The sequence below is a fragment of the Collinsella sp. LCP19S3_B7 genome (genome assembly GCF_052121795.1).
In the GTDB taxonomy this organism is placed as follows: Bacteria; Actinomycetota; Coriobacteriia; order Coriobacteriales; family Coriobacteriaceae; genus Collinsella.
On record NZ_JBQKDO010000013.1, the window covers coordinates 1 to 53,907 of the forward strand.

Sequence of the window (53,907 nt, forward strand, 5' to 3'; positions counted from 1 at the left end):
CCAGCCCCAGCTCCCGGGTCGCCCGGTGAAGGCGAGGAAGAAGGGCGTGAAGGGAGCGAAGAGCGTTGCTGCCTAGGCTAGCCCCTTGTCACACAAACTACCGAAGCCTCTTGTTTTTTCCGATATGGATGGAACACTGTTGACGAGTGACAAGCAGATGAGCGACGCCACCTGGACGATGCTCGACGAGCTCGCACGTCGCGGCATTGAGTTTGTACCGTGCACGGGGCGTCCGCTGTCGGGCGTCTTTGAGGCCATCCTCGCCCATCCTGCCGTGCACTACGCAGTCTGCGCCAATGGCGCTAGCGTCTGGCAGCTCGACGAGGATGTGCCCACCGATGCCTCACGCGCCACGCGCATATTGAGCCGACCGCTCGACCGCGCCATCGCCCACCGCGTCCATAGCATTGCCGCCGGCCACGATGTGACCTTCGATATCTTCGCGGACGGGCGGTGCTTCCTCCCCCGCTCGCTCTACACGCGCCTGGACGAATTCTGCGGCGGAGATCCTCACATCGCGGCTTCGCTCAAGCGCACGCGAACGCCGATCGACATGGATATCGACAGCAAAATCGACGAGGTCGAGGTGCTCGAACGCATCGCCATGTACTGGCACGACTCAGCCGACCGCGATGCTATCGTGGCGGCGCTCGACACACTCGAAGGCATTGAGGTCACGCGTTCGTACGCCATGAATATCGAGGTCATGGGCGGGGGCGCCACCAAGGGAACGGCATTGGCTTGGCTATGTGGACATCTGGGCGAGCCTCTCGCCGACGCCTGGGCGTTCGGCGACAACATCAACGACATCCCCATGCTGCAGGCAGCGGGCCACGGTACGGCGATGATCAATGCCGAGCCCGAGGACCGCGAAGCCGCCGGCGCCATCACCGAATACGACAACGACCACGACGGCGTCGCCCGCGCCGTCATGGCCGCCCTCGCCTAGCAGCAGCAACCCGGCAGGGTAGCTAATTTGGGACGGGGCTTTTTTAGCTACCCTGGTCACAGTAGTCGTTGGGGGCACTCTTCGCGGGGCGCTGCAAGGACTGTCCCCATCTGCCGAATTAGGCGAGACTCTCCAGCACGCGACGGAGCTCCTGCTGGACGGCGTGGTCGCGGTTGCACCCCACCACGCGATCGGCGACTGCCTTGAGCGCGGGGCGCGCGTTTTCCATCGCGCAGCCCGTGCCGACAAAGCGAATGATCTCGTAGTCGTTCATCGAGTCGCCAAATGCCATGATCTCATCGCGCCCAATGCCGTAATGCTCCGCGAGCTGCGCGATGCCAGAGGCCTTCGACACGCCGGGCTGCATGGCATCGATCCACGCGTTGCCCGAAGGCGCAAAGGTAAAGAACTGGCCGAGCTCGCGCTGCAGTACGTAAGCGCTGTCCATAACGGCACCATCATCGCAAAAGATACTCGCCTTGATGATATTTACGCTGGGATCGGGCAGCTCCCAAATGCGCTCGGCATTGGGAAGGTCCTTATCCACCTCGCGCACGAACTTACTCTCGTCATCGAGCAAGAAGGACTTGGTTCGGTCAAAGAGTGCAAGATGCAGATTGGGAAACGTCGCGACGGCCTGGGCTAGCTTTCGAATCGCCAGGTGCGAATACACCTCACGGCCTACCATTTTGCCGTCGGCGTAGACCTGGGCACCGTTAGCTGCGACAAAGTCCATTTTGTCGCGAACGGGCGCAAAGAACTCGCACAGGCGATCGTAGCGGCGGCCTGACGACGCGGCAAAATGCACGCCATGCTCGCGTAGTGCCAGGATCAGTTCGTAGGTCTCGGGAGGCACCTGGCCATTTTCGTCAAGCAGTGTGCCGTCCATATCGGATGCAATCAGCTTAAACATAGAAAAGCTCCCTTCGGGCTTGCTGGAATCGAACGTGTATCCGATTCCAACGTACCCAAAGGGAGCTCAAATAAGACCCCGCAGTCATAAACGTTACATAGACCTGGCAAATAGCTCACGCGCACCAGAGAGCCCACGGTCGCGGCGTCAGGCGACACGCCAAAGAGTGTCCCCAGCGACTAGTCGTTTAAGAACGTCCCGATGACTAGTCGGCGTAGGTGAAGGTCGTGACGTCGAACATGCCCTCGGGGCGGATGCGGAGCGTCGGGATGACCGGCAGGGGCAGGAAGATGATGCCCATGATGGGGTCGAGCGGCGGCTCAATACCCATGGCGCGCGCCTTGACCATAAAGTCGTCGTGCTGCGCTGCGACATCCTCGGCCGTGCCCTCGCTCATCAGGCCACCGAGCGCTAGCGGAATGCGCGCCACGACCTCGCCGTTGCGCACCAGCACGTGACCGCCCTGGCCAACAGCCTCGACGGCAGTCATCATATCGGCGGCGTTGTCGCCCACCACGCACACGTTGTGCGAGTCGTGGCCGATCGTGGAGGCAATGGCACCACCGGTGATGGTGAAACCGCGCACCCAGCCGCGACCGATATGCTTGCCGACCAGGCCCAGGCCAGCGGGGCCGTCGCCGTCGACGCCCTCGGCTTGCAGCGACACGCCGCGGCCATGGCGCTCAATCAGCATAATGCGGCGCAGGCCCTCGGCGCTCTCGGGGCGAGCCATACCCGTGATGGCCTTACCCGGCACCACGTCAATCACAGCCTCGCCCGGCTTAAAGGCATAGTCGAAAACGTCGAGCGAAAGCTTCGGCAGCTTAACAGAGGCGCGCAGCTCGTCGGCAAGGGCCGCAACCTCAGCCATCTCGGGTGCGATCTCGCCCACAAAGGTGCCATCCTGCGCCACCAGAGCACCGGCGGCATATACGCGATGCGGCGCCGTGGCAAACGTCAGATCGTTGAGTACCAGCAGGTCGGCACGCTTGCCCGGAGCGATGGCGCCGCGGAGCTCATGCGGATCGCGGCAACCGTGGTCCAGACCAAAGGCCTCGGCCGTGGAAAGGGACGCCATGGAGATGGCGACCACCGGGTCGATGCCGGCCTCGATGGCCACGCGGCAGGCGTTGTCGATCATGCCGGTCGAAAGCGCGTCGGAGGGGGCGCGGTCGTCGGTCGCAAAGCAGCAGCGGCGAGCACGGGCGGGGTTTTCCAGCAGCATAGGCGACAGGTTGGCAAGATCATGGCTGCAGGTGCCTTCGCGCAGCATGACATACATGCCGCGGGATAGCTTGTCGAGCGCTTCCTCGGGAATCGTCGACTCGTGGTCGGCGATAATACCCGCCGCGGCATAGGCGTTGAGATCCTTGCCGGCAACAAGCGGAGCATGACCGTCGACCTGCTTGGACGGCGTCTGGTTGGCAGCATCGATGCGAGCGCAGGTCTCGGGGTCGGCCATAAAGACACCCGGCAGGTTCATCATTTCGCCCAGACCAAAGACGTCGCCCGGATGCTCGGCAAAAAACGCCTGCATATCGGCAGCGGTGATGACGGCACCGGCCTGCTCGTCGGGCAGTGCGGGCACGCACGAAGGCATCATGTACTTGATGGAGATGGGCGCGCGACAACCGTCCTCGATCATAAAGCGCAGGCCGTCTAGGCCGGAAACGTTAGCGATCTCGTGGCTGTCGGCAATAGCGGTGGTGGTACCACGCGTCGCCGCCATGCGCGCATACTCGGCAGGGCGGATGTTCGAAGACTCGATATGCAAGTGTCCGTCAATAAAACCGGGTGCGAGATAGCGACCCTGACAGTCGATGACCTCAGCTGCCTCGTACGTGCCAGCAGCGTCATCTCGACCATCGTAGAGAACACCGACGATCACGCCGTCCTTGACGGCGACGCTACCGGGCGCCACGCGCTGACCGTACACATCAACGATCTGTGCGTTGGCAAACAGCGTGTCGACGGGCACGCGGCCCTCGGCGGCATCGATCACAGACCTCATGACCTCAACGGACATACATACTCCTTTAACCGTAGAAAAAAGCTGCGGAGCGGACAGACCTTCACCGCAGCAAGCCAATAGCCATTGTATGCCCAAACGATGGGCCAGCAATACGCCCCTCTGCTTAACGGCACACACCACTTGGCGCAATGGGGACAGGCTGCTTTGCACCAAAAAGAAACGTCTCTAAGTGCCAACCGGGACAACGCCGTAGGTGGAGGACGGACAGCGAGCGGACTCCAGAGCGAACAAATTGGCATGAAAAGAGGACGGCATAGACCTTCTGGTCATGCCGTCCTCTTTGAATGACAAGTTGTCGCTCTGGAGCCCGCGCAGCGTCGAACTGTTACGCGGTTTGGTAAAACCGCGTAACTAAATAAGCTTGAAGCCCTTGCGCTTGCCCACGGAGAGGGTGTCGCCCAGCTTGAGGGCACTGGGGTCGATGTTGTAGCTCTTGGGAGCCACGGCCTTGCCGTTGATCTTGACACCGCCGCCGTCAATGTCGCGACGAGCCTGGCCGGCGCTGGCCGAAAGACCCAGGTCCTTGAGCAGGCCGGCAAGGTAAATCTGGCCCTCGTCGTTTACGGTCAGCTCAATATGCTTCTCGGGGAAGTCGGCGAGCTGGCCCTCCTTGAACACGCGGTCGAACTCGGCCTGGGCCTCGTCGCCGGCACCGGCGCCATGGTAGGTGTCGCACAGGTCGCGGCCCAGAGCGCGCTTGAGCTCATAGGGATCGGCAGAGCCATCGGCCAGGGCAGCGTCGATCTTGTCGACCTCGGCCGGGGTGAGCGAGCTCGCCAGGCGGTAGTACTTGCCGATCATCTCGTCGGGGATGGACATGGTCTTGCCGAACATATCCTTGGGCGCGTCGGTCAGACCGATGTAGTTGCCATAGGACTTGGACATCTTACGGACGCCATCGGTGCCCTCGAGCAGCGGCATGGTGAGCGCGATCTGCGGCTCCATGCCCATCTTCTCCATGAGCTCACGGCCGGCGAGCAGGTTGAAAAGCTGGTCGGTGCCGCCCATCTCCACGTCAGCCTTGATCATGACCGAATCGTATGCCTGCATCACGGGATACAGGAACTCGTGCAGGGCGATCGGCGTCTGGGACTGATAGCGCTTGGTAAAGTCATCGCGCTCAAGAATGCGGGCGACGGTGAACTTGGAGCACACCTGCAGCAGACCGGCCAGGTCCATCGACAAGATCCAGTCGCCGTTGTGCACGATGGTGGTCTTCTCGGGGTCCAAGATCTTCATGGCCTGGCTCACGTAAGTCTCGGCGTTGGCCTCGATCTGCTCCTGAGAAAGCTGCGGGCGGGTGGAGTTCTTGCCCGAAGGATCGCCGATCAGCGCGGTACCGTTGCCGATGATCAGGGTGACGTTATGGCCCAGGTCCTGGAACTGGCGCATCTTGCGCAGGGGCACGGCGTGGCCCAGGTGCAGGTCGGGGCTGGTGGGATCGACGCCGAGCTTGATGTTGAGGGGCTCACCCTTCTCAAGCTTCTTACGAAGGTCGGCCTCGGGGACGATCTTCGCGGCGCCCGAGGTGATGATACGCATTTGCTCGTCAACAGACAGCATTGGGTATCCTCCTTTTGCTATAGCACCCTCGCCGAAAACGGCGGTGCTGGAAGTCCATAAACTCTCATATGATAACAAACTGACGCGACGCGGCACCTACGACAGGAAAATCCTCGTCCTGCCGCATGCGTCGATGGCAACTGGCAGACGCGTACCGTCACGATCGACCAGATAGCGCGTCTGCCGGCGACGCAAGCAGTCGCGGCAACAGGCCTGTCCCGTCGCATCGGTGGCACAGACGCCCTCGGCGGTCAGCAGGCAGTGCTCGCACACCATGAGCTCGGGACGATCGGTATCGACGGGGCCCAGGACGCCAGGACAGGCGGCAAGCTCGGCAACGCGTTTCGCATCGTGAGCGACAAGTTCGGCAGGCAAAAACACGCGCTGCGCCCCAAGCCCCCGCAACCAGGCGAGCGTTGCCCGGTTCGCACAGAACACCGGCGCTGCCACGTCAAAGACGACGCGCAGTTCGCGAGCTATCGCCACTTGTCCCAGATTACGACAGACGATGCGGCCGGCGCGCGTCATGAGAGACCGAGTCCGCTCGATATCGCCCACACGGCAGACCTCGTCGAGCACAACAGTCGCATCGGACAGGTCGAGCTCTTCGTTTGGGTCCTGGTCCATCAGCTGCCAGGCAAAGACCAAGCGAGCGGCGACAGACTCTGCAGGTTCTTCCGACTGCGTTCCGCTATCCATCAGAACGCCCGCAAACGGCAGCGTCTCGACAGCGCGTTTCGCAAGCACGACCGCATCGGCCTCGGCCCGCATGCGCTCCAGCGCCGCCGCCGTTTGCTCAAGCACACCAGCGCTGCGAATCAGATACACTTCGCAGCCCGCGTCGACCTTGCGCTTGCAATGGACAACGATGCGCTCCCCCGCCGCGGCATCCACCGGGCAGGGAACCTGCGGCCAGCGTTTAGGTACATCGGGACGCGCGTCGGCGCCCGGGTAAAACCTGATCTCGAGCGTATCGCCCGCCGCCACGGCGGCATCGAGCTCGACGGTCACTTCCTCGTGTCCCACGGCAACCAAACGGCCCACACGCACGCCCTGGTTGATCGCGCGTTCAAAACTCATAAGCTCCGCGCCCGAGCGGCCTCGCAGATACGCGTCGGTAAACCCGCGGTTAAACGATCTTCCCAGCTCACGTTCGAGCGCCTGCACGGCATCGGAATCCCACGCGCCATCACGCAGCATATCGAGCGCCCGGCGCCACGCCCGCACCACGTTGTAGACGTAGTCGGGGTTCTTCATACGCCCCTCGATCTTGAGCGACGCCACCCCGGCAGCAACAAGCTCGGGTAAATGAGCAATGCCCAGATAGTCACGCGGGCAGAGCAGACGATCGCCTTCGACGGCAACGACGCTCTCCCCAGCCTCATCCACCAAATCGTATGCCAGGCGGCACGGCTGCGTGCAGTCGCCACGCATCGCCGACCGTCCGCGCCGCAGGGCCGAAAACTCGCACGCGCCCGAATAGCCAATGCATATGGCGCCATGGCAGAACACCTCGATGGGCACACCGGTAGCGCAGAGCGTCGCAATCTCTGCCACGGTCAGCTCGCGCGCCGTCGTCACGCGCTCGACCCCCAGCTCGTCAGCCGCCAAACGCACGGCCCCCTTGCTATGGACGCCCGCTTGGGTGGACAGATGAATCTCGACCCCCGGAATTGCCGCATGCAGCGCGCGGGCTAGGCCCGCATCTGCCACGATCAATGCATCGGCGCCCAGCGCATGCGCATGTGCCCCCAGTGCCACGGCTTCGGACAGCTCGTCGTCGAACACGAATACGTTGAGCGTCACGTACACGCGCACACCATGGGCGTGCGCCACGGCACACCCGCGCGCAAATTCGTCGTCACTAAACCCGTGCGCACTCACGCGGGCGTTAAATCCGCTCAACCCGGCATAAATGGCATCGGCACCTGCCGCGATCGCGGCGAGCATCTGATTGAGCCCGCCAGCCGGAGCCAACAGCTCGGGCAGTGCCAGCCCCGATGTTGGCGTCCCATTCCCGCATTGTCTGCTAGGCTCAGTCGCCCAAATCGCCATCGGCAAACTCCTTACCAAGGTATGCAATCGCTCTGTTAATTGCCGTCAACCAGCATACACGAGGCTTCGCGCGGCTCGATTGGTTTATCGTGTAATAACTTATGTCCATCCTGCCCGACGCACACCCGCCGCCTGGCACGACATACTTGGAGGTCAACATATGGGTCCTCGCCAACGACAGGGACACGGTCGCTCTAAGACGCACGTCCTGCCCGTCATCCTGCTTTCGCTTTTGGGCTTTTTGCTCATCGCGGGCGTAGCATTTGGCATCGGCATGATCGGCAACGTCAACCGCTGGCTGTCCGACCTGCCCGACTACACCGACGCCAACGCCTATCTGGTCAGCGAGCCTACCGAGATTGTTGACTGCAACGGCAACAAGATCGCCAGCTTCTATACCCAAAACCGCAAGTCCATCACCAAGGACCAGGTCTCCCCGTACGTCCTGCAGGGCACGATCGACGTCGAGGACGAGCGTTTCTACGAGCACGGCGGCATCGACCTCTTGGGCATCGCGCGTGCCTCGGTGGCAACCCTTGCCGGCGGCCACGAAGGAGCCTCGACCATCACCCAGCAGCTGGTGCGCAACACCATCCTGCAGGAGGAGCAGTTCGACTCGACCATCGAGCGTAAGGTGCGCGAGGCCTATATCGCCATCAAGATGGAGGACATGTACTCCAAAGACGAGATCCTCATGATGTACCTCAACACCATTTACTATGGCCACGGCGCCTATGGCATCGAGGCCGCCGCCGAGACCTACCTCTCCAAGAGTGCTTCCGACCTCACCCTGAGCGAGGCCGCGCTGCTCATCGGTCTGCCCAACTCGCCTTCACAGTACGACCCCACGGTCAATCCCGACCTGGCGCTTTCCCGCCGCAATAAGGTGCTCGACAACATGCTGCGCCTGGGCCACATCACGCAGGAAGAGCACGATGCCGCGCAGGCTGAGCCCATCACCCTCAACGTGACCGAGATCTCGGGCAGCGGTGTCGACGTATACTCACAGCCCTACTTTGTCTCCTATGTCAAGCAGCTGCTCGAGCAGGAGTTCTCCACCGACGTGCTCTTTAAGGGTGGCCTGACTGTTAAGACCACCATCGACCCCACCATGCAGCAGGTGGCCGAGGAGGCTGTGCGCTCACAGCTCGACACGCTTTCGCTCGATGGCCTGGACATGGGCATGGTTGTCGTTGACCCCAAGACCGGCTACATCAAGTGCATGGTGGGCGGCTACGACTACAACGCCGACGAGAATCACGTGAACCACGCTACGGCAAAGCGCCCCGTGGGCTCCACGTTTAAGGCCTTTACGCTGGCAACTGCCATCCAAAACGGCATGAACCCCAACGTCATTCTCAACTGCAACTCGCCACTCAAGGCCAAGGGCACCACGACCGAGGTGCAAAACTATGGCAACCAGAGCTATGGCAACATCACGCTTAAGCAGGCAACGGCATACTCATCCAACACCGGCTATATTCAGGTGGCCGAAGCCATCGGCAATGACAAGATCATGTCGCTCGTCAAAAAGCTCGGCATCGATCCCGCCAAGGACAATATCGAGGACGTTCCCGTCATGACGCTCGGCACCGGGTCCATCTCACCGCTCGAGATGGCATCGGCCTACGCCGCTTTTGCCAACGGCGGCTATTATCGCCAGCCGATCGCCATCACCGAGATCGACTCGCGTACCGGCTCGGTTCTGTACCAGCACACCGACAATCCCACGCGGGTGCTCACCGAAGGTGAGGCTGCCGCGGTTACCGACGTTCTATCCGGCGTCATGCAGGGCAGCGGCACGGGTGCCGCCGGCGCGCTGAGCGTCAACCAGCCCTATGCCGGCAAGACGGGCACCACTGACAACACCACCAACCTGTGGTTCTGCGGCTACACGCCGCAACTGGCATGCGCCCTGTGGACCGGTTATTCCGCAGGCGAGATTCCCATCCAAAAGTACGGTTCGGACCTGCTGGGCGACAGCACCAACCTGCCCGTCTTTAAGAAGTTCATGAACACCGTTCTTGCGGGCGCCGAGCGCGAGGAGTTCCCGACCGGAACGGCTCCCACGTACAAGAACAATAACGTCTGGAAGTTCTACGGCACAAACAACAAGAAGAAGGAAGAGGACGAGGATAAGGACGAAGACGAGGAAGAAGAGACGGAGACCACCGGCGGGAGCGGCAACGAGGGCGGCAACACCGGCGGCGAAGGCGATGGCGGCAGTACCACCCCTACTCCCGACCCCAGCCCCAGCCCCGATCCCAGCCCCAGCCCCGACCCTGGCCCGACCCCCGATCCCAGCCCTAGCCCGACCCCCGATCCCTCCACAGATCAGTAGATAGCAAAGCGCCCGAGCAGCTCAAATGCTCGGGCGCTTTTAGCTGGGACATACATGGCATATCGCGCGCAATCGAGATGCCACGACAGGACCGCCACAAAAAGGGCGTCGGCTCAAAACCGACGCCCCTGTATTTCTGCCGTCTTAGCTGGCGTTGTTTACGCGCGTAAAGCTATTTACGCGCGGCACTGAGCTTGTTAATCAGCGCTTCGAGGCGTTCGCCATCCTCGGCAGTCTGAGCGATAACCAAAATCGTGTCATTGCCGGCAAGCGACCCGAGCACATCGGGCAGCTCGGCCGCATCGACAGCCGCGGCAATGCCCGAGGCGGTGCCGGGCTGAGCCTTAATCATAACCAGGTTGTCGGTGCGCAACACACCGGTAACCAGCTCGGAGACCATGCGCTGCAGGTGCAGGTCCTCAGCCAGAACATAGATGCCCTCGGGCAGTTTGCGCAGCCCCATATCGGCGATGTCACGCGAAACCGTCGCCTGCGTGCAATCAAAGCCCATGGCGCGGAGTTCGTCCACCAGCACGCGCTGCGTACGCACGTCTTTATTGCGCACGATATCTCTGATGGCATCCTGGCGCCCGTTGCGTTTTTTAGCCATATAAAACCTCACTCCATAGATGGCGAAGACAATCTATCAGTGATTGAATAGTTTAGCGCTATTTGAGGCTATTTGTGAATAAGAACGCATTTCGAAACAATTCTATGCAAATTATTTTCGAATATGACACAGCTAGGCTACCCTTGCGCCCGTTCTGTTCAAAAAAGCAGCCAGATGCGCATACATAACGCAGCGCATAGGCTTAACGTTGGCAATCGGCCCAAACAAAAGCCCAAGGCCTCGGCGCTCTCCCTTAAGGGCCACCGCCATCTGGCGGGTCCGCACGTCGTTGAGCATATCACGCAATCGTGCCGTGCGCTCAATTGAAGACACCCCATGGGGGCTCAGGCACAAATTCTCGATACAAGCAACCAAGCGGCCATAGTAAAACCGTTGGCAGGCCAGCTTTAGATGGTTATCGTCATCTATTGCGTCAAATGGCACGCAAAGCTCTTCAAGCGCCTTGGCGTCATCGGAAAGTCGCGAGAACATGGTGGGGTCGAATGAATCCGCAACCGATGGCGCGGCCGTATGGAAACAAGCTTCGGCGCACCCAAATACGCGTTCCGCATGCGAAAGGGCAGGCGCCAAAAAGGCGATCGCACGATACGACTCGGCATGCTGCAGACACAACTCAAACAGGGCGCGTTCATACATCACGCCGGAATGTTGACAAACCAGACCGCTCTCGACCAGCTTGGCCAGGCCTAAAGCCCGGTCTCCATCGTCGGCAAGGGCAATGGATTGCGCGTCCAACATACGAGAATGGCGTTCCCGATGCGTATCGTAGCGATCGAGCGACACCGAGGGAAATACGATATCTGCCGAGGTCTCACAAGCGACATCGAGCATTGCCAAAAACGCGTGCGGCGCAAACCACTCGTCGGCGCTCATTGCGATAATGTGGGCCCCGCGCGAAGCGGCAAAACCCTCGCGAAGGCAAGCTCCGCTCGACGGATCGTCGACGTCTATCAAATCGATGTGAATATCTCTGCCCGCGGCAACATCGAGCGAATGACGAACGCCCGGCGCAGCGTTGCGACATGCAACGACAATCTGCATATCGTAGAGGTCTTGGTTTTGGACGCTTTCGAGTGCGCGCATCGCGTAGCTGGGTGAACCCTCCACAACAAGGATCACCGAAAGTCGCGGAAGCGAGCCACGTCGAAGCAAGTTGTCCATCCTCTCGACAGCAATAATCAACTGCCGTTCATGGTACACCCCGGCAATAAACGCAATGAGTCGCCTGATGCGCTGCACGCCAAGAACAGATGTTGCACACGGCTCGCCCACACGAGCAGCATACTTAGATGGCTCTCGCTTCTCTCCTATTCGAGCGCGACGAGCTCGGTGGGGTCATAATCTACGCCCATAAAGGTAAGGCCGCACGCCGGCGCCGTGGGACCCGCAGCAGTACGATCGCAAGCGTCAATCACCTCGCGCATCCACTCGGGATCGCGGCGATGCATGCCGATCTCGACGAGCGTTCCCACGATGGTGCGCACCATCGAATGCAAAAACGCATTGCCCTCGATGGTAAACGTGAGGATATCCTCGCCAAAGGCGACCTCGTGGCCAAACTCGGCACGCATCACGCAACGATGCGTTGGCTTGCCCACGGCAGAAGCGACCTTACAAAAGCTCTTAAAGTCCTGTTCGCCCAAAAGCGCTGGGCAGGCGGCTGCCATCGCATCCACGTCCAAAGGATAACGATGCCACCATACCGCACCACGCGATAGCACCGGACGCGCATCGCGATCGGCAATGCGGTAGGTATAGGTCCGAGAACGTGCGTCAAAACGCGCAGAAAAGCCCTTACGGGCCTTGTAGACCTCATTAACGGCGATATCTTTGGGCAGCAGCGCATCCATAGCTCGCAGCCACCTGCGGCGCGTTAAAGCGAGCTCTGCGTCCGTAACGGGCACGCTGATGTATTGGGCCACCGCATGCACCCCTGCATCGGTGCGCCCGGCACACGTCAAATCGACTGAGCGGCGCAAGAGCGTCTCTATGGCAAGACGCAGCTCTCCGGCAACCGTCGTCTGCCCCGGCTGCTCGGCAAATCCGCTATAGGACGAGCCATCATAGGCAACACGAAACACCAACGTGGCATCGAGCTCTGGAGTCAAATTGAAATCAGACGGCGCGGTCATGGGCGCTCCCAACAAACAAACAACGATATCGTGACAAAAAAAGAGGGGTACGCGAACGTACCCCTCGAATATAGCCTATGCAGACGAATTGTCTACTCAGCGGTCTCCTCAGCAGGAGCCTCCTCGGCAGCGGTCTCCTCGACAGCCTCGACCTTCTTGGGAGCAGCGGCCTTCTTGGGGGCCGGAGCAGCCTTCTTGGCCTTGGGCGTGCAAGGCTCGGTGACGAGCTCCATGATAACGATGGGAGCGTTGTCGCCCTTACGGTTACCGAGCTTCATGATGCGGGTGTAACCGCCGTTGCGATCCTGCCACATGCCCTGAGCAGCCTTGTCGAAGATCTCGGCAACGAGCTGCTTATCGCCGAGCTTGGCGATAGCCAGACGACGAGAGTGCAGGTCGCCCTTCTTGGCCCAGGTGATGATCGGCTCGACAACCGAACGCAGCGCCTTAGCGCGGGTCTCGGTGGTCTTGATGCGGTCGTTCTCGAAGAGGGCCTTGGCCAGGCTCTTCTTCATGGCCTTGGTGTGGCTCGCATCGGTGCCGAGCTTCAGGCCCTTCTTAACGTTGTGACGCATGGTCTAGTTTCTCCTCAAATATGCGAAGCATTAAGCCTTCAGGCTCAGGCCCATGGACTCAAGCTTGTCCTTCACTTCCTCGATCGACTTAACACCGAAGTTGCGGATGTTCAGAAGATCGTTCTCCGAGAACTCAACGAGCTGACGGACCGAGTGAATGCTGGCACGCTTAAGGCAGTTGTAGGAACGGACAGAAAGGTCCAGATCCTCGATCTGCTTGTCCAGCTCGGCGTTGTCGTTGGTGACCTCGGGAGCGAAGATCGAAACCTCCTCCTCGACCTCGGGGGTCTCGGCAAGGTTCATAAAGGCAGCCATATGCTGGTTGATGATATTGGCAGCCTGGACCACGGCGTCGCGCGGGGCGATGGAGCCGTTGGTCTCGATCTCGAGGACAAGGCGGTCGTAGTCGGTATGCTGACCGACACGGCAAGCCTCAACGAGCTTGGCGCAACGGGATACCGGCGAGTACAGCGAGTCGACGTGGATCACACCGATGGGATCGTTGTCGCGCTTGTTGGCCTCGCCAGAGACATAGCCGCGGCCATAGCCGATGCGCATGCTCATGGTGAGATGGCCACCCTCGGTGAGCGTAGCGATGTGCTGCTCGGGGTTGACCAACTCAAACTCGGACGGAATAAAGAAGTCCGCACCGGTGACCTCGCAGGGGCCGTCAACCGAGATGGTGGCGGTCGCCTCGTCGGTCGTGCCGAGAGCCCTGAAGACAAGACCCTTGACATTCAGGACGATGTCAGTGACATCCTCGACCATGTTAGGGATGGTCATGAACTCGTGCTGCGCACCATCGATCTGAATAGCCTCGACGGCGGCACCCTCGAGCGAGGACAGAAGAACGCGACGCAGGGAGTTGCCCAGCGTATCACCGTAACCGCGCTCGAGCGGCTCGACGGAGACACGAGCAGACGTCTCGTTGATCTCTTCGACCTGAACCTGAGGCCTAATGAATTCTGACATGTATTACCTCCAGCCTCAGCAGCCCGGATGGACTACTTAGAGTAGAGCTCGACGATGAGCTGCTCGTTGATATCACCGCTGATCTGCTCACGCGTCGGCAGAGCGAGCACGTTACCAGACAGCTTCTCGATATCGACCTCAAGCCAGCCAGGGACCTCAAAGCGCTCGGAGGAAATCAGAGCCTCCTTGATGGGGAGGAGGTCACGGAACTTCTCGCCAACAGCGACGACGTCGCCGGCCTTGACGCGGTAGGACGGGATGTCCACGCGCTTGCCGTTCACGGTGAAGTGACCGTGGCGGACGGACTGACGAGCCTCTTTACGGGTGCGAGCGAAGCCAAGACGGAAAACAACGTTGTCGAGGCGAGACTCAAGGATGATCATGAGGTTCTCACCGGTGACGCCGTTCATCTTACGGGCCTTGTTGAAGTAGCCGTGGAACTGCTTCTCCAGAACGCCATAGATGAACTTGACCTTCTGCTTCTCGCGCAGCTGCATGCCGTACTCAGATTCCTTGCGACGGCGCTTGGGCTGACGGATAGATTCCTTCTTGCTGCTGTAACCGAGCTCAGCGGGATCGATCCCGAGCTGACGGCAGCGCTTAAGAACAGGAGTCCTGTCGATTGCCATATTGATACGATCCTTTCAGTTACACGCGGCGACGCTTCTTGGGGCGGCAGCCGTTGTGCGGGATGGGGGTCTTGTCCTGAATGCTCGAGACCTCGAGGCCAGCAGCCTGGAGGGAGCGGATGGCGGTCTCACGACCGGAGCCGGGGCCCTTGACGAAGACGGAAACCTTCTTCATACCGTGCTCCATGGCCTGCTTGGCAGCAGCCTCGGCAGCCATCTGGGCAGCGAACGGCGTGGACTTACGGGAGCCCTTGAAGCCCACCTGGCCAGCCGACTTCCAGGAAATGACGTTGCCCTGGGGATCGGTGATCGAAACGATCGTGTTATTGAACGTAGAACGGATGTGAGCCTGGCCCACGGAAATGTTCTTACGGTCCGCGCGCTTCAGACGGGCAGCGCGAACGTTCTTCTTAGCAGTAGCCATCTATCTAGCGCTCCTTATTTCTTCTTCTTAGCACCGATCTGACGCTTCGGGCCCTTGCGGGTACGAGCGTTAGTGTGGGTGCGCTGGCCGCGGACCGGGAGGCCCTTGCGGTGACGAAGGCCGCGGTTGCAGCCGATGTCCATAAGGCGCTTGACGTTCTGGTTGCGCTCACGGCGGAGGTCGCCCTCAACCATGATCTGGTTCTTGTCGATATACTCGCGGATGGCGTTAACCTCATCCTCGGTGAGGTCCTTAACGCGCGTATCCACGTTAACGTTGCACTCGACGCAAATCTTCGTCGCAGTGGTGCGGCCGATGCCGTAAATGTAGGTCAGACCGATCTCAACGCGCTTCTCACGCGGGAGGTCGACACCATTAATACGGGCCAACGTAGTCTCCTCTCTTAACCCTGACGCTGCTTATGACGGGGGTTCTCGCAAATGACGAGGACCTTGCCATGGCGCCTAATGATTTTGCACTTATCGCACATCTTCTTGACCGAAGGACGTACCTTCATCGTTCTTCCTTTCGGTAGCGCTCAAACTACTTCCCTACTATCTACTCGCCCAGCCGCAGGCGTTTAAAACTATGGCTGGTCTTCACACACAATCCGACCGTAGGTTGAGCTAAGCCTGCAGTCGGAAATAGAGTGCGTGTATGCGTGCCGCTATTTGTAGCGATAGGTGATGCGGCCGCGGGTCAGGTCGTACGGGGAAAGCTCCACGACAACCCTGTCACCGGGGAGAATACGGATGTAATTCATTCGAATCTTGCCAGAAATGTTGCACAGAACCGAATGACCGTTCTCGAGCTCGACCTTAAACATGGCATTAGGCAACGGTTCCTTTACCGTACCCTCGAGCTCAATTGCGTCTTCCTTCTTCACAAGCAATCATCTTTCTCTAGAAAACGACAGCGATTGAGTATTCTACAACACGTATACACGCATCGTAATAACTTCGTAATGGCTCCACAACTACGTGGAACTTGTTACATTTGAAATGTAAAACAAAGCCGTTCCCTGATGCCCAAGATCGCCTTGAAATGAGAAGGCATAGACCTTGGGGTCATGCCTTCGAAATTGAAAGGCGAGGATGGGCATCAGGGGGCGGCGACTTTTACATTTCTCCGCCTTGGAGCGAACACCAGGATCCTTGCGCATCGGTGGTGAGAATCACCGGACCGTCATTGGTGATGGCGACGGTGTTCTCGTAGTGCGCGGCGGGCAGGTGGTCGTTGGTGGTGACGATCCAACCGTCGGAGCCCGTGCTCACATGGTTGGAACCCATCGTTACCATCGGCTCGATGGCAATGACCATACCGGCCTGGAGGCGAACGCCCCTCCCCTTCTTTCCATAGTTAGGAACGTTGGGGTCCTCGTGCATCACGCGGCCAATGCCATGGCCCACATAGTCACGAAGCACGCCATAACCGTGAGACTCGGCGAGGGACTGGACGGCATAACCAACATCCCCGATATGGTTACCGGGAACAGCCTGCTCAATGGCAGCCTTAAGGCAATCGCGCGTGACCTCGCACAGGGCCTTGGCCTCGGGCGTAGGGGTGCCGACGAAAAACGTCCATGCGTTATCGCCAACCCAACCGTCGACAACGGCTCCCGTATCGATGGAAATGATATCGCCATCGCGCAGGATCATATCGGGGTTGGGAATACCGTGGACCACGGCATCGTTGATCGATGCGCAAATGGTCCCCGGGAACCCGCCGTAACCCTTAAAGGCCGGGGTGCCGCCATGCATGCGGATAATCTGCTCCGCGAGCTGATCGAGCTCAAAAGTCGAAACGCCGGGGCGCACCATGGCTCCAACGTGGCGGAGCGCCATCTTAGATAGCGCTCCTGCCTTCTTCATCTGCTCGATTTGCGTTGCAGACTTAATCTTAATCATAGACCGAGGGCCTCTTTGACATCCCCGTATACGGTCTCGCGAGCCTGGTCACCGTTGACCGACTTGAGCAGACCCTGGCCACGATAGTAATCGACAAGCGGGCTCGTGGACTTCTCGTAGACGTCGAGACGGTTCTTGATGGTCTCGGGCTTATCGTCGTCGCGCTGATACATCTCGCCGCCGCATTTGGGGCAGGTAACATCGGCAGCAGTGCCGGTGTAACCGCAGGCGCGGCAGGTTCGACGCGAAGACAGACGATCGATGATGACCTCGGGGGCCACGTCGACCAGAAGGGCACAGTCGATCTCGCGACCCATGGCGGAGAGCTCGGAATCGAGCGTCACAGCCTGGGCGGTGTTGCGCGGGAAGCCGTCGAGGATGAAGCCCTGCTGGGCGTCATCGGCGGCAAGGCGCTCCTTGACAAGGTCGATCACGAGCTGGTCGGGAACGAGCTCGCCAGCGTCCATGTACTTCTTAGCCTGAATACCAAGCTCGGTGCCACCCTTGACGGCAGCACGCAGCAGGTCGCCCGTGGAGATGTGGGCGACGCCAAACTCGGCGACGAGCTCCTGTGCAACGGTGCCCTTACCGGCACCCGGAGCTCCGAGCAATACGAGGTTCATGAGCAATCCTCCTCTAGCCTATTTAAAGAATCCATCGTAATCATACATCTTGATCTGGCCTTCGAGCTTGTCGACCGTGTCGAGCACGACGCCGACCATGATGAGGATGGACGTGCCGCCAAATGCCTGGATCAGCTGATTGCCCGTGAAGGAGAAGATGATCGAAGGCACGATGGCGATGAGCGCCAAAAAGACAGCGCTGGGAAGCGTAATCTTGTTGAGCGCGTTCTTGATGTAGGCCGCGGTAGCCCTACCCGGACGAACGCCCGGAATAAAGCCGCCCTGCTTCTTAAGGTTGTCGGCCGTGTCATCGGGATTGAACACCATGGAGGTGTAGAAGTACGCGAAGAACACGATGAGGACAACGTTAAGCACCCAGTTGAGCCAACCGGTCGAAAGCGCAGAGGCAACTGCCTGAATCCAGCCGATGCCGGGGAAGAACACGGCAACCTGAGCCGGGAAGTACAGCAGCGCCGAAGCGAAGATGATCGGCACGACACCCGCGGTGTTGACCTTGATGGGCAGGTAGGTGGTCTGGCCACCCATCATGCGACGGCCCACGACGCGCTTAGCGTAGGAGACCGGAATGCGGCGCTGGCCGCGCTCAAGGAAAACGATCAGCGGGATAACCAGCAGGATGATGGCGCAGATGATCACCATAGTGATGATGCCACCGCCATTGCCCTCGGTGCTGGAGAAGATCGCCTGCGGCAGACCGGCCATGATGTTCGCAAAGATGATCAGCGACATGCCATTGCCGATACCGCGCTGGGTAATGAGCTCACCTATCCACATGATCAGCATGGCGCCCGCGGTGAGCGTGCCGACGATCATGAGGTCGAAGATGATCTCGGGAGCGGCGGCGCCATTAAAGCTGATGCCGAAGCTCTTAAAGAGGAAGAGGTAGCCCACGGAGTTGAGGATTGCCAGAGCCAGGGTGAGGTAACGCGAATACTGCGTAATCTTGGTCTGACCGACCTCGCCCTCGCGGGCAAGCTCATGCAGGGAAGGCACAACGGCCTGGAGCATCTGGAGGATGATCGAGCTGGTGATGTAAGGCATGATGCCCAGCGAAAACACCGACACATAGCTCAACGCGCCGCCAGAGAAAAGATTCAGGAGGGCCATAGCACCTGCGGCGACCGAATTGTTATCGGTCGAGAAAAGGCCCAGCATCCCCTGGAAGGGAATGCCGGGCACAGGAACGTGCGCACCAATGCGGTACACGACGAGCATAGCTATGGTAAAAAGAATCTTTTCGCGCAGTTCTTTGATGCGGAAAGCATTCTTAAGACCATTTAGCACGGCAGCTCGACCTTTCCGCCGGCGGCCTCGATCTTGGCCTGCGCAGAAGCGCTGACCTTGTCGACCTTGACCGTGAACTTCTTGGTAAGCTCACCATTGCCGAGCACCTTGACGGGCTCGAACTCGCTCTTGGTGATGCGAGCGGCCTTAAGAGCAGCACCGTCGATCACAGCGCCATCCTCGAACTTACGCTCGAGACGCTCAACGTTAACAGCGGTGTACTCGATACGACGGGGGTTGCGGAAGCCCGGAAGCTTGGGCAGGCGCATAGCCAGCGGAGTCTGGCCACCCTCGAAGCCGGCACCCTTGGTGCCGCCAGAGCGAGAGCCCTGGCCCTTCTGGCCGCGGCCAGAAGTGGTGCCGTGACCCGAAGAATTGCCACGGCCAACGCGCTTGCGGTTCTTGGTGGAACCGGGCGCGGGAGTAAGATCGTGAAGCTGCATTTGCTACTCCTCTACAATCTCGACAAGGTGCTTGACCTTGAAGATCATGCCGCGGACGGACTCGTTGTCAGTAATCTCGCGAACCTCGCGGATCCTGTGGAGACCGAGGGCACGGACAGTACGGACCTGGTCCTGCTTGCAACCGTTGGTGCTGCGGACCTGCTTGATCTTGATGGTGTCAGCCATGCTTAGTTCTCCTTACCGACGAACATCTCGGAGACCGTCAGGCCACGGCGAGCCGCGACGTCCTCAGGGCTGGAGAGCTCCTTGAGGCCCTCGACGGCAGCCTTGATGATGTTGAGGCCGTTGTCGGTACCGAGGGACTTGGACAGGACGTTCTTGATGCCAGCAAGCTCAAAGAGGGGACGCACAGCGCCGCCGGCGATAACGCCGGTACCCTCGACAGCGGGCTTGATGATGATGCGGCCGGCACCAAAGTGGCCGATAACCTCGTGCGGAATGGTGCCCTCTTCGGTCACCGGCACGTGGAACATGTTCTTCTTGGCATCGAGAGACGCCTTGGAGATGGCCATGGGCACCTCAGCGGACTTGCCCATGCCAACGCCGACGTTGCCCTTGCCATCGCCAACGACGACGAGAGCGACGAGGCTCATGCGACGACCGCCCTTGACGGTCTTCGACACGCGGTTGATGTAAACGACGCGCTCCTCGAACTCGGAGGCCTCGCGCTGCTGCTTCTGATTACGAGCCATGTGCTACATACCTCCTAGAACTCGAGACCGGCGGCACGAGCACCGTCGGCGAGGGCCTTGACGCGACCATGGTAGATACGGCCACCGCGATCGAAGGCGACCTTGGTGATGCCGGCCTCGATGGCACGCTTGCCAACGAGCTGACCGACCTTCTCCGCAGCCTCCTTGTTCGAGGTGTGGGTGCCCTTGAACTCGGCCTCGAGGGTCGAGGCAGAGACGAGCGTCAGGCTGGAGCCCTTGCTGTCGTCGATGATCTGGGCATAGATGTTGGCGTTAGTACGGGTCACGCGAAGACGCGGACGCTCGGCGGTACCCGAGATCTTGCCGCGAACACGACGCTGACGACGCTTGAGGCCTTCCAGCTTCGCCTTATGCTTGTTCATACGTAAACTCCTAAAAAGGTTGATCTTGCCAGCACCTAACGGGGTGCTGGTCTTATGCGAGTGAGTCGGTTACGACTACTTGGCGGCCTTACCCAGCTTGCGGCGGATGTGCTCGCCAACGTAGTGGATACCCTTGCCCTTGTAAGGCTCGGGAGGACGGTGGCCGCGGATCTCAGCGGCGATCTGACCGACCTGCTGCTTGTTGATACCCTTGACGTTCACGTGGGTGTTGTCGGGAACCTCGAAGGTGATACCCTCGGGAGCCTCGACGATCACGGGGTGCGAGAAGCCCAGGGAGAACTCGAGGTTCTTGCCCTTCTGCTGCACGCGGTAACCGACGCCGGCGAGCTCGAGCTTCTTCTCGAAGCCCTCGGAAACGCCAACAACCATGTTGTGGATGAGGGCGCGGGTGAGGCCATGGCGGGCACGGGTCTCACGCTCGTCGTCGGGACGGGAAACGGTGAGGACGTTGTCCTCGATATTGATAGCGAGCTTCTCATAGACATCGAGCTCGAGCTGGCCCTTGGGGCCCTTGACGACAACGTTGTTGCCGTTGACTGCCACTTCGACTCCGGCGGGAATCTGGACAGGCTTATTACCGATACGAGACACGGTGATCTCCTTTCCTTCTACCTACCGAGCGAATTACCAGACGTAAGCGATGATCTCGCCGCCGACGTTGTGCTTGCGAGCATCGCGGTCGGTCATGACGCCATGGCTGGTGGAAATAATGGCGGTACCAAGGCCACCGCGGACGCGGGGCATGTCGGCAACGCCGGTGTACTTACGCAGGCCCGGCTTGGAAATGCGGCGGATGCCGTTGATGACCTTAGCCTTCTTGGGACCATACTTAAGCGTGATGTGCAGAGTCTTCTGGGGAACGGTGTCCTCGACATCGTAGCCCTCGATGTAGCCCTCCTCGTGCAGAACACGAGCGATCTCGACGAGCTTCTTGCTGCTCGGCATGGAGACCGTGGCCTTGTTCACAGAGTTAGCGTTACGAATGCGCGTAAGCATATCTGCGATCGGGTCTGTAAGGTTCATACAGATTCTCCTTCGTTCTTGATGAACACGTGCTCTTGGTTCTTCGCCGCCCTTAACGGCAAAGCCTAACTAGCACGTTTTCCCTGTTCCAAACGGATGCTTGAAACGCTGGTAGTGACTTACCAGCTGGCCTTCTTAACGCCGGGAAGCTCGCCCTTGAGTGCAAGCTCGCGGAAGCAGACACGGCACAGGCCGAACTTGCGGTACACAGAGTGCGGACGGCCGCAGCGCTGGCAGCGCGTGTACTCACGAGTAGAGAACTTCTGCTTGCGATTGCACTTGACGATCATCGATGTCTTAGCCACTTATATCCTCCTCACATAGAGTATTGTTCGCCCCAAGCGCCGTCCCCTTGTGGGAACGGCGCTTATAGGGCAGGTGAACCTATTTCTTGAACGGGAAACCAAAGGCGTCCAGAAGGGCCTTGGCCTCCTCATCGGTGTTGGCGGTGGTCACGAAAGTGATGTCCATACCACGCTGGTGATCGACGGAGTCAAAGTCGATCTCGGGGAAGATGAGCTGCTCGGTGACGCCCATGGAGAAGTTACCACGGCCGTCGAAGCTCTTGGCGGAGATGCCGCGGAAGTCGCGGATACGGGGGATAGCGACGGAGGTCAGACGATCGAAGAACTCCCACATACGGTCGCCACGCAGGGTAACCTTGCAGCCGATCGGCATACCAGCGCGCAGGCGGAAGGTAGCGATGGACTTGCGGGCACGGGTGATCATCGGCTGCTGGCCGGTGATGGCGCGCAGGTCGCGCACGGCACCGTCGATGGCCTTGGAATCGGTAGCGGCCTCGCCGACACCCATGTTCACGACGATCTTCTCAAACTTGGGGATCATCATGACGTTCTCGTACTGGAACTTGTCCTGAAGCTGCTGCTTGACCTCGTTGTTGTACTTGGCCTTCAGACGCGGCACATACTTCTCTTCTGCCATTGTTCACTCCTTCTTGGGGTTTTAAGCACGGGGCGTGGCCACGGCGGGTTGTCCTCGTGCCTCCTGACTGCATCCGCGCCGCTCATGGCATTTCGCGGTTTGGAATCGACGCAGCAGGAGCCGACAAAACAATCGGTACTATACGCGCATTGGGTGCGTATTTCCAGAAAAACATCGTCTGCCTGCACAACTCCACAACTCCCTCGCACAAATGGGTCCCTAGGGGACGGAGGAAAACGGATCACTTGGGTCGCCTGGCCCTCTGAGTGATCCATTTTCCTCCGCCCCCAGGGGATCAAAATGGAAGTCGCGGTGAAATAGGGGCTGTTTGACGGCCTAACAGGCTTAAACAATCCGTATTTCACCGCAACTCATATATGGGGCGTTATTTTTTGCGAGGCAGGACCAGGTTGAGGACGACGGCGACAAGTGCGGCGACGGCAATGGAGGATCCGCCAAAGACGGTGTCGACCCATGCGGGGAATCCAGCGCCAGCAAGCGCGCCGGCCGTGCGCTCAATGCCCGTGCCAAAGGCGATAGAGAGACCCATGAGCGTGGTATCGCGCTGAGACAGGCCGTGGCGGGAAAACATGACCACACCGTTCATGCCGATGGTTGCGAACACGCCAATGGTGGCGCCGCCGATCACCGGTTGCGGAACGGACGTGAGCACTGCCGCGCACTTGGGCAGCAGGCCCGCGACGAGCAGAATGGCGGCTGCGAGCGTAAAGACCATACGGTTGACGACCTTGTTCTCGGCGATGATGCCCACATTCTGGCCAAAGGTTGCCGTGGGGACGCCGCCCAAAAAGCCCGAGAGCATACTGACGAGACCATTGGCGATCAATCCGCCCGAGATCTGACTATCGGTCGCGGGGGTATCGAGCGCAGCAGAGGACACGGCGGCAAACTCTCCCATAACCTGCACGGCGTTCACGATGGCCACAACGCCCACCACGGCGCACGCCGCTGGATCGAACACCAGACGATGGGCGCCAAACTCCTATGGCACAGGTAACATTTTGACCCGCATGCGGCAGAGGGTTGGGGTAGCTAATTTGGGACGGGGCTCTTTTAGCTACCCAACAGTGAGCGAACGCCTCGAGATGATTTTTCTGGGACGGGGATTAAAAAATTATTCTGTCATGTATGCGATTGGCGAGTAGTCAATTTGGGACGGGGCTATTTTAGCTACCCCGGCTGGTGGCACGACGGTTAGGTTGATTGACGGACGGGGCAGCTAAAATAGCCCCGTCCCAAATTGACTACTCAGCGACAAAGCTCTGCTTTCAGAATGATTTTTTAATCCCCGTCCCAGAAAAATCATCGAGCAGGCAGGGTAGCTAAAAGAGCCCCGTCCCAAATTAGCTACCCCTGGGATGCGACTAGCGCTTGCGGGGGACGAGCTTGGTGCGACGCAGATGGATCATCTCGGCGGCGATGGAGATGGCGATCTCTTCGGGGTCCTCGGCCTGAATGGCAACGCCGATCGGCAGGTGCAGCTCGTCGATCTGGTCCTGCGTAAAGCCTTCCTGCTCCAATCGAGCCCGCACAAAGGCCGTCTTGCGGCGCGAACCCAGGCAACCCAAATAGGCGGGCTTGGCGCGCAAGGCCTGAATCACCACATCGATATCGGACTTGTGGCCCGCCGTGGCGACGACTACCAGATCGCGCGGACCGATGGGGCATTGCTCGTCCAGGTTCTTGTAGTCGACCAGACGACGGTCGTAGACGCCGGGTACCCATTCGGGCGTCAACGTGCCGGGGCGGTCATCGCACGCCACGACGGCAAAGCCCGCCGCCGTGAGCACGCGCGCCGTCGCGGCGCCCACGTGACCGCAGCCAAAGATGTAGGTCAGGCCCTCGGGGCAAAGCGTCTCGATGTGCGCCGGGGGAATCTCGGAGGCGGCGTTGGTGTAGGTGACCTTACTCCCCTCTTCCGTCAGCGAAAGCCCGGGGCAACCCACAATGGTGCGGCGCGACTCCTCGCCATGGTATTCGGCAGCGTCGCTTTCGAGCGCGCTTGCGATAAACGGTTCAAAGTCGATGACGAAGTCGCCGATGCGTCGATACGCCAAGACGTCGGCAACCGACTGGAACAACGGCGCCCGCGATACATCCAGGTGCAGATAGCACAGGCAGATGGCTCCGCCGCAGATCATGCCGGTATCGGAGTTCTCGCCGCCCATGGTGTAGCGGACCAGACGCGATTGCCCTGCGGCCAACAGCTCGCGCGCCTCGTCCAGCGCAAGGAGCTCAATCTTACCGCCGCCGATGGTGCCCGCTTGGCTGCCATCGGCAAAGACGGCCATCCAGGCGCCCACGCCGCGCGGCGATGACCCTGCCGTGCCGGCAACTACCACCAGCTCGCACGTCTTACCGGCCTTCAGAGCGCCAAGCGCAGCATTCACCACATCGAGCTTTTCCATCGTCGCTTCCTATCCCCTAAAAACGTCGGTGAACATGGCGAGCGCCTCGAGTACGCCGCCGCCGACCGACGTCGCCTTGTCCGAAATATAGTTGATATAGCTGGCATCGCCGCGCGGGTCGACGTCGGCGCATTTAAAGCCCTCGGTCACCAGAACGCCGTCGGCCAAAAGGCCGCGCAAGCAGCCGTCAATCTGCGTGACCATGGGAGTGTCGCCCGCATACCCGATCACATCGCCGGCACTCACGATGTCGCCAATCACATGGTCGGACCTAAACACGCCGGCGGCGGGGCTGTGGATAACGCGCTCCTTGCCATAGCCGGCGATGACACCCGGCACGCCCGTATTGGGCTGGGGCGAGCCCTGGGTGATGACGCGGCCGAGGAAATGCCCGCGCATGGTCTCGACCACGGCATCGCAATCGACCGGCGCGGTAAAGCCCGGTCCTACGGCGATGACGACAGGCGCCATATCGCGCGTGGTGCCCAAGTTGCGCTTGGCCAGGATCGCGTCGACCACAGCAGCGGGCTTAAGTTCGCCGAGCATCTTGGCCTGGGGATCCACCACAACGGCAACATCTCCGGCCTGGGTAATTGCAAGCGCCTCTGCCGGCGTCTGCGCCAAGCGAGCGCGAATGCCCTCGACCTGAACCTCGCCCAGGCGAATGGCCTCGCAAAAACTGATTGTGCGACGGATGCACGTGGGAACCGCGATATCGGCCATGACAACCGACACGCCGGCGCGCACCAAACGGGCGGCGACGCCCGTGGCGATATCGCCGGCGCCGCGAACATAAACGAGCATTTTCGGGGCACCTCCCTGTGCTACGGTTTGAGCAGAGCAAAAGCGGTTCGACCGCTACTCTGATGATTATTTATTATCAAAGTATTATACGGCGGTGAACAGATGGAAACGACGAGCGGAAACCTTGCCTCCGCGCTCAAGCTCGAGCCGGGCATCACCGCAATTATCGGCAGCGGTGGCAAGTCGACCTTGCTCAAGGCGCTCGGCCTTGAGCTTATGCGCGCGGGCGGCCGCGTGCTCCTCTGCACCACCACGCATATGTTTCCCGTCGCCGGCGTGCCATGGGACGGGTCGAGTCGTCGCCTGGACGCCGCACCTTGGAAGCCGGGCGCCTCACATGTCCCCGGTTGCACCTGCGAGGCCTGCGCGGGCCTTGCGCGGGGAAGCATCTGCCAATCAGGTGTCTTGGACCCCGAGACGGGCAAGCTCTCCGCCCCCGCCGAGCCGCTCGGCAAGCTGGCACAGCGCTTTAACTACGTCTTGGCCGAGGCGGACGGCAGCAAGCGGCTCCCGCTCAAGGCCCACGCCGCCTGGGAGCCGGTGATTCCCTCTGGCACGGCCAACATCGTCTGGATCGTTGGCGCCTCGGGGCTCGGCAAGCCCATCAACGAAGCCGTCCACCGCCCCGCGCTCTTTTGCGAGCGTTGCGGCTGCGAGACCACCGACATCGCCACGCCCGAGCGCGTCGCCCAGGTGCTCAATGCCGAGATGCAGGCGCTGAGGCTCGACGCCGCGCACGTCATACTCAACCAAGTCGACGCGCTCAGCGACCCCACGATGGCCGACCGCTTCGAGGCTGCCCTCGGCCGTCCCGTCGTCGCCACCAGCCTCCAGGGGTAGCTAATTTGGGACGGGGCTCTTTTAGCTACCCCATGTTGAGAGAAAATCATCAGGTAGGCAGGGTAGCTAAAAGAGCCCCGTCCCAAATTAGCTACCCTGGCGGCACCCCCTGCTAGCGGGGCACGTAGCGACCGGGCTGGGCTCCGGTGGGCTCGCCATCGCGCGCCACCAGCACGCCGTTGACGTAGACGGCCCTGGCGCGGCCATGCGCCTCAAAGCCCTCGAGCGGCGTGTAGTCCACGGCCTGATGCTGCGTCGCCGCGCGAATGGTCCAGCGCGCCTGGGGATCCCACACGCACACGTCGGCATCGGAGCCCTCGGCAAGACAGCCCTTGCGCGGGTACATGCCAAACACGCGCGCCGGGTTCTCGCTCATCAGGCGGCAGAGGTCCTCGGGGCCCAGCTGTCCCTCAAAGCTCGTGGCAATCGCGACGGGACGATGCTCCACGCCGGGCCCGCCGTTGGGAATCGCGCGGAAGTCGTCGCGCCCGCGGTCCTTTTGCCCGTGCAGATTAAAGCTGCAGTGGTCGGTGGCGATGGTATCGATCTCGCCGGCCACAAGTGCCTCGCGCAGAGCCGCACGGTCGCCGGCATGGCGCAGTGGCGGACTCATCACATACTTGGCACCCGCAAAGCCGTCCTCTCCCTGCTCCAGATAGCAGGTGTCGTCGAGCATCAGATACTGAGGACAGGTCTCGACATAGATGTTCTTCTGCCCGCGCGCCTTGGCAGCGCGAATGGCCTCGAGCCCCAGCTTGGTCGAAAGGTGCACCACGTTGACCGGAGCGTCCCCTGCCAGGTGCGCCAGATACAGCAGACGGCTCACGGCCTCGGCCTCGCACACGTCCGGACGGCTGAGCGCATGCCCCTCGGGCCCATGAATCCCCTGTTCGTACACGCGCTTCTGCAGTTCATTCACCAACGTGCCGTTCTCGCAATGCACGCACAGGATACCGCCCACGCGCTTAAGCTCCTCCAGCACCTCGAGCGTCTCGGCATCGTCCAGGCGCAGGTGGTCGTAGGCAAAGTAGGTCTTGAACGACGATACACCCGCCTCGCGCATGGCCGAAAGATCGGCGCGGTTGCGCTCATTCCACTCGGCGAGTGCCATATGAAAAGCGTAGTTTGCCGTGCAGGTGCCGTCGGCGCGATGATGCCACTCGGCCAAGGCGTCGGGCATGGTCACGCCGCGATCGGCCGTCGCGTAGTCCACGATGGTCGTCGTACCGCCGCAGGCAGCCGCGCGCGTACCGGTCTCAAAGCTATCGGCCGTCCAATCCATGCCAGTCCAGCACTGCATGTGCGTGTGGCCGTCGATAAAGCCGGGGAACACCCAACAGTCGGTGGCGTCCTGGACGGTATCGCCCTCGCCAGGCTCGATTGCCGCGGCGATCCGCACGATCTTATCGCCCTCCATGGCAAGATCGGCGCGGCGAAGCCCCTGGGGCGTCACGAGCGCGCCGTTTTTGATGATGATCATGTTGCTCCTTATTGATTCATACAGTTGGCCACGCGATCAAAATACGAGCAGGCCGCGATATGCTCCGTTATGCGTCGCTGTCCCTTGGCGGTATCGACGTCCCACAGCTCGTAGGCACGCGCCTCGACCAGCACCACGTCGGTGCGGTCCTTGAGAATCGAACCGCCGCCGTCCTTGCCCTCAAGACACATAAGCGCATCGAACAGTTCCGCCGGAAAGAGCACCGGGCTCGAAGGCTCACCGTTGCACGCCAAGCGCACCGGGTGTTTGCGGCCGCGCTCGTCAAACGCGCGAACCATGGCCTCAAAAGAATCCGCGCTCACAAGCGGCTGGTCGCCCGGCAAAAAGAGGCAACCTTTCCAGTTGCGTTCGACTCCCCACGAAAGGCCCGCACGGACGCTTTCGCTGCGCAGCTCGCCCTCGTGCAGCACGCACGGGCAATGCTTGTCCTCGCAAATCTGAGCAACCTCGGACCAACGCGTCGAAACCACAACGTCAAAGCCCCGGGGAACCGAATCGATGGTCCGGGCAATCAGCGGCTCGCCATAGATATCGGCAAGCATCTTGTTAGAGCCAAACCGCTTGCCCTCGCCCGAAGCCATAATGACGCAACCAAGTTTCATCTTCGCAAACCTCCCCTGGTTGCCTTGGACACCATAGTTGCTATACCCACCATACCAAGCTCGCACTCCGTCGGAACAGGCGCACGCTCGTTTTTCCAGCGAGCGCCCCTCGGCTCTCTGTAACACAAAGGAGGGCATCCCGCAGCGCAGGACACCCTCCTCTACATCAGTACGATATGCCTACTCGGCGTTGCCAGTAAACGTGGTACCGGTCTTGCCGGCAAGGCCATCGCGCGCCTTCTCGAGCAGCGTGATGAGCGCCGTGCGGCCCGGCTTGCTCTCGGCAAACGTCGAGGCGGCCTGAACCTTGGGCAGCATGGAGCCGCGACCGAACTCGTTGGCCTCGGACAGACGCTTAACGTCGGCAGCGGTCAGCGTGTCGAGCCACTGCTCGTGGTCGGTGCCAAAGCCAATGGCAACCTTCTCCACAGCCGTCAGGATGATCAGGGCATCGGCGTCGAGCTGCTCAGCGAGCTTCTCGGCCGCAAAGTCCTTATCGATGACGGCGGCAGCGCCCTTAAGGTGGTTGCCCTGGGACTTGGTGACGGGAATGCCGCCACCGCCGCAGGAGATCACCACATGGTTGGACTCGACGAGTGACTTGATGGTGTCGAGCTCGACGATGTTCACGGGCTTGGGCGAGGCAACCACGCGACGGAAGCCCTGCTTCTCGTCGTGGATGAACTGATAGCCGCGGTCGGCCTCCAGCTCCTTGGCCTCGGCCTCGCTCATCCACGGACCGATCGGCTTGACCGGGTCGGCAAAGGCCGGGTCGTCCGCCGCAACCTCGACCTGGGTGAGCACGGTGGCGACACCCTTGTCGATATTGCGGTCGAGCATTTCCTCGCGCAAGGCGTTTTGCAGGTCATAGCCAATGTAGCCCTGGCTCATGGCGCCGCAAACGGACAACGGGCAGGGAATGTACTTCTGAGGGTTAGAGCGCGTGAGCTCGGCCATCGCATTGGCGATCATGCCCACCTGGGGGCCGTTGCCATGCACGACGACGACCTCGTTGCCCTCCTCGATCAGGTCGACAATGGCCTTGGAAGTCGTCTTGACGGCCTCCATCTGTTCGGGAAGGTTGGCGCCGAGGGCGTTTCCGCCCAAGGCGACAACAATACGCTTAGCCATTTCTCAGCCCAGCTTTAGGCCTGGAACCAACGGGCGGTGTTTCGCTCGTCGAGGGCCTTGAGGGTGGCGGCGGGATCGGCAACCTTCTGCAGGAACATCATGGCAGCGATGGCATACGGCTTGTAGCTGGCCTCCTTGTACATGCCCACGCGGTGCATGTCGAAGACGTCGGCGTTAACCTCGCCGTGCTCGCAGGAGACACCGGAGATGTCGGCGGGCAGCGGGTGCATAAAGATGGTGTCCTGGCCGTTGGCAGTCTTCTCCATGAGCTCGGTCGTGGAGCACCAATCCTGATGGGTGGCGTTCTGAGCGAGCAGCTCCTTCTCGAGCGCGGCGATGCCGGCGTCGTCGCCCTCGGCGTACAGGTTGGTGCGCTTCTCCATGGCGGCAAACGGAGCCCAGCTCTTGGGGATCACGATGTCGGCGCCCTCGAAGGCCTCGGCGATGGTGTTGACCTGCTTAAAGGTGGTGCCGGACTCGGCGGCATAGCCGCGGGCGCGCTCGACGACCTCGGGCATAAGGTCGTAGCCCTCGGGGTGAGCCAGGGTGACGTCCATGCCAAAGCGGGGCAGCAGGCTGATCAGCGACTGCGGGCAGGACAGCGGCTTGCCGTAAGAGGGCGAATAGGCCCAAGTGACGGCAACCTTCTTGCCCTTGAGGTTCTCAAGGCCGCCAAACTCGTTGATGAGGTAGAGCATGTCGGCAGAGGACTGCGTGGGGTGGTCGGAATCGGACTGCAGGGAGATGAGCGTGGGACGGTGATCCAGAACGCCGTCCTCGTAGGCCTGCTGGACAGACTCGGAGACCTCGGCCATGTAGGCGTCACCCTTGCCGATGTACATGTCGTCGCGGATGCCGATGACGTCGGCCATGAAGGAGATCATGGTAGCGGTCTCGCGGACGGTCTCGCCGTGGGCGATCTGGGACTTCTTCTCGTCAAGGTCCTGCAGCTCAAGGCCAAGCAGGTTGGCGGCCTTAGAGAAGGAGAAGCGCGTACGGGTGGAGTTGTCGCGGAACAGCGAGACGGCAAGACCGGAGTCGAAGATCTTAGACGAAACGTTGTTCTCACGCAGCTCGCGCAGGGCGTCGGCGACGATGTAGAGAGCCTTGAGCTCATCGGTGGTCTTGTCCCAGGTGTGCAGGAAGTCGCTGCCGTACATACCCTTAAAATCGAGGCCGTTCAGCTGCTCGACGAGCTCGGTAAACTTAGCGTCCATGTAAATATCCTTTCTAAAGGTGAAACGATCGCAATGAGTAGATGTGCTCTCCGGCATGCGCGTGTGGCTAGAACATGCAGAGCACCATGACGAGGACCCGCCACCGTTGAGGAAGCATGGGAGATAACGACCGCGGGCCCCAAGTCAACAGGGGGTGCCGGGGACACGAGCGGCCCCCGGCTCAACAAGATCGAGGAATGGGACTAATCGATCTTGTTGTTGGTCAGACCGGCGCGGAACACGGTGGCGTCGCCATCGGCCTGGCTCGGATCGTAGAGGTTCAGGGCAGCCACGTACATGGCGGCAGCGGTGACCAGGTCGTCCTTGTAGGTGACCTCGTTGGGAGCGTGAGCCTGAGACTCGGCACCCGGGCCAAAGCCCACGCAGGGAATGCCGTAACGACCCTGGATGGAGACGCAGTTCGTGGAGAAGGTCCACTTGTCGCACAGCGGGCGACCGGTGCGCTTGTCCATGCTGGGCTCGCAGCCGATGCGCTCGTCACCAAACATGGCCTTGTGGGCGTCGACGAGGGCCTTGACGTGCGGAGCGGTCTCCTTGTTGATCCACGTGGGGAAATAAGCCTCGGTCTCGTAGACCTCGCCGGTCCAGGACGGACGGTCATACATGTACATGGAGACCTTCACGTCGTCGCCGTACTTCTTGGCGGCCGGCAGGTTGCGGATCTCGTCCAGGCAGGACTCCCAGGTCTCACCGGCGGTCATACGACGGTCGATGGAGATGGCGCAGGAGTCAGCGACAGCGCAGCGGCTGGGGCTGGTGTAGAAAATCTGGCTGACGGTGCAGGTGCCGCGGCCCAAGAAGCGAGCATCCTCGTAGTGCTCGGGGTTGTACTTGGGGTCGAGCATCTTGACGAGGCCCTTGATGTCGGTCGACTCGTCGCAGCCGTTGTTGTTGAGGGCGCGGACGTCGGCGATGATGTCGGCCATCTTGTAGATGGCGTTGTCGCCGCGGTCGGGAGCGGAGCCGTGGCAGGAGGTGCCGTGAACGTCGACGCGGATCTCCATGCGGCCGCGGTGACCGCGATAGATGCCACCGTCGGTGGGCTCGGTGGAAATGACGAACTCGGGCTTAATGCCGTCCTTGTTGTAGATGTACTGCCAGCACATGCCGTCGCAGTCCTCTTCCTGGACGGTACCGACGACCATGATCTTGTAGCCCTCGGGGATAAGGCCCATGTCCTTCATCATCTTGGCAGCGTAGGTAGCGGAGGCCATGCCGCCCTCCTGGTCGGAGCCGCCGCGGCCGTAGATGATCTCGTCGGTCTCGTAGCCCTCATAGGGATCGGCGTCCCAGTTCTCGATGTTGCCGATGCCGACGGTGTCGATGTGGGAGTCGATGGCGATGATCTTGTCGCCCTCGCCCATAAAGCCCATGACGTTGCCCAGGCCGTCGACCTTGACCTCGTCATAGCCGAGGTTCTCCATCTCGGCCTTGATGCAGGCAACAACCTCGCCCTCCTCGCAAGACTCAGAGGGATGGGAGATCATAGCGCGCAGGAAGCGAGTCATATCAGCACGATGGGACTCAGCAGCAGCCTTGATAGCGTCAAAATCGAGTTCTTTAGCCATAACAGTCAACCTTTCTACAAGGGTTTACCTACAGGTGGATTTCTTTCAGATAGATCACTTGTGCCAAGCAGCGTGAGGTCGAGTACCCGGCAAGCAAGTAAACGTAGGGTGGCGGAGCATATGTTTGCTCCGTCGCGAGTTCCGCACGCAAAGGAAAGCACTTAATGTGCTTTCCGTCTTGCGCAGGACTGTTCGAGCAGGGAGTAAACATATGCTCCGCCACCCGGACAGGTTAGGCTCGCTAACAGGTGGGATACTCGCCCTCCCAGACGATGCGACGGTACTGATCCGGATCCGTGTCGCCCTCGGTGGAGAAGCAGAGCACGGAGCTCGTCTTATCCAGGCCGATGAGCTCCTTGAGCTCGGTGTACTCGGGGTCGAGCATGAGAGTCTCGACCAGGCCGGTGGTCACAGCGCCGGACTCGCCGGAGATGACGCGCGGGTCGCCCTTCTCGGGAGCGCCCAGGATGCGCATGCCGCGAGCGGTAACCCAGTCGGGGCAGGACACGAAGGCGGTGGCGTGGTTGCGCAGGATATCCCAGCCCAGAATGTTGGGCTCGCCGCAGCACAGACCGGCCATGATGGAGGGCATGTCGCCGTCCACGATGTGCGGGTCGCCGTCGCCGGCGGCAGCGCCCTTGTACAGGCAGGCGGCAGGCGCGCACTCGACCACGACGAAGGTGGGCGGGTTATCGGGATACAGGTTGGTGAAGTAGCCCACCACGGCGCCGGCCAGCGAGCCTACGCCAGCCTGGACAAAGACGTGCGTCGGGCGGTTGATGGCCATCTCGCGCAGCTGCTCGGCAGCCTCGGAAGCCATGGTGCCGTAGCCCTCCATAATCCAGGACGGAATCTTCTCGTAGCCCTCCCAGGCGGTGTCCTGGACGATGACGCCGCGCTCGCAGGCATCGGCCTCGGCGGCGGCCATGCGCACGCACTCATCGTAGTTGACCTCTTCGATGGTCACCGTGGCTCCCTCGGCGGCGATGTTATCGAAGCGGGGCTTGGTGGAACCCTTGGGCATGTGCACGACAGCCTTCTGGCCCAACTTGTTGGCAGCCCATGCCACGCCGCGGCCATGGTTGCCGTCGGTGGCGGTAAAGAATGTGGCCTGGCCAAAGTCCTTGGCAAGCTGATCGGAGGTCAGGTAATCGAAGGTGCACTCGGCAACGTCCTTGCCGGTCTCGTCGGCAATGTAGTTGGCCATGGCAAACGAACCACCCAGGACCTTAAAGGCATTAAGGCCAAAGCGATAGCTCTCGTCCTTGACGCACAGATTGGACAGGCCCAGGCGCGCGGCCTGGCCGTCCAGGCGGGCAAGCGGAGTGACGGTGTACTGGGGGAACGACTGGTGGAAGGCGCGGGCCTTCTTCACGTGGTCGAGGCTCATGATTCCCAAGTGCTTGTCATCGCTCTTGGGCATCGTGTTGCCCGCCCACTGGATCTTATCGGCCATACGGTGAACTCCTTAAGTCCTCTCTTGCCGGCCCCCGCATACGCGTTTCAGCCCATTCCCATTCATGAGACTGAACTTTTATGTGGATGCCAAACAAAAAGTTTGTTAGCAATGTTCTATCACACTTTTTGATTGGTAAACCTAACAAATTGTTTGTTGCCGTAATCGGTACCTTTTCGCCGACGAACGGTTACATAACGCAGCGGCACTTTCGTTATTTGCGAACAAGTGGGGTTTATGGCAAAGTGTGCCCAAACTAATTTTTAGGAAGGCACCCATGACCCCCGCACAGATTGAGTTTTTTAAGCGCCTTGCACACGGCCTGGCGCTCCAGTTTGGCCCCAACTGCGAAATCGTCGTCCACGATCTGGAGACCGAGGACGTGGACCACTCCATCGTGGTAATCGAAAACGGCCATGTAAGCGGGCGCAAGCTGGGTGACGGTCCCAGCCATATTGTGTTTGAGTCCATGCACGAGGACACCACCGACGTGCACGACCGCGAGCCATACCTCACCAAAACCGCCGATGGCAAGCTGCTTAAGTCCTCGACCATCTTTATCCGCAACGACGAGGGCAAGCCTGTCGGCATTTTGGGCATTAACTTTGACATTACGCTCATGAAAGCTTTTGAGCGCTCGCTCGATGCCTTTACCGGCACCGACGGCACGGGCTACACCGAGCCCGAGCCCATTACCAAAACCATCGGCGACCTGCTCGAAGATCTGCTGCGCGAGTGCGAGCAATACGTGGGCAAGCCCGCAGCCCTTATGACCAAAGATGAGCGCATTCGCGCCATTGGCTACCTCGACCGTCGCGGCGCCTTCCTCATTTCCAAGTCGAGCGAGCGTGCCTGCGAGTTCTTTGGCATCTCTAAGTACAGCTTCTATAGCTACCTCAACGAGGCAAAGGCTGCCGCCGGCGACAAGTAGGCAACTCGGCCGGATCGCCCTCCCCTTTTGGGCGTGAGTTCTGGAATGCACGAATCCAAGACTCGGCCGCAAGGCAAGTTCCATATAATCGAAGGACGAGACAGTTCGAAAGGATGGAGCAAGATGGGGTCGAACAGCGCATTACGCAACGACCGCAGAGGCTTCGCTTCTGGCGCCAGGCATGCGAAACGCGCGTTTGACGAGGGCGAAGACGATCTGTTTGCGTTGAGCCTCGACGACGTGATGAGCGACCGCCCCTGGAGAGCCGACGAGCTCATGGGCGACGGAACCCATTCGGCAGGCGATCCTTCCGAGACGGCATCGTTTATCGCCGCGGCGCAGCATCTTGCGCCCGAACCGCCCGTTGCAGATCTCGACGACTTTGCGACCCGTCAGTTTGCCTTCGATTCCTGGGCTGATGCCGATCTGGACGAAACATCTTCCGGCGCGCCGACGCTCGGCGAGCCGGTAAATCCGCTTGTCGCCGCGTCCGCTTCCGAATACGAGCCGGACGACCATGCGCAAGCTATACCCACATCCTCATACACCGATAGCCACACTGATAACGACGATTATTATGGCGACTACTACGCCGCAGAAGAGGCGCCGCGCTTTTTGGATTTCAATCCAGTAGCAAAGATTATCTTTATAGCGATCGTCGTAGTGCTGCTTGGCGTCATTGCGTTTGAGGGATTCCAGCTGTTCCGCAGCCCTGTCGAGTCCGAATCGGCAACGCAGCAAAAAGAGGACGAGAGCAACGACTACCTCGACGTCAACAACCTCAAGGGCGACCCCAACGACGGGGACGAGTAGCGAGGGCTGAGGGAGGGCCGGAAGAGCCGGCGGCACGTTACGGCTCCAAAAGCCCTGCCATAAAGATGGGTAGATACAGCACGTTACCATCGCGGTGAAGATTACATTCCGCAAGTACCAGGGCGCGATCGATGCCGTAGCCCTTCGTCGCGAGCGCGTTGTCGAGTGCCGCGTGGGACTTAAAGCTCTTGCCCGATTTGACCTCGATAGCAAGCACTTCCCCATCGAGCGTCTCCTCCACAAAATCGAGCTCGCCGACCTTTTTAGACGTAAAGTAGCGCAATCTGAATCCGTGGGCTTTGAGCTCTTGCGCGACAAAGCCCTCAAACGCCGCCCCCATATTCATGCCAAAGGGGCCTTCTGCCTCTCCATCAAATACCCCTTGGGCAACCTTCTTGGAATACGACGACATGAGCATTCCGGTGTCCAAGTAAAACAGCTTAAACAGATTTCGCTGCTCCCCCAATAAAAGGGGTGCCACGGGCGCCGTTACGTTAAACACGGGAAGCGCAACTCCTGCCTCCGACAACCAGAGAAAATGATCTGTCACCTGCGAAAAACGTTTGACGCCGTTAATCGACGACAGCTTGAATCGCTTGTTTTTGGAGCCAGCCTCGCTGGGAATCAAATCGTAGATATCGCGAATAACCAAGCGTAGCTCGGGCGGAGCGTACTTTGCGATGTCATCGCGATACAGGGCGTGAAGATCGCGGTGGATGTTTCGAACCTCGTCGACATTGCGCGTCGCCAAGAAGGAATTGACCGCGTCGGGCATGCCTCCCACCACCACATACTGATGGAACAGATCGAGCAAGCGGTCATACAGGTAGCCGGGGAGCTCCTCCTCATCCTTTAGACAGCCCCTGAGCATGTCAAAGACGCTGGCACCAACGCCATTTGCCCAGCAAAACTCCTCAAAGTCGAGCGGATACATCTGGACCTGCTCGACATAGCCCACCGGCAGGGAATCGATGCCCTCGAGCTCAACGCCAAGGAGCGATCCGGTAAGGATGTATCGAAAGTCGCCGCGCTGGACCAGGTATTTGATAAACGTCACCACGTTGGGGCATCGCTGCACCTCATCGATAACCACGACGGTCTTGTTCGCAACCATCGGCTGCGTCGCAGCGATAGACATGCGCATAAGCAGGTCGTCCGCACTTTTCGCCGCCAAAAACGAATCGCGCACGGACACGTCGGCGATAAGGTCGAACGTCACGACATTTTCGAACGATTCGTTTGCAAAGACGTTGACCAGATATGACTTTCCTACCTGTCGGGCGCCCTTGACCAAAAGAGCCTTGTTAGGCGACGAGGCAAGCCAAGATTCAAACTGTGCTTTCGCTTTTCTCTGCAGCATAAGCGCACCCCTTATTACGTGCTGTTTTAGCACTAGGATACACTTTTCCGTAGTTGAATGACGGTCGAATCGACACTTTTCCGTAATTTGGGCGGCTCGAATTTGACACTTTTCCGTACTATTATAAGGCTGATTTCGACACTTTTCCGAATGTTGGCCGAATAATTGCCGCGCAATCAAGCGCCGTCTGCACATCATTTCGCAGGCGGCGCTTGATTTGTGTCCGCGCGCGCTGATAGACTCCATCGTGCCCGCAAGGAGCGGGCGCGTTTTATCCAGAGTCGGGGTAGAGAGTTGGCTCCACGATCCCGACGCCAACCGGCCAAGAGGCACGGTGGCCCTGCCAACATCGATGAAAGGAGTCCGTATGGACAATTTCTCTGTGCGCAGTGAGCGCAATTTCCACAACCTGGCAGCCAAGCCAAAACGAATGTATCTTCTGGACAAGCCGAACGGCTATGCCTCGGCCATGGTCAAGAGCAGTCTCTCCCACCAGATGCGCTTTACGGTACAGGTGCTCGAGGAAGAGCTCTGTGCTGCTGGCAATCCGCACGTACTGCAGATCAAGCTGCTCGGAAACGACTCGCGTGAGCCGTCGAGTTGGAAGCTGCTTGCAGACGGCACGTGCGTCGCGGACGGCTCGGGTGACTTTGCCCGTGAGTGCTTCTGCGAGGGAGCCGAGGTGTTTTTGGACCTGTGTCGCGATGCCGTGCGCGCGGCCGAACTGCACCAGTGGAGCCAGAGGGAGTACGAGCTGCTGAGCGCGGCGCACGGGATTGCGGGAGTGTAGACAAGCGGATGAGCCATCGATGATTTTGAGCTGGCAAGGGCCGGGAATTAGATTCCCGGCCTTCAACCTAGCACTGCTTTATGAGATCGAGCACCGCGGAGATATCGTCAGCGCTACGGAGTGCAACATAGGTCGGCATACCCGGCCCAAATCCGCCCTGCGTGCGTTTGTCCTGGCACATATCCTCCGGGTCAATCAGCTCGTCCACACTCTTTGCCAAGCCAACGGCAATCCAGCCGCCGTTGCTAGTCCTGCCTTCTAACACGGCATGCAGTTTTCGCTTGCCCGACCTGAAGCCTACATAGTACTTGGCTATATAGGACTCCCACGAAGGGTTACCACTCAGAACAGACTCGCGTATCTCATCGAAAAGCTTCTGGTTGAGTCCGCCTTCAGCAAAAGTAGGGTGATTCTCCTGCAGAGTCCAGACAGGAGCCTCGTCAGACTCCCCGCGAGAGGGGCGATACTTGTCGATGACATCTGCCGGAAGATCGGGGTACTTCCATATCTCGCACGCCTCTTTCGCCAGCTCGTCCGCACGCTGCCTAATCTCCTCCTCGCCCCATTTTTCATGCGAGACAATCGATTTGTTTAGGTAGAGCGGGCTGCACTTAAATCCGACGTCAGGCAGATTGAGCTTGTCCGAGAACGACCGGTTTGAGTACTCCTGGTTGTAGCCCGTCAGCGTAAGATTTCCCAAGTTGTTGCACAGCCTGTCGTGGACGTCTTCCCAGTTCTCACCAAGCGATTCCTTCCAGCCGTGCTCATCATCAATCGTCTGGGGCATGACGTGCTCGATCTGGTAATCGTCAGCCGAGATGGGCTCCTTCGGGTGGTGCCAGTTCTCCATGCGTTCCAGGTAATAGCGCTTTTTGGAGAAGCGGTTGTAGCAGTCGCGCGTCTTAAACTCCTCGACAAAATACTCGTCTGTCGGGAAGTACGCAGTCATGCCACTGCCATGGATAAGGAGCATCGCCGTAACGTACTCCTCTATATCGTCCTGCTGCTCAAGATTGCGATACATGCCAGCAAAGAAATTATTTAGGCCCGTGGTAAGCCTGCCGCAAACCGCACGCCTGAACAGGAACGACTCGATAGTCTCGCAGATACGTAGAAACGCATTGCGGCTTAGCCCATTCCCCTCGTAAACCGAGTAAAGCAACATTAAGAGGGGCCTTATCTGCTTCACGTCGAGGCTTACGATTCTGCCGAACACTCGGCGCAGTCCGTCGTCCTTCTCCTTACCAAGGAACAGGCTGGCGTATCTATGTGCATACCCGCGCAGCTCCTTAAGCAGGCCCTCGGTGTCACCATCGTAGTCGTCGGTGAAATAGCGCTTAAACTCGTAGTAGGCCTCGTTCTCCTTTGGCATCCTATTGGGAACTTTAAGCCACAGCCAGTACCAGATAAATGCATTGAACTCGTCCTCGCCGCCTTTTCCGAACAAGTGCTCGAGTGGATGCCAGTAACCCTCGTAAAGCTTGGTCTGTTCGTCGTTGGGAAGCGACATTAGAACGTAGTTACGGATGAGGTCAATGGGCGTGAGCGGCTTGCCCTTGGAGTTCATGGACTCAAATATGAGCTGGGCATTGTCAACGCCAGCGGTGAGCTTAGTGTCGATGACCTGCACGCGGTTTAGCCCCGCCCAAAGCCTTGCCGGATCGAATGATTTCCCGCGCATCTTTTCGCGGAAGAACGCATGGTTCTCGACAATGCGATCCGATTTTTCATCCGGCACGGGAGACCCGGATACGATGGAGAACAGCGTCTCCTTATCGTCCTGCGAGAGCACCAGCTTGTAGCACGCCAGACCGTTGTAGTCATCATCGTTAAAGAGATAGTTCTTCCGAAGCGCTGAGATCTTGAGGTCGCCAAGGAAGCCGGCCTTGTCGGGATTGTTCTCCAGATAATCAGCCAAGGCAGCGATCATCAACGAAAACGTCGTCATTCGCTGCTGCCCGTCGATTAGAAGCACGCGCGATATACTCGTGGCAGAGCTCTCGGACTCGGGGATATAAAGCATTGACCCCACGAAGTGCGATACGCCATCACGACCCGCTCGCATGACGTCATCCCAAAGCACCTCGCACTCTTTGACACTCCACGAGTAAACTCGCTGGTACACGGGAATGACGAACTGCATCTTCGCCACGCCCATAAGGTCGAGTAGATTTGCCTCGGTTGCTTTCATTTGCGGTTGTCCCCTTTTTCCAACATCAATCTCAGGAATCCTACTTGAACTTCTCCACCAGCAACTGCCCGATGGCGCTCATCATGGCGCGATACTTCTCACTGTCCTCAAAGAGGCTGGTGAAGGAGTCCGTGTTCTCCACGTAAGCTCTACGTGCCTCCTCGTCAAACACCTTGGGCAGCAGGCTCGATTCGAAGACCTGTCTGCCATCGCGGCGGATAGTATCGGCGACCTGCGGGTTGTCGGCGATGCGCTTCCATAGCGTATCGATCACCACGCGGTCTCCCTCGGTAAAGTTGCCCGCCCACTGCTCGTTGAACTTGTCCACGAGCACCTGCAGCGGGTCGCGCTTCTTGTCGGGCACAACAGTCTTGGCCGAGCCGCCGGGTTCGAGCACTCCGCCAGTACCCTCGAGCGAGATGCTCCCCTCGAACTCGCGCTTGAGCTTGTAGAAGCGCATCTCGACCTTGTCGTCCACCGCCTCGACGGAAATCTTCTCGACCTTGAGGAGATGACGCAGGTAGCTTAGATACACGTACTCCTTATGCAGGTCACGGTCGAACATGCGCACGATCTGGGTGATGTAGGTGTACCACTTGCAGAAGCTGCGCACCTTGCGACGGACCTGATAGCGCTCATCATCGTCAAGCTCGTTGTAGCGCGCGACCGCCGGCTTCAAGACGGCCGCGAGCTTACCCTGCACGTTGCCTTGCGATTTGCCCTTGCCATCGGTGAAGACTATCTCGGCAGCCGCCTCGATATCGGACTCGTCATAGAGCCCGTAGCCGCGGATGTCGGTCTGTACCTGGTAGAGGAGGTCGGTGTTGATCTGCTCGGAGAGCAACGTCTCGGTGTAGAAGCGCTCGAACGCCTTCTGGATGTCCTCGGGCTTGTTGACGAAGTCGAGGATGTAGGTGTCCTCCTTGTCCGGGTGGATGCGGTTGACGCGGCAGAGCGTCTGGACCGCCTTCACGTCCTTGAGCTTCTTGTCCACCACCAGCGTGTGCAACAGGGGTTCATCGAAGCCCGTCTGGTACTTCTCGGCGACGACGAGCACGTCGCCGTAGTTGTGGAACTCGGCCTTCGTCTGGCTTTCGGCGACGCGTTGGCCGTCGTGGCCGACGTTAAGGGACGGTTCGGTGTACTCGGGGCCGTCGGGGCCATCCGCGGGATCGCTGATGCCTCCCGAGAATGCCACCAGCACCTCGATGTCGTCGTATCCCTTCTTCTGCATATAGCGCTTGATCTCGTGGTAGTAGCGAACCGTCGCGAGGCGCGACGCCGTGACCACCATCATCTTGCCCTTGCCGCGGATCTTGGTGCGCGTTACGTTGCGGAACGTCTCCACGATGATCTCGGCCTTCTGGCCGAGAGCGTAGGGGTGCAGCTCCTTGTACTTGCGGAGCAGCTTGAGCGTGGGACTGCTCGGCACGTCGGGGTTGTCGGGGACCGTGCGCGCGAGCTCGACCGCCTCCGAATAGCTCACGTAGTTGGCGAGGGGGTCCATGATGAAGCCCTCCTCGATTGCCTGGCGCATCGAGTAGATATGGAACGGATGGAAGGTCCCGTCGGGCCACTCGTCGCCGAACATCTCGAGCGTCTGCTCCTTCGGCGTGGCGGTGAAGGCCACGAAGGTCAGGTTCCGGTGACGGCCGTGGCTCGCGAGCTCGTCGGCGAGCTGGTCCTCCCAATCGGCTGCGGCCTCCTCGGCCTCCGCCTCGATCTCGGCGTACTCCTCGAGCGCGTCGCGCTTGTCGGCAAGGGCGCTCTTGAGCTTGAGCGCACTCGTTCCCGTCTGGGACGAGTGAGCCTCGTCGACGATGATGGCGAATCGCTTGCCCTCGCTCTCGACCTGCTCGTAGATCACGGGGAACTTCTGCAGGGTCGAGACGATGAGGCGGGCGCCGCCGTTGATGGCGTCCCGCAGGTCGGCCGAGGTCTTGTCCTTGCCGATGGTCACGACCGATCCTATGGCGTGGTCGAAGCCCGCAATGGTCTCCTGCAGCTGGCTGTCGAGCACTCGGCGGTCGGTGACGACGATCACGGAATCGAAGAGCGGGGCGTCGTCCACGAAGAGGGAAGCCAGGCGATAGGCCGTCCAGGCGATGCTGTTTGACTTGCCCGACCCCGCCGAATGCTGCACGAGGTAGTTCTTGCCAGTCCCGTTCGCGCGCACGTCGGCGATAACCTTGCGCACGGAGTCGAGCTGATGGTAGCGCGGGAAGATGATGCGCTCCCTCTTGCGCCTCACCTCGTTGCCGCGCGCATCGAGCTCCGTCTCCTCCCTGACCTCCAGGTGGAGGAACTTGTTGACGATGTCGAGTAGGCTGTCCTTCTGCAGGGCGACCTCCCACAGATGGCTCGTGGCATAGCCGTGCGCGTTTGCGGGGTTGCCGGCGCCGCCGTCGTTTCCCGCCCCGGCGGAGCCCTGGTTGAACGGCAGGAAGAAGGTCTTCGAGCCCTCCAGCTTGGTGGTCATGTAGACGTTCTCGAGGTCGACGGCGAAAAACGCCACCATGCGCGTGTTGAACCTGAGGCAGCGGCACCGCGGGTCGCGGTCCTCGCGCCACTGGCGCATGGCGTTCTCGACATCCTGGCCGGTGAACTGGTCCTTGAGCTCTATGCCCACCAGGGGGATGCCGTTCACGTCCAGGACCATGTCGATGGTCTGGTTGCCCGTCTCGGCGAAGTGGAACTGGCGGATGCAGCGGCAGACGTTCTTGGCATAGCGGTCGGCGGCGCTTTCGTTGAGCCCGCTCTCAGGCTTGAAGAATACGACCTTGAACGGGATCCCGCGGTGCTTGAAGCCGTGCTTGAGCACCGAGACCATGCCCAGGCGGTCGACGGCGTCGTTGAAGACCTTGGCGAACTTCGCCGTGGGGTCGGAGTTGCACATGCGCTCGAAGCGATCCCAAGCCTTGGGCTGCGTCGTCTGGATAAAGTTAACCAGAGTCGTAGCGTCGAGCGCACGGTCACGGTGCTCCATATAGCCGCCATTGACCATCTGATAGGTGCCGGCCTCGACGTAAAGAAGCGAGTGTTTGTCATCGCACTTGAGAAAACCGCCCGCAGATGAGCAGAGAAACGACTCGATATCCTCCTCGAGGTTCTTTTCCTTAGTTTGAGCGCCCATACTTAGACCTCCCTTTTTCCAGTAACGGCTTCGTATATGAGCGATTGCTTGTACGCCTTGAGGTCGGCGATGATGGCTTGCTTTGCGGAGACAGCACGGTCGATCTCGTCGCACTTCTCGTCCAAGAAGTCCGCGATGCGGTCGCGCTCGGCGTCGCCGGGCCACGGCAGCTTTATGTACTTGGCTTCCTGCCACTTAAGACCCTGGCGAACGCCTGCGCCCATGCCGTAGAAACCCTTGCGCAGGTCATAGGCGTGCAGGGCGTAGTACATGAACCTCGAGTAGGACGGATTGAGTGGCCGAACGGTAACGTAGGCAGACGTGATGATGCCGCGCTCGGTGGCCCTGCCGACCCTCAGGCTCTTCTGGTCGTTCTGCAGGTCAGTGAACCTGAGAACGATGTCGTTGGGCCCGATGACATTGTAGGTCTCGAAGCTGGCCGGCAGCAGGCCATCGGTGGCATTGATGTCGCGCCTCTTGACCTTGCCGTAGCTGAGGCTGAGAAGATTCGTCTCGATCATGCCCTCGTTTGGGACCTTCGTCTGGACCGCAAGCTGGCCTGCTTGGCGCAACGCCCATTCCGCGGGCACCTCGCCGAGCCACTCGACGCCGCTGTCCTTCATGGGAACATTTGAGTTGAGGCCCTTGGTAATGATCTGGTTGACGATGGAATTCTTGTAGGCCTTGTATTCCTCGATAGACCGCTCGGCGGCAGAGACAGCACGGTCGATCTCGTCGCACTTCTCGTCCAAGAAGTCCGCGATGCGGTCGCGCTCGGCGTCGCCGGGCCACGGCAGCTTTATGTACTTGGCTTCCTGCCACTTAAGACCCTGGCGAACGCCTGCGCCCATGCCGTAGAAACCCTTGCGCAGGTCATAGGCGTGCAGGGCGTAGTACATGAACCTCGAGTAGGACGGATTGAGTGGCCGAACGGTAACGTAGGCAGACGTGATGATGCCGCGCTCGGTGGCCCTGCCGACCCTCAGGCTCTTCTGGTCGTTCTGCAGGTCAGTGAACCTGAGAACGATGTCGTTGGGCCCGATGACATTGTAGGTCTCGAAGCTGGCCGGCAGCAGGCCATCGGTGGCATTGATGTCGCGCCTCTTGACCTTGCCGTAGCTGAGGCTGAGAAGATTCGTCTCGATCATGCCCTCGTTTGGGACCTTCGTCTGGACCGCAAGCTGGCCTGCTTGGCGCAACGCCCATTCCGCGGGCACCTCGCCGAGCCACTCGACGCCGCTGTCCTTCATCTCCCGCATCGCTAACGCGCCTCTCCGAAGAGGGCCTCGAGGCTCCCCTCGAGCGTCTTTTCGTGCTCTAGGATGCGCTTGGCAATCTCGTCAGCTGGCTCCAGCTCGGCATACTTGTAGAAGACGCGCGTGAACGGGATGGTGTAGCCCACCTTGGTCTTCTTCTTGTCCACCCAAGCATACTCGTTGTATGGGCGTACCTCGCGCTCGATGTAGGCGTCGATATCCTGCGTCAGCGGGATATCCTCGGTGTCCTCCTTCGCCTTGTCGGGCTGCATCTTTCCGCGCTTGTTAAGAACGGGTTCTCCGTCCTCGTCAACGAGGGGGCTCTCGACAATCACGCGGTTGAAGCCAAACTCGACCGTCTCCATCAGGCGAGCCTCGACTGCAACCTCCTGCCCGTTGGATCCGACGCCCATCCAGGCGCCGTCGCGGTACTCGGAATACGCCTGAACGATAAGATCGCGGCAGGATTTGGTGATGTCGTTCTTCTTGTCGCCGATGCCCTTGCGGCGCTTCTCAAAGCACTGGGAGGCGTCGATAAGCAGCACGTGGTCGCGATGCTCGGGTGCCTTCGCCTTGCTGAACAGCCACACATAGGTAGCGATCCCCGTGTTGTAGAACGAGTCGCAGGGAAGCTGCACAATCGCATCGAGCCAGTCGTTCTCCAGTACATAGCGGCGGATGCTGTCCTCACCGCTGCCGGGCTTGCCCTTATAGAGCGGGCTCGCGTCCTGGATGATCGCCATCACGCCATCGTCCTTGAGTTTTGACAAACCGTTGAGTACGAACAGCATCTGGCCGTCGCCCTTGGCGGGGAGCTTCTCGACGGGGAAGCGCCCTCCGCCGGCAGACTTGAACTCCTTCTCCACCGCGGCGGCCTGCGGGTTCCACGGATCACCGAACGGAGGGTTGGAGATGCAGTAGTCGAACTTGAAGCCCTCGAACTTATCCGCCGAGAGCGTGTCGCCAAACCGCATGTTGGTGTCGTCCTCGCCGCGGATGAGTGCACTCGCCTTCGCGATGCCGAAGGTGAAGGGGTTGAACTCCTGGCCATAGCAGGTCACGCGTGCCTCCGAGTCGAGCTGGCGCAGGCGCTCCTCGGTGCAGCCAAGCATCTGCGAGGTGCCCATGGTCTGGTCGTAAACCGTCTTTGTGATGCGGTCGCCGTCGAATACATGCGAGTCGGCCTGAATGAGCAGGTCGGTCATGAGATACACAATGTCGCGGCTCGTGAAGTGGGCGCCGGCGTCCTCGTCGTAAGACTCAGAGAAGCGCTGAATGAGGTTCTCGAAGATGTAGCCCATGTCCACAGCTTTGATCTTGTCGGGCGACATGTCAGCCTGAGGCTTGCAGAAGTCACAGACAACTTGGTAGAGCAGTGGTGCGTCCGGATCGGAAAGGCGCTCGATCTGGTCGGCGAACTTCATGCGCGCCAGAATGTCCTGCACGTTGTCCGAGAATCCGTTGATGTAATCCCTGAAGTTGTCCTCGATGTTCTCTGGATCGGCCTTGAGCGTTTCGAAGGTGAACTTAGAGGTGTTGTAGAAGGGGTAGCCGGAGGCCTCGCGCAGAAAGCCGTCTTTTACAGAGAAAGCTTTGTATTTCTCGGCGGCGGCGAGGACGGCGTCGTGGGTGGGCGCGAGGCAGTCATGGAAGCGCTTGATGACTGTCATGGGGAGGATGACCAGGCCGTACTCGTGCGGCTTGTAAGGGCCGCGCAGGGTATCGGCTGCGCTCCAGATGAGAGATGCCTTCTCCTGAATATTTGCGCCAACGGCTTTGATGAGGTCGTCGCTATCCGCCACTACTATTTCTCCTTCTTGGTCAGGTATTCGATGAGGCTCATCTTTACCAGCGAGGTAAAGCTGATGCCAGAAAGCGCAGCGGCGTCCTTCGCCGCATCACGCATGTTTTTAGGTATGCGGATGGTCACGGCAACATTCTCGCCATCCACAAGAAAGCTCTTGAGCTCGCTTGCCTTTGCCTCTCCGTCGATAAGATCGGCGTATTTCATTGGCAACCTCCACGATTGCATGATGCAATACAAATGTGCCTATGATTCTAGCAAAGGACTGAAAACTAATTACCGTCTAGCACAGATGGATAGACAAGTAATTAACACCAATAAGAAGGGGGAATAACATTCTGAACCGTCGTCTCTCCCGCCTGAAGGAGCTCGACGAGAACTAGTCGGCAACTCAAAAAGACACCGAGCAAGCCACTAACACACTTATCACGTTCCACAAAGAGATGGGTAAGCATGACGCCAGCTTGAGCGAGGGCGCTAATGGCATAGAATTGCAGCCAGACTGCCCGAACCTATTCATCACTTGTTGCCGGCAAGCTGTTGAGCGGCTCACTCCCACCGTCGGCACCAAGGCGCTTCTGCATCTTCTCAATCCGCTTAAGGGTTGAAGTCAAATACCCAAGACCCCTCTTCAGCTGCTTAAGCAACCTGCTATCCCTGCGGTCCCCCTTTCCATTCTCCTTCTCGACATCTTCCTCAACACCAGCGATGCTGCGCCGCACGGCCTCGGCTGCCTTCCACACCAAAATGGCCCCTTCGTGCGGGCAGCGGTCAGTTGCCACATCAAGAAAAGCAAGGAGCCTCGAACATTCGACGAGCACGAACTGCGCGTAGTTCTCCCCCATCGATGCCGCCAAGGCAACGCCGCCGGAACCCAATAGACCAAGCGCGGCGCCGCCGCCCGTAATCAAAGCAGTGCCACCGGCCATGCCCATGCCGCCGGCGGCCAAGGCCCCACCGCCAGCTGCAGCAAGGCTCGCATTGACAAGCGCAGCCCCGTGAAGGCCGACAAACGAGCCACCAAAGATACCGACAGCAATATCCGGAGCCAATACCGCGGCCACTCCTCCTGTACCCAGGGCCGCCGCCACGGCAATGACGCCACCCACCAAGACCTTTGGCAATGTACCTGAAAGCTCACGGATATGCGCCCCACATTGCTTCTCTAGGGAACGTACGGCGTCCAAATCAACCGCGTCTTGTCTCCTGGGAAATTCATCTTTAACCCAAGACCCACTCTCCTTCAAACCTTTGTATTCCTTCTTCTCTTCATCTTCCAACTGCGAATAGGGGCGAAACTCAACCAACTCCTGCGCAACAAGCAAGGCACGCACTTTACCGCCTCGCCGCCGCGAAATAGCCTCAAGGGCTCCGTACGCATCTTCCTCGCTCAAAAAGTAGCCGTCTGCATCAATGCCTAGGCCATCCGCGACCGAATCCTGCCACGCGCGAGCCCAGCTCCTCTTTTGCCCTTTGCGCACTTCGTTCTTCTCGTTCCCGCAGTCGTAGTTGATGGCGGCAAGCTTCAGCGAGAAGGCAATCCTCGTCGTTTCTCTATCTAGGCTATAAAAGTGGAATCCATCGAAGATATCCTGGCGGCGCCTGGCGCGCTCAGCCCAAGCCTCGGACATTTCCTCCGCCATATAGCCCCAGTCGGCATGGAGGGCAAACGCAAGGCGTCCAACTCCAACGTAGTTTATTCGCAAGAAGAACTTCTGGGCGAAAACGACCTTGTTCCCCTCGCATTCGATACCCGCCCTGACCGCCGCCGTCGCCAGATTCGCCAGAACAAACGAAGTGCTCGAAACCGTGACCATGCGAGTGAGGGCCCTACTGTTATAGGGCATAAAATGCGAAGCCTTGAGTTTGTTCAAGCCGGAGACCTTGCTCACTTCACAACGCTCTAGCTCGGCCTTGAGCCTTGAAAGCATGTAGAGACAACGAACGATAACCTCGTTGGCCACGACAGCTGGCACCTGGCTTAAAGCCTGATCGAGAAGACCGACTTCCGCCCGAAGGTCGAAGCGAATGGGCTTGCCGTCCTCGGTTTTGAACGCCGTTCCGTTAAACAGTTTTGAGATCCATTGCTGAATGCGAATATCCTCGCCCTTATAGGCAATCTGTATGTCTTGAAAAACAGGCAGGGAGGAGAGCTCCTTTAGCAGGGACAGCACGACACCGGGAATACCCGTCCCCTTACCGGGGTTTGAACTAGACCCCGCCATGTCGCTCACGAGATGCATCGCCCAGAACAGAGTACCAAACGCGATCTTCTCTGGAACGTTCCTGCCTATAAGAGGGCAGTCGGAATCGAAGGCGGCGGCAGGCAGGTCAAAGGCGACAAACCGGCCGGCCGTATCGGCACCATAGCCTTTGCACGTGAATTGCGAGAGAATCGAGCACGCAAGGCCAACCAAGCTCGGGTGGTGCGAGAAGTCCCGCAGATGATGTTGGAGCCCGCCGCCAAACTCGGCAGTCAGTTTGTCCGCGGCAAGAGGATACTCTTTCTCTAGAAAGCGAATAGCGTCTTCTAGAGTTGCATCCGCCTTTGTCATACCCGCAGACTTGGCAATCGTAAGAACGAATTTGCCAACCTTCTCGTCGCCCCACTCTTTGGCACCCTCTAGGTTGAAGTCTTTCTGCCACAGGATATTCAACGCGCCCGTGAGGAGCCCGCTAACGGCTGCAAGTTCATAGTCGAGCTTCGTAGCCTTTTCAGCCCGAGGGTCAAAATCAAAGAGGACCTCCTCCCCATTGGGAGCGTCCTTAAAACCAACCAGCACGGCGCTACCGTTCAGCGGCACAGATGTAACTTTGGGCAGTTGGGACATACTGTAAACTATCTCGCCGCCACTAAAAACAAGCTCGTCTGCCATACCGGTTTCCTCCTGCAAACGCGTAAAATCAGATTGCTCTACGCCGCCAAATCCCTCTTCATAGAAGTATTCGAAAATCTCGGTGATGCAGTTGCTCAGAACCTCGTCGGGATAGTTCGCCACTGGCAGCCTATACACCTCATTGTGCACGATAACGCACACAGCGTCACGGGTCTCTGCCTATCCGTCCAGCGAATCATGTTAGCAAGCCGCTCTTCGATAATGGAAGCCATCTCGATGTCCACGCTCTTGACCCGCTTGGTCCCAGCGAGTGTCAGCACGTCCTTGAGCAGGATCCCAAACGCAGTCATCTGCTGCTGATCCTAGAATCCTTCGCGCAACCATTCCGTCCGCTTGTCGCCAAATGAGCCCCCTACCTCCCCTCCGCCTTCAGCTTCAGCAGCAGGTCGCCCAGCTCGGGGCACTTGCTGGAAAGGCGCGTCTCGGCTCGCTCGCCCATCCCCCACCGTTGGCGGACTTCCTGGGCGCGCGGGCTCACGTGGTAGTCCCCGTCCATCACCTGCTTGAGCAGCTTGGCGGTCACGCGTGCATCGGCCAGGGCGCTGTGGGCGTGACCCGTCGACTCGTCGAACTCGATGCCAAACCACATTGCCGCGTCACCCAACGAGACGCGCCCGTGGCTGCCCACGTCCATAATCGAGGTGTAAAACGCCTGCAGGTCGGCCCAGTCCGTAGGAAATGCGGAAAGGTCGATGTGCTTTGCCTGGCACTCGGTCAAAAGCTGTCGACGGTCCGTCCCGCTCCAGCAAACCACCTGGGCGGAGTAGCGACCGATCCAATCACCGAGCCTTTTGATCACTATGTAGAGCGGATCGGCCATCGCGGTGTCCACGGCCGATATCCCTGTGAGCTCGCGGACGGGATACGCAACGCCTTCGGTTAATTCTGTCTGCACAAACTGCGAGAACTCGCCCATAACGTTGCCGTGGTAATCGAGCTTGACGGCGCCGACCTCGATAATCTCATTGCGCAGCCCACGGCGCTGGCGCTGCTTTGGCACCGGCGCAAACTCAAAGTCCAGCACGATCTGTCGCGCAAAGTTCGTCGTATCGATAGCCGAGATACCCGGCGTCTTTTCAGCTGACACGGTCATGGCCTTTCTCCGTTGCCTGCCGCTTGCTACATAGGCGGCTACATTGCCGTAAGGATAGGCGCCCGTGCGGACATGAAAGCGCCCAGCGCGGCTACCCGGCATCCTTGCGTAAAGCTGCGTTTTGAGATGGTCAGATCGCTGTTATTATCGAACATATATTCGTATTTATGGCTGCAGTTTGATAGACTGGTTATTGTTGACGGCAGTTCCATGTGCCGGGCAGCGCCCTCCATGCGACGGGAGGTGATGCCCATGACCGATCTGATTGATTTCGTGAAGCTCCTGACCTCTTTGGTCTCGCTCCTCACGGCGCTTATCGGACTTACCGAGGCACTCAAGCAGTGTTCGAAGCACAAAAAGAGGGGTCGACGCCGTTAAGGCATTGACCCCTTGATCAAAGCAACGGCGCTGCCCAGCTATCACCCTTGGGCTGCCGTCGACTTTATTCTACCCACGGTTGCCAGGTTTAACAAATGAATTTTCAGTCATGAAGGCTCGACGCTCGCTCGACTCGTCCACTATTCCAACCACCACTCCACGTCCACGGAGCACTCGACCTCGATGGGTTCCGGATCCAGCACCGTTTCCCCAAGGCCTCCGGATGCCCCATCGGGAGCGCCCATGGCAGCGCAGTACACCCCACCATAATCCCCCGGCCGGCTGTTATACGAGATGTGCTTGATGCCGCCCAGCTTAGTCCCCGCCGCCGCAGCAAGCGCCTGCGCATTACCGCGAGCGCGCTCGACAGCGCGGGCAATCAGGACGTCCTCCGCCGCGCGCTCATCCGCAAGTTCAAATCGAATGTTCATGTCGGCATGCGATCCGCAGGTGTTGAGCGCCGTCCACACAGCCGCACAGTCAATCGAATCGACAGGCACGGCAACCGTGCCGTACGCATAGTAGTCGTAGCCCACGATGATTGCCCTTTTGCGCGTCGTCTGCGCATAGCAGGTGTACCGGCGACACGTTAACTCGTCATCCAGGCCAAAGGGCGCCAACGCAGCGGCGACCTTGGCGCGATCGGAGTTATAATCGTCCAGGCACGCCTCCTTGGTATCAAAGCGGCCGCCAAAGCCAATGCTAAAGATCACGCGATCGGGCATGACCTTATCCTCGATCCGGGCACCAACGCTCACATAACCGGTCTTATCCGTTGCCATGGCATCCGTCCTTTCCACGAATGACTACGTTGCAGTAAACATAGCCGCCCGTGCGGACATAAATTGCGCTTCGATGCCATTGCGGATTCTGGGATGCGGCTTCCACTTGAGGCCCCTGCCGGAAAACGTATCCCGTTCTGGAGCCGAATTCTGGGACGCAGTTTCCGCTTGGAGGCCCACTAGGAAAGCGCATCCCACTCTGGGGCCAAATTCCGGGACACGGTTTCCGTTTGAAGCCCCAATGGGAAAGCGTGTCCCGTTCCGAGAGCTCATTCCGGGATGCAGTTTCCGCTAGAGATGCCACCGGGAAAGCGTATCCCGTTTTGGAGCCAAATTCCGGGTCGTAGTTTCCGCCTGAGGGCCGATCCAGAAACGGCATCCCACCCTGGGGCCGAAATCTGGGACACGCTTTCCGCCGGCATTCCGCCGACAGCCAACACGACAAAAGAAGGGGCCCTATTCCAGCAATTCGAGGACAGGCTCTTGCCCTCGAGCAGAGCTACCCCGCCCTCACATCTCGGCAAACGAAATCAGCTTGACGTCTCCCCTACTCTCCGCGGCATCCCGACATCCCTGCGTAAAGCCGCGCTTCGAGAAGATCGCATAGCTTTTGTGCTGCCTCCTAAAGAGCTCGCTTCGGTGCACGAGCTTTTGCAGCACGTCTTCGCCCACCGGTTCATTGCGCCATTTGCACTCCGCAAACAGCGCAGCGCCCTCGCCATCGTCAACAATCAAGTCGATTTCTTCCTGCGTATGCGTGCGATTATCCGTCCCCCACCAGCGCCCGACGCTCGCCGGAACCACATCGAGCTGGCCCGCGCGCGCGATTTCGTACACGTATTGTCTGCATATAAGCTCAAAGATCGTACCCATGTAATCCGATATGTGCGGTTCAATGCGCTTATACGCCATCTCGGCCATATCGTTTTGAATCAGCCCGATGTTCTGCGGAACAAACTTGTACCAGAACCTAAACATCTGGTCGCTCAGCAGATACACGGCTCGCTTATTGCTCGTCTCGTTTAGGGGCAGCTCGCGCTCGACAATCCCAAGCGACGCCAGCTTATCCACATAGCTCTTTACGTTGCTCGCAGGGATTCCCGTAGAGCTCGCAATCTCCGAGATCCTCGAGCGCCCCTCAGCAATTGCTTGCACGATCGCATCATATTGCTCGGGATTGCGGCACTCTTGCAATAGCAGGTTACTCGGCTCCTCAAAGAAATAACTCGTAGGAGTAAGAAAAAGACGTTTGATGTTGTCCTTGAGCGGTGCGGCAGGATCGACTTTCTCGATATATGCAGGAATGCCGCCTGTCATGCCATAGCAAACCGCAGCGTCTTCGCGACTCATGCCCCGCCACAGGCCGAGGGTCGTCGTAAAATCGAGCGGCATGATCTTAAACTGGGCCGTGCGCCTACCGTATAGTGGGCTCTCGTAGCCCAACACCTGCTCTTCCATGAACGAAAGCGACGACCCGCACAGGATAAGCATGAGCTTGGTCTCTTTGTACAAGTGATCGATCTTGTCTTGCAGCAACGAGCTGATCTCGGGATTCGATTGGGCGAGATAGGGATACTCGTCAATCACGACAATCAAACGTTCCGTGCGAGCCATGGTTGCCAATGCATCGAACGCCTCGTCAAAACTACGAAACGACACGTCTGCAGCACCAACCGAATCCGCAAGTATCGCCTGACTAAAGCCGTGCAGGTTTGCCTCCGCATTGGTGCGACGAGCCTGAAAGTAAATAGCCTTCTTGCCTTGGATGAACTCTGTGATAAGGCGCGTTTTGCCCACACGACGGCGGCCGTAAATCACAGGCATCTCAAAGGAGCCCGTGCCATACAGTCGATTGAGCTCGGACATTTCCGCTGTTCTTCCGATAAACATAGGGCGTCCTTCCTTTACGTTATAGCTAGCTATATTATATCTTCCTATAATATAGCTAGCTATAACGTAATTCGACAAGCGGCGCACGCAAAAGGGGCGGTACACCGCCGCACGTGGACCGTTCCGGAAAATGCATCCCGTTCTGGAGCCAAAAACTGGGCCGTAGTTTCCGCCAAGCATGCCATTCGGAAAGCGCGTCCCGTTCTGAGCCTGAATTCTGGGATGCATTTTCCGCTGAAGCTTCTACCGGAAAACGAATCCCATTCTGAATGTCGAATCCGGGACACAGTTTCCGGTAGAGGCACCGCTGGGAAAGTTCATCCCGCTCTGAGCGCGGGACTGCGGACAAAAAGTTGGACCGTTGAGGTCCGGAACGGAGTCCGCATGGCATACAGTAGGAGAATGGTGGAGAGGGCCAGGGCGCTTCGCGGCGCCGGGCTCACC

General features: G+C 59.5%; 51 protein-coding genes and 1 riboswitch. Of the genes, 7 read left to right on the forward strand and 44 right to left on the reverse strand.

Annotated features, from left to right (window positions below; genetic code table 11):
• Positions 1-85 precede the first annotated feature (85 nt).
• A complete protein-coding gene (locus ACTQW0_RS06450; RefSeq protein WP_255413671.1) occupies positions 86-949 on the forward strand; it encodes a Cof-type HAD-IIB family hydrolase in 864 nt (287 codons plus the stop codon).
• A gap of 118 nt (positions 950-1,067) precedes the next feature.
• On the opposite strand, the gene ACTQW0_RS06455 is transcribed toward ACTQW0_RS06450, so the two are convergent.
• The 4 genes from ACTQW0_RS06455 to ACTQW0_RS06470 all read right to left on the reverse strand — a co-directional run bounded on the left by ACTQW0_RS06455 (position 1,068) and on the right by ACTQW0_RS06470 (position 7,512).
• Positions 1,068-1,862, reverse strand: a complete 795-nt coding sequence (locus ACTQW0_RS06455; protein ID WP_118098921.1) for a Cof-type HAD-IIB family hydrolase — start codon at positions 1,860-1,862, stop codon at positions 1,068-1,070.
• A 205-nt stretch (positions 1,863-2,067) separates the two neighbouring features.
• Entirely contained in the window at positions 2,068-3,888 is a 1,821-nt protein-coding gene (locus ACTQW0_RS06460) for an adenine deaminase (RefSeq protein ID WP_441567407.1), read from the reverse strand.
• A 357-nt stretch (positions 3,889-4,245) separates the two neighbouring features.
• Positions 4,246-5,457 (reverse strand): tyrosine--tRNA ligase, encoded by a 1,212-nt coding sequence (gene tyrS, locus ACTQW0_RS06465; RefSeq protein WP_427717719.1) that lies wholly within the window; start codon positions 5,455-5,457, stop codon positions 4,246-4,248.
• 96 nt (positions 5,458-5,553) lie between these two features.
• On the reverse strand, positions 5,554-7,512 hold the full coding sequence (locus tag ACTQW0_RS06470) for a U32 family peptidase (protein ID WP_441567409.1): 1,959 nt from the start codon (positions 7,510-7,512) through the stop codon (positions 5,554-5,556).
• 160 nt (positions 7,513-7,672) lie between these two features.
• Between ACTQW0_RS06470 and ACTQW0_RS06475 the strand changes: the two genes are divergently transcribed.
• The gene (locus tag ACTQW0_RS06475; protein ID WP_441567411.1) at positions 7,673-9,853 is read left to right on the forward strand and encodes a transglycosylase domain-containing protein; all 2,181 of its coding nucleotides are present in this window, start codon (positions 7,673-7,675) and stop codon (positions 9,851-9,853) included.
• Between the two features lie 172 nt (positions 9,854-10,025).
• On the opposite strand, the gene ACTQW0_RS06480 is transcribed toward ACTQW0_RS06475, so the two are convergent.
• The 24 genes from ACTQW0_RS06480 to yqeB all read right to left on the reverse strand — a co-directional run bounded on the left by ACTQW0_RS06480 (position 10,026) and on the right by yqeB (position 25,809).
• Complete coding sequence (locus ACTQW0_RS06480; RefSeq protein WP_154516043.1) at positions 10,026-10,463, reverse strand: arginine repressor; 438 nt, start codon at positions 10,461-10,463, stop codon at positions 10,026-10,028.
• 132 nt (positions 10,464-10,595) lie between these two features.
• Positions 10,596-11,636: a glycosyltransferase gene (locus tag ACTQW0_RS06485; RefSeq protein WP_441567413.1), complete on the reverse strand. Its 1,041-nt coding sequence runs from the start codon at positions 11,634-11,636 to the stop codon at positions 10,596-10,598.
• 155 nt (positions 11,637-11,791) lie between these two features.
• On the reverse strand, positions 11,792-12,616 hold the full coding sequence (truA, locus tag ACTQW0_RS06490; RefSeq protein ID WP_427717709.1) for a tRNA pseudouridine(38-40) synthase TruA: 825 nt from the start codon (positions 12,614-12,616) through the stop codon (positions 11,792-11,794).
• 92 nt (positions 12,617-12,708) lie between these two features.
• The gene (gene rplQ, locus ACTQW0_RS06495; RefSeq protein ID WP_271742473.1) at positions 12,709-13,191 is read right to left on the reverse strand and encodes a 50S ribosomal protein L17; all 483 of its coding nucleotides are present in this window, start codon (positions 13,189-13,191) and stop codon (positions 12,709-12,711) included.
• A 30-nt stretch (positions 13,192-13,221) separates the two neighbouring features.
• Entirely contained in the window at positions 13,222-14,163 is a 942-nt protein-coding gene (locus tag ACTQW0_RS06500) for a DNA-directed RNA polymerase subunit alpha (RefSeq protein WP_154516055.1), read from the reverse strand.
• A 32-nt stretch (positions 14,164-14,195) separates the two neighbouring features.
• Positions 14,196-14,792: a 30S ribosomal protein S4 gene (gene rpsD, locus ACTQW0_RS06505; protein ID WP_006235275.1), complete on the reverse strand. Its 597-nt coding sequence runs from the start codon at positions 14,790-14,792 to the stop codon at positions 14,196-14,198.
• 19 nt (positions 14,793-14,811) lie between these two features.
• Complete coding sequence (gene rpsK / locus ACTQW0_RS06510) at positions 14,812-15,216, reverse strand: 30S ribosomal protein S11 (RefSeq protein ID WP_006235274.1); 405 nt, start codon at positions 15,214-15,216, stop codon at positions 14,812-14,814.
• A 14-nt stretch (positions 15,217-15,230) separates the two neighbouring features.
• Entirely contained in the window at positions 15,231-15,605 is a 375-nt protein-coding gene (gene rpsM / locus ACTQW0_RS06515; protein ID WP_154516058.1) for a 30S ribosomal protein S13, read from the reverse strand.
• Between the two features lie 14 nt (positions 15,606-15,619).
• A complete protein-coding gene (gene rpmJ / locus ACTQW0_RS06520) occupies positions 15,620-15,733 on the reverse strand; it encodes a 50S ribosomal protein L36 (protein ID WP_006363204.1) in 114 nt (37 codons plus the stop codon).
• Positions 15,734-15,883: 150 nt separating this feature from the next.
• A complete protein-coding gene (gene infA, locus ACTQW0_RS06525) occupies positions 15,884-16,102 on the reverse strand; it encodes a translation initiation factor IF-1 (protein ID WP_035137443.1) in 219 nt (72 codons plus the stop codon).
• Between the two features lie 232 nt (positions 16,103-16,334).
• On the reverse strand, positions 16,335-17,123 hold the full coding sequence (gene map, locus ACTQW0_RS06530) for a type I methionyl aminopeptidase (protein WP_329738298.1): 789 nt from the start codon (positions 17,121-17,123) through the stop codon (positions 16,335-16,337).
• Positions 17,120-17,746 (reverse strand): adenylate kinase, encoded by a 627-nt coding sequence (locus ACTQW0_RS06535; RefSeq protein WP_347486596.1) that lies wholly within the window; start codon positions 17,744-17,746, stop codon positions 17,120-17,122. The genes map and ACTQW0_RS06535 overlap by 4 nt, the downstream gene beginning before the upstream one ends.
• 18 nt (positions 17,747-17,764) lie before the next feature.
• A complete protein-coding gene (gene secY, locus ACTQW0_RS06540; RefSeq protein WP_370450586.1) occupies positions 17,765-19,051 on the reverse strand; it encodes a preprotein translocase subunit SecY in 1,287 nt (428 codons plus the stop codon).
• On the reverse strand, positions 19,045-19,494 hold the full coding sequence (gene rplO / locus ACTQW0_RS06545; protein WP_006235267.1) for a 50S ribosomal protein L15: 450 nt from the start codon (positions 19,492-19,494) through the stop codon (positions 19,045-19,047). The genes secY and rplO overlap by 7 nt, the downstream gene beginning before the upstream one ends.
• Positions 19,495-19,497: 3 nt before the next feature.
• Positions 19,498-19,680 carry a 50S ribosomal protein L30 gene (gene rpmD, locus ACTQW0_RS06550; RefSeq protein ID WP_154516067.1) on the reverse strand — a complete coding sequence of 61 codons (183 nt, stop codon included), beginning with the start codon at positions 19,678-19,680 and terminating at the stop codon, positions 19,498-19,500.
• A 2-nt stretch (positions 19,681-19,682) separates the two neighbouring features.
• On the reverse strand, positions 19,683-20,207 hold the full coding sequence (gene rpsE, locus ACTQW0_RS06555; RefSeq protein ID WP_154516070.1) for a 30S ribosomal protein S5: 525 nt from the start codon (positions 20,205-20,207) through the stop codon (positions 19,683-19,685).
• Between the two features lie 14 nt (positions 20,208-20,221).
• Positions 20,222-20,590 (reverse strand): 50S ribosomal protein L18, encoded by a 369-nt coding sequence (gene rplR, locus ACTQW0_RS06560; RefSeq protein WP_118270231.1) that lies wholly within the window; start codon positions 20,588-20,590, stop codon positions 20,222-20,224.
• 75 nt (positions 20,591-20,665) lie between these two features.
• Positions 20,666-21,202 carry a 50S ribosomal protein L6 gene (gene rplF / locus ACTQW0_RS06565; protein WP_370450587.1) on the reverse strand — a complete coding sequence of 179 codons (537 nt, stop codon included), beginning with the start codon at positions 21,200-21,202 and terminating at the stop codon, positions 20,666-20,668.
• Positions 21,203-21,235: 33 nt separating this feature from the next.
• Complete coding sequence (gene rpsH / locus ACTQW0_RS06570; protein WP_006235262.1) at positions 21,236-21,634, reverse strand: 30S ribosomal protein S8; 399 nt, start codon at positions 21,632-21,634, stop codon at positions 21,236-21,238.
• A gap of 119 nt (positions 21,635-21,753) precedes the next feature.
• On the reverse strand, positions 21,754-21,939 hold the full coding sequence (locus ACTQW0_RS06575) for a type Z 30S ribosomal protein S14 (protein ID WP_022094280.1): 186 nt from the start codon (positions 21,937-21,939) through the stop codon (positions 21,754-21,756).
• A 79-nt stretch (positions 21,940-22,018) separates the two neighbouring features.
• Positions 22,019-22,576: a 50S ribosomal protein L5 gene (gene rplE / locus ACTQW0_RS06580; protein WP_154516073.1), complete on the reverse strand. Its 558-nt coding sequence runs from the start codon at positions 22,574-22,576 to the stop codon at positions 22,019-22,021.
• 385 nt (positions 22,577-22,961) lie between these two features.
• Positions 22,962-23,558, reverse strand: a complete 597-nt coding sequence (locus ACTQW0_RS06585) for a solute carrier family 23 protein (protein ID WP_441567415.1) — start codon at positions 23,556-23,558, stop codon at positions 22,962-22,964.
• 403 nt (positions 23,559-23,961) lie between these two features.
• Positions 23,962-25,005, reverse strand: a complete 1,044-nt coding sequence (locus ACTQW0_RS06590; protein WP_441057657.1) for an XdhC family protein — start codon at positions 25,003-25,005, stop codon at positions 23,962-23,964.
• 9 nt (positions 25,006-25,014) lie between these two features.
• On the reverse strand, positions 25,015-25,809 hold the full coding sequence (gene yqeB, locus ACTQW0_RS06595; protein ID WP_441535670.1) for a selenium-dependent molybdenum cofactor biosynthesis protein YqeB: 795 nt from the start codon (positions 25,807-25,809) through the stop codon (positions 25,015-25,017).
• A 102-nt stretch (positions 25,810-25,911) separates the two neighbouring features.
• Between yqeB and yqeC the strand changes: the two genes are divergently transcribed.
• The gene (gene yqeC / locus ACTQW0_RS06600; RefSeq protein ID WP_441567418.1) at positions 25,912-26,649 is read left to right on the forward strand and encodes a selenium cofactor biosynthesis protein YqeC; all 738 of its coding nucleotides are present in this window, start codon (positions 25,912-25,914) and stop codon (positions 26,647-26,649) included.
• Positions 26,650-26,761: 112 nt separating this feature from the next.
• Here yqeC and hydA read toward each other — a convergent pair whose 3' ends face one another.
• The 6 genes from hydA to dpaL all read right to left on the reverse strand — a co-directional run bounded on the left by hydA (position 26,762) and on the right by dpaL (position 34,145).
• Positions 26,762-28,129: a dihydropyrimidinase gene (gene hydA, locus ACTQW0_RS06605; protein WP_441567420.1), complete on the reverse strand. Its 1,368-nt coding sequence runs from the start codon at positions 28,127-28,129 to the stop codon at positions 26,762-26,764.
• Positions 28,130-28,137: 8 nt separating this feature from the next.
• Complete coding sequence (locus ACTQW0_RS06610; RefSeq protein WP_441567422.1) at positions 28,138-28,752, reverse strand: nucleotidyltransferase family protein; 615 nt, start codon at positions 28,750-28,752, stop codon at positions 28,138-28,140.
• Positions 28,753-28,932: 180 nt separating this feature from the next.
• Positions 28,933-29,883 (reverse strand): carbamate kinase, encoded by a 951-nt coding sequence (arcC, locus tag ACTQW0_RS06615; protein WP_441567424.1) that lies wholly within the window; start codon positions 29,881-29,883, stop codon positions 28,933-28,935.
• 14 nt (positions 29,884-29,897) lie between these two features.
• Positions 29,898-31,100, reverse strand: a complete 1,203-nt coding sequence (gene ygeW / locus ACTQW0_RS06620) for a knotted carbamoyltransferase YgeW (RefSeq protein ID WP_441567426.1) — start codon at positions 31,098-31,100, stop codon at positions 29,898-29,900.
• Between the two features lie 203 nt (positions 31,101-31,303).
• Positions 31,304-32,689 (reverse strand): YgeY family selenium metabolism-linked hydrolase, encoded by a 1,386-nt coding sequence (locus tag ACTQW0_RS06625; RefSeq protein ID WP_441567428.1) that lies wholly within the window; start codon positions 32,687-32,689, stop codon positions 31,304-31,306.
• Between the two features lie 241 nt (positions 32,690-32,930).
• Positions 32,931-34,145 carry a diaminopropionate ammonia-lyase gene (dpaL, locus tag ACTQW0_RS06630; RefSeq protein ID WP_441567430.1) on the reverse strand — a complete coding sequence of 405 codons (1,215 nt, stop codon included), beginning with the start codon at positions 34,143-34,145 and terminating at the stop codon, positions 32,931-32,933.
• A gap of 277 nt (positions 34,146-34,422) precedes the next feature.
• Here dpaL and ACTQW0_RS06635 point away from each other — a divergent pair, with 277 nt between their 5' ends.
• Together ACTQW0_RS06635 and ACTQW0_RS06640 are read left to right on the forward strand one after the other, a co-directional pair.
• Positions 34,423-35,076 carry a helix-turn-helix transcriptional regulator gene (locus tag ACTQW0_RS06635; RefSeq protein WP_441567432.1) on the forward strand — a complete coding sequence of 218 codons (654 nt, stop codon included), beginning with the start codon at positions 34,423-34,425 and terminating at the stop codon, positions 35,074-35,076.
• Positions 35,077-35,199: 123 nt separating this feature from the next.
• Positions 35,200-35,889 (forward strand): hypothetical protein, encoded by a 690-nt coding sequence (locus tag ACTQW0_RS06640; protein WP_441567434.1) that lies wholly within the window; start codon positions 35,200-35,202, stop codon positions 35,887-35,889.
• Between the two features lie 37 nt (positions 35,890-35,926).
• On the opposite strand, the gene ACTQW0_RS06645 is transcribed toward ACTQW0_RS06640, so the two are convergent.
• Positions 35,927-37,249 carry an ATP-binding protein gene (locus ACTQW0_RS06645; RefSeq protein ID WP_441567436.1) on the reverse strand — a complete coding sequence of 441 codons (1,323 nt, stop codon included), beginning with the start codon at positions 37,247-37,249 and terminating at the stop codon, positions 35,927-35,929.
• A 268-nt stretch (positions 37,250-37,517) separates the two neighbouring features.
• Positions 37,518-37,608, forward strand: a riboswitch (SAM riboswitch).
• Between the two features lie 8 nt (positions 37,609-37,616).
• Here ACTQW0_RS06645 and ACTQW0_RS06650 point away from each other — a divergent pair.
• The gene (locus ACTQW0_RS06650) at positions 37,617-38,039 is read left to right on the forward strand and encodes a hypothetical protein (protein WP_441567438.1); all 423 of its coding nucleotides are present in this window, start codon (positions 37,617-37,619) and stop codon (positions 38,037-38,039) included.
• A gap of 67 nt (positions 38,040-38,106) precedes the next feature.
• Here ACTQW0_RS06650 and ACTQW0_RS06655 read toward each other — a convergent pair whose 3' ends face one another.
• The 7 genes from ACTQW0_RS06655 to ACTQW0_RS06685 all read right to left on the reverse strand — a co-directional run bounded on the left by ACTQW0_RS06655 (position 38,107) and on the right by ACTQW0_RS06685 (position 50,413).
• Positions 38,107-40,230 carry a GmrSD restriction endonuclease domain-containing protein gene (locus ACTQW0_RS06655; RefSeq protein WP_441567440.1) on the reverse strand — a complete coding sequence of 708 codons (2,124 nt, stop codon included), beginning with the start codon at positions 40,228-40,230 and terminating at the stop codon, positions 38,107-38,109.
• 40 nt (positions 40,231-40,270) lie between these two features.
• Positions 40,271-43,363 (reverse strand): type I restriction endonuclease subunit R, encoded by a 3,093-nt coding sequence (locus ACTQW0_RS06660; RefSeq protein WP_441567442.1) that lies wholly within the window; start codon positions 43,361-43,363, stop codon positions 40,271-40,273.
• A 2-nt stretch (positions 43,364-43,365) separates the two neighbouring features.
• The gene (locus ACTQW0_RS06665; protein WP_154514675.1) at positions 43,366-44,622 is read right to left on the reverse strand and encodes a restriction endonuclease subunit S; all 1,257 of its coding nucleotides are present in this window, start codon (positions 44,620-44,622) and stop codon (positions 43,366-43,368) included.
• Between the two features lie 2 nt (positions 44,623-44,624).
• Complete coding sequence (locus ACTQW0_RS06670; RefSeq protein WP_441567445.1) at positions 44,625-46,421, reverse strand: type I restriction-modification system subunit M; 1,797 nt, start codon at positions 46,419-46,421, stop codon at positions 44,625-44,627.
• 2 nt (positions 46,422-46,423) lie between these two features.
• Complete coding sequence (locus ACTQW0_RS06675) at positions 46,424-46,630, reverse strand: hypothetical protein (protein WP_441567447.1); 207 nt, start codon at positions 46,628-46,630, stop codon at positions 46,424-46,426.
• 305 nt (positions 46,631-46,935) lie between these two features.
• Positions 46,936-49,422: a hypothetical protein gene (locus tag ACTQW0_RS06680; protein WP_441567449.1), complete on the reverse strand. Its 2,487-nt coding sequence runs from the start codon at positions 49,420-49,422 to the stop codon at positions 46,936-46,938.
• Between the two features lie 250 nt (positions 49,423-49,672).
• Entirely contained in the window at positions 49,673-50,413 is a 741-nt protein-coding gene (locus ACTQW0_RS06685; protein WP_441567451.1) for an exonuclease domain-containing protein, read from the reverse strand.
• A gap of 252 nt (positions 50,414-50,665) precedes the next feature.
• Here ACTQW0_RS06685 and ACTQW0_RS06690 point away from each other — a divergent pair, with 252 nt between their 5' ends.
• Positions 50,666-50,791: a hypothetical protein gene (locus tag ACTQW0_RS06690; protein ID WP_427796015.1), complete on the forward strand. Its 126-nt coding sequence runs from the start codon at positions 50,666-50,668 to the stop codon at positions 50,789-50,791.
• Between the two features lie 140 nt (positions 50,792-50,931).
• On the opposite strand, the gene ACTQW0_RS06695 is transcribed toward ACTQW0_RS06690, so the two are convergent.
• The gene (locus tag ACTQW0_RS06695) at positions 50,932-51,573 is read right to left on the reverse strand and encodes an SIMPL domain-containing protein (protein ID WP_441057611.1); all 642 of its coding nucleotides are present in this window, start codon (positions 51,571-51,573) and stop codon (positions 50,932-50,934) included.
• A 510-nt stretch (positions 51,574-52,083) separates the two neighbouring features.
• Positions 52,084-53,463, reverse strand: a complete 1,380-nt coding sequence (locus tag ACTQW0_RS06700; protein WP_441567453.1) for an ATP-binding protein — start codon at positions 53,461-53,463, stop codon at positions 52,084-52,086.
• Positions 53,464-53,907 lie beyond the last annotated feature (444 nt).

What these genes read in the sequence shown, in the direction of transcription:
- ACTQW0_RS06455 (WP_118098921.1), bottom strand. Translation starts at nt 1,862, where the DNA reads ATGTTTAAGCTGATTGCATCCGATATGGACGGCACACTGCTTGACGAA.
- ACTQW0_RS06460 (WP_441567407.1), bottom strand. Translation starts at nt 3,888, where the DNA reads ATGTCCGTTGAGGTCATGAGGTCTGTGATCGATGCCGCCGAGGGCCGC.
- tyrS (WP_427717719.1), bottom strand. Translation starts at nt 5,457, where the DNA reads ATGCTGTCTGTTGACGAGCAAATGCGTATCATCACCTCGGGCGCCGCG.
- ACTQW0_RS06470 (WP_441567409.1), bottom strand. Translation starts at nt 7,512, where the DNA reads ATGGCGATTTGGGCGACTGAGCCTAGCAGACAATGCGGGAATGGGACG.
- ACTQW0_RS06475 (WP_441567411.1), top strand. Translation starts at nt 7,673, where the DNA reads ATGGGTCCTCGCCAACGACAGGGACACGGTCGCTCTAAGACGCACGTC.
- ACTQW0_RS06480 (WP_154516043.1), bottom strand. Translation starts at nt 10,463, where the DNA reads ATGGCTAAAAAACGCAACGGGCGCCAGGATGCCATCAGAGATATCGTG.
- truA (WP_427717709.1), bottom strand. Translation starts at nt 12,616, where the DNA reads ATGACCGCGCCGTCTGATTTCAATTTGACTCCAGAGCTCGATGCCACG.
- rplQ (WP_271742473.1), bottom strand. Translation starts at nt 13,191, where the DNA reads ATGCGTCACAACGTTAAGAAGGGCCTGAAGCTCGGCACCGATGCGAGC.
- ACTQW0_RS06500 (WP_154516055.1), bottom strand. Translation starts at nt 14,163, where the DNA reads ATGTCAGAATTCATTAGGCCTCAGGTTCAGGTCGAAGAGATCAACGAG.
- rpsD (WP_006235275.1), bottom strand. Translation starts at nt 14,792, where the DNA reads ATGGCAATCGACAGGACTCCTGTTCTTAAGCGCTGCCGTCAGCTCGGG.
- rpsK (WP_006235274.1), bottom strand. Translation starts at nt 15,216, where the DNA reads ATGGCTACTGCTAAGAAGAACGTTCGCGCTGCCCGTCTGAAGCGCGCG.
- rpmJ (WP_006363204.1), bottom strand. Translation starts at nt 15,733, where the DNA reads ATGAAGGTACGTCCTTCGGTCAAGAAGATGTGCGATAAGTGCAAAATC.
- map (WP_329738298.1), bottom strand. Translation starts at nt 17,123, where the DNA reads ATGATTAAGATTAAGTCTGCAACGCAAATCGAGCAGATGAAGAAGGCA.
- ACTQW0_RS06535 (WP_347486596.1), bottom strand. Translation starts at nt 17,746, where the DNA reads ATGAACCTCGTATTGCTCGGAGCTCCGGGTGCCGGTAAGGGCACCGTT.
- rplO (WP_006235267.1), bottom strand. Translation starts at nt 19,494, where the DNA reads ATGCAGCTTCACGATCTTACTCCCGCGCCCGGTTCCACCAAGAACCGC.
- rpmD (WP_154516067.1), bottom strand. Translation starts at nt 19,680, where the DNA reads ATGGCTGACACCATCAAGATCAAGCAGGTCCGCAGCACCAACGGTTGC.
- rpsE (WP_154516070.1), bottom strand. Translation starts at nt 20,207, where the DNA reads ATGGCTCGTAATCAGAAGCAGCAGCGCGAGGCCTCCGAGTTCGAGGAG.
- rplR (WP_118270231.1), bottom strand. Translation starts at nt 20,590, where the DNA reads ATGAACAAGCATAAGGCGAAGCTGGAAGGCCTCAAGCGTCGTCAGCGT.
- rpsH (WP_006235262.1), bottom strand. Translation starts at nt 21,634, where the DNA reads ATGAACCTTACAGACCCGATCGCAGATATGCTTACGCGCATTCGTAAC.
- rplE (WP_154516073.1), bottom strand. Translation starts at nt 22,576, where the DNA reads ATGGCAGAAGAGAAGTATGTGCCGCGTCTGAAGGCCAAGTACAACAAC.
- ACTQW0_RS06590 (WP_441057657.1), bottom strand. Translation starts at nt 25,005, where the DNA reads ATGGAAAAGCTCGATGTGGTGAATGCTGCGCTTGGCGCTCTGAAGGCC.
- yqeB (WP_441535670.1), bottom strand. Translation starts at nt 25,809, where the DNA reads ATGCTCGTTTATGTTCGCGGCGCCGGCGATATCGCCACGGGCGTCGCC.
- yqeC (WP_441567418.1), top strand. Translation starts at nt 25,912, where the DNA reads ATGGAAACGACGAGCGGAAACCTTGCCTCCGCGCTCAAGCTCGAGCCG.
- hydA (WP_441567420.1), bottom strand. Translation starts at nt 28,129, where the DNA reads ATGATCATCATCAAAAACGGCGCGCTCGTGACGCCCCAGGGGCTTCGC.
- ACTQW0_RS06610 (WP_441567422.1), bottom strand. Translation starts at nt 28,752, where the DNA reads ATGAAACTTGGTTGCGTCATTATGGCTTCGGGCGAGGGCAAGCGGTTT.
- arcC (WP_441567424.1), bottom strand. Translation starts at nt 29,883, where the DNA reads ATGGCTAAGCGTATTGTTGTCGCCTTGGGCGGAAACGCCCTCGGCGCC.
- ygeW (WP_441567426.1), bottom strand. Translation starts at nt 31,100, where the DNA reads ATGGACGCTAAGTTTACCGAGCTCGTCGAGCAGCTGAACGGCCTCGAT.
- ACTQW0_RS06625 (WP_441567428.1), bottom strand. Translation starts at nt 32,689, where the DNA reads ATGGCTAAAGAACTCGATTTTGACGCTATCAAGGCTGCTGCTGAGTCC.
- dpaL (WP_441567430.1), bottom strand. Translation starts at nt 34,145, where the DNA reads ATGGCCGATAAGATCCAGTGGGCGGGCAACACGATGCCCAAGAGCGAT.
- ACTQW0_RS06635 (WP_441567432.1), top strand. Translation starts at nt 34,423, where the DNA reads ATGACCCCCGCACAGATTGAGTTTTTTAAGCGCCTTGCACACGGCCTG.
- ACTQW0_RS06640 (WP_441567434.1), top strand. Translation starts at nt 35,200, where the DNA reads ATGGGGTCGAACAGCGCATTACGCAACGACCGCAGAGGCTTCGCTTCT.
- ACTQW0_RS06645 (WP_441567436.1), bottom strand. Translation starts at nt 37,249, where the DNA reads ATGCTGCAGAGAAAAGCGAAAGCACAGTTTGAATCTTGGCTTGCCTCG.
- ACTQW0_RS06650 (WP_441567438.1), top strand. Translation starts at nt 37,617, where the DNA reads ATGGACAATTTCTCTGTGCGCAGTGAGCGCAATTTCCACAACCTGGCA.
- ACTQW0_RS06655 (WP_441567440.1), bottom strand. Translation starts at nt 40,230, where the DNA reads ATGAAAGCAACCGAGGCAAATCTACTCGACCTTATGGGCGTGGCGAAG.
- ACTQW0_RS06660 (WP_441567442.1), bottom strand. Translation starts at nt 43,363, where the DNA reads ATGGGCGCTCAAACTAAGGAAAAGAACCTCGAGGAGGATATCGAGTCG.
- ACTQW0_RS06665 (WP_154514675.1), bottom strand. Translation starts at nt 44,622, where the DNA reads ATGCGGGAGATGAAGGACAGCGGCGTCGAGTGGCTCGGCGAGGTGCCC.
- ACTQW0_RS06675 (WP_441567447.1), bottom strand. Translation starts at nt 46,630, where the DNA reads ATGAAATACGCCGATCTTATCGACGGAGAGGCAAAGGCAAGCGAGCTC.
- ACTQW0_RS06685 (WP_441567451.1), bottom strand. Translation starts at nt 50,413, where the DNA reads ATGACCGTGTCAGCTGAAAAGACGCCGGGTATCTCGGCTATCGATACG.
- ACTQW0_RS06690 (WP_427796015.1), top strand. Translation starts at nt 50,666, where the DNA reads ATGACCGATCTGATTGATTTCGTGAAGCTCCTGACCTCTTTGGTCTCG.
- ACTQW0_RS06695 (WP_441057611.1), bottom strand. Translation starts at nt 51,573, where the DNA reads ATGGCAACGGATAAGACCGGTTATGTGAGCGTTGGTGCCCGGATCGAG.
- ACTQW0_RS06700 (WP_441567453.1), bottom strand. Translation starts at nt 53,463, where the DNA reads ATGTTTATCGGAAGAACAGCGGAAATGTCCGAGCTCAATCGACTGTAT.